General features: G+C 44.6%; 42 protein-coding genes. 21 read left to right on the top strand and 21 right to left on the bottom strand.

The features are described 5' to 3' along the window. Positions 1-83: 83 nt before the first annotated feature. From JMX92_RS03890 to JMX92_RS03880, 3 genes are all read left to right on the top strand, one after another. The gene (locus JMX92_RS03890; RefSeq protein WP_201544009.1) at positions 84-1,802 is read left to right on the top strand and encodes a hypothetical protein; all 1,719 of its coding nucleotides are present in this window, start codon (positions 84-86) and stop codon (positions 1,800-1,802) included. Between the two features lie 417 nt (positions 1,803-2,219). Next, on the top strand, positions 2,220-3,149 hold the full coding sequence (locus JMX92_RS03885; protein WP_201544007.1) for a bile acid:sodium symporter family protein: 930 nt from the start codon (positions 2,220-2,222) through the stop codon (positions 3,147-3,149). A gap of 309 nt (positions 3,150-3,458) precedes the next feature. Continuing rightward, positions 3,459-4,832 (top strand): MFS transporter, encoded by a 1,374-nt coding sequence (locus JMX92_RS03880; RefSeq protein ID WP_201544005.1) that lies wholly within the window; start codon positions 3,459-3,461, stop codon positions 4,830-4,832. A 115-nt stretch (positions 4,833-4,947) separates the two neighbouring features. Here the strand turns inward: JMX92_RS03880 and ffh are convergent, their stop codons facing one another. Further along, on the bottom strand, positions 4,948-6,495 hold the full coding sequence (gene ffh, locus JMX92_RS03875; RefSeq protein WP_011959873.1) for a signal recognition particle protein: 1,548 nt from the start codon (positions 6,493-6,495) through the stop codon (positions 4,948-4,950). A gap of 462 nt (positions 6,496-6,957) precedes the next feature. Between ffh and JMX92_RS03870 the strand changes: the two genes are divergently transcribed. Continuing rightward, the gene (locus tag JMX92_RS03870) at positions 6,958-7,749 is read left to right on the top strand and encodes an inner membrane protein YpjD (RefSeq protein WP_110816198.1); all 792 of its coding nucleotides are present in this window, start codon (positions 6,958-6,960) and stop codon (positions 7,747-7,749) included. 112 nt (positions 7,750-7,861) lie between these two features. On the opposite strand, the gene JMX92_RS13470 is transcribed toward JMX92_RS03870, so the two are convergent. Both JMX92_RS13470 and JMX92_RS03865 read right to left on the bottom strand, forming a co-directional pair. After that, the gene (locus tag JMX92_RS13470; protein WP_227675259.1) at positions 7,862-8,239 is read right to left on the bottom strand and encodes a hypothetical protein; all 378 of its coding nucleotides are present in this window, start codon (positions 8,237-8,239) and stop codon (positions 7,862-7,864) included. A gap of 3 nt (positions 8,240-8,242) precedes the next feature. Further along, complete coding sequence (locus JMX92_RS03865; RefSeq protein ID WP_227675258.1) at positions 8,243-9,403, bottom strand: MFS transporter; 1,161 nt, start codon at positions 9,401-9,403, stop codon at positions 8,243-8,245. A gap of 481 nt (positions 9,404-9,884) precedes the next feature. Between JMX92_RS03865 and rpmB the strand changes: the two genes are divergently transcribed. Both rpmB and rpmG read left to right on the top strand, forming a co-directional pair. Next, positions 9,885-10,121, top strand: coding sequence for a 50S ribosomal protein L28 (gene rpmB, locus JMX92_RS03860; RefSeq protein ID WP_011959870.1), 237 nt, complete (start codon positions 9,885-9,887; stop codon positions 10,119-10,121). 66 nt (positions 10,122-10,187) lie between these two features. Continuing rightward, a complete protein-coding gene (rpmG, locus tag JMX92_RS03855) occupies positions 10,188-10,343 on the top strand; it encodes a 50S ribosomal protein L33 (protein WP_007394061.1) in 156 nt (51 codons plus the stop codon). Positions 10,344-10,466: 123 nt separating this feature from the next. Here the strand turns inward: rpmG and JMX92_RS03850 are convergent, their stop codons facing one another. The 10 genes from JMX92_RS03850 to ispH form a co-directional block, all read right to left on the bottom strand. Continuing rightward, the gene (locus JMX92_RS03850) at positions 10,467-10,793 is read right to left on the bottom strand and encodes a hypothetical protein (RefSeq protein ID WP_011959869.1); all 327 of its coding nucleotides are present in this window, start codon (positions 10,791-10,793) and stop codon (positions 10,467-10,469) included. A 188-nt stretch (positions 10,794-10,981) separates the two neighbouring features. After that, positions 10,982-11,293: a hypothetical protein gene (locus JMX92_RS03845; protein WP_011959868.1), complete on the bottom strand. Its 312-nt coding sequence runs from the start codon at positions 11,291-11,293 to the stop codon at positions 10,982-10,984. Between the two features lie 44 nt (positions 11,294-11,337). Beyond that, a complete protein-coding gene (locus tag JMX92_RS03840; RefSeq protein WP_201544003.1) occupies positions 11,338-11,676 on the bottom strand; it encodes a hypothetical protein in 339 nt (112 codons plus the stop codon). Between the two features lie 69 nt (positions 11,677-11,745). Further along, positions 11,746-12,456: a ribulose-phosphate 3-epimerase gene (gene rpe / locus JMX92_RS03835; protein ID WP_110816195.1), complete on the bottom strand. Its 711-nt coding sequence runs from the start codon at positions 12,454-12,456 to the stop codon at positions 11,746-11,748. A gap of 79 nt (positions 12,457-12,535) precedes the next feature. Further along, on the bottom strand, positions 12,536-13,390 hold the full coding sequence (fghA, locus tag JMX92_RS03830) for an S-formylglutathione hydrolase (RefSeq protein WP_201544000.1): 855 nt from the start codon (positions 13,388-13,390) through the stop codon (positions 12,536-12,538). A 264-nt stretch (positions 13,391-13,654) separates the two neighbouring features. Then, the gene (locus tag JMX92_RS03825; RefSeq protein ID WP_201544015.1) at positions 13,655-15,394 is read right to left on the bottom strand and encodes an AMP-binding protein; all 1,740 of its coding nucleotides are present in this window, start codon (positions 15,392-15,394) and stop codon (positions 13,655-13,657) included. A gap of 251 nt (positions 15,395-15,645) precedes the next feature. Further along, complete coding sequence (gene pncB / locus JMX92_RS03820; protein ID WP_011959863.1) at positions 15,646-16,869, bottom strand: nicotinate phosphoribosyltransferase; 1,224 nt, start codon at positions 16,867-16,869, stop codon at positions 15,646-15,648. A gap of 188 nt (positions 16,870-17,057) precedes the next feature. Continuing rightward, complete coding sequence (gene htpG / locus JMX92_RS03815) at positions 17,058-19,019, bottom strand: molecular chaperone HtpG (RefSeq protein ID WP_011959862.1); 1,962 nt, start codon at positions 19,017-19,019, stop codon at positions 17,058-17,060. Positions 19,020-19,252: 233 nt separating this feature from the next. After that, positions 19,253-20,065: a thioesterase family protein gene (locus JMX92_RS03810; RefSeq protein WP_201543998.1), complete on the bottom strand. Its 813-nt coding sequence runs from the start codon at positions 20,063-20,065 to the stop codon at positions 19,253-19,255. Between the two features lie 9 nt (positions 20,066-20,074). After that, entirely contained in the window at positions 20,075-21,052 is a 978-nt protein-coding gene (gene ispH / locus JMX92_RS03805; RefSeq protein ID WP_201543996.1) for a 4-hydroxy-3-methylbut-2-enyl diphosphate reductase, read from the bottom strand. Positions 21,053-21,270: 218 nt separating this feature from the next. Between ispH and gmk the strand changes: the two genes are divergently transcribed. The 6 genes from gmk to JMX92_RS03775 all read left to right on the top strand — a co-directional run bounded on the left by gmk (position 21,271) and on the right by JMX92_RS03775 (position 29,119). Beyond that, positions 21,271-21,885: a guanylate kinase gene (gene gmk, locus JMX92_RS03800; protein WP_201543994.1), complete on the top strand. Its 615-nt coding sequence runs from the start codon at positions 21,271-21,273 to the stop codon at positions 21,883-21,885. A gap of 138 nt (positions 21,886-22,023) precedes the next feature. Further along, a complete protein-coding gene (gene rpoZ, locus JMX92_RS03795) occupies positions 22,024-22,284 on the top strand; it encodes a DNA-directed RNA polymerase subunit omega (RefSeq protein ID WP_011959858.1) in 261 nt (86 codons plus the stop codon). A gap of 565 nt (positions 22,285-22,849) precedes the next feature. Then, positions 22,850-25,033 (top strand): RelA/SpoT family protein, encoded by a 2,184-nt coding sequence (locus tag JMX92_RS03790; RefSeq protein WP_011959857.1) that lies wholly within the window; start codon positions 22,850-22,852, stop codon positions 25,031-25,033. A 55-nt stretch (positions 25,034-25,088) separates the two neighbouring features. After that, on the top strand, positions 25,089-25,484 hold the full coding sequence (locus JMX92_RS03785; RefSeq protein ID WP_201543992.1) for a Rid family detoxifying hydrolase: 396 nt from the start codon (positions 25,089-25,091) through the stop codon (positions 25,482-25,484). A gap of 100 nt (positions 25,485-25,584) precedes the next feature. Next, positions 25,585-27,909: a primosomal protein N' gene (locus tag JMX92_RS03780; RefSeq protein WP_201543990.1), complete on the top strand. Its 2,325-nt coding sequence runs from the start codon at positions 25,585-25,587 to the stop codon at positions 27,907-27,909. A gap of 130 nt (positions 27,910-28,039) precedes the next feature. Further along, positions 28,040-29,119 (top strand): cation diffusion facilitator family transporter, encoded by a 1,080-nt coding sequence (locus JMX92_RS03775; protein ID WP_320157748.1) that lies wholly within the window; start codon positions 28,040-28,042, stop codon positions 29,117-29,119. Between the two features lie 154 nt (positions 29,120-29,273). Here the strand turns inward: JMX92_RS03775 and JMX92_RS03770 are convergent, their stop codons facing one another. The 3 genes from JMX92_RS03770 to serA form a co-directional block, all read right to left on the bottom strand. Then, positions 29,274-29,618 carry a hypothetical protein gene (locus tag JMX92_RS03770; RefSeq protein WP_201543987.1) on the bottom strand — a complete coding sequence of 115 codons (345 nt, stop codon included), beginning with the start codon at positions 29,616-29,618 and terminating at the stop codon, positions 29,274-29,276. Positions 29,619-29,929: 311 nt separating this feature from the next. Then, a complete protein-coding gene (locus JMX92_RS03765; protein WP_201543985.1) occupies positions 29,930-30,817 on the bottom strand; it encodes an MBL fold metallo-hydrolase in 888 nt (295 codons plus the stop codon). Between the two features lie 326 nt (positions 30,818-31,143). Beyond that, entirely contained in the window at positions 31,144-32,370 is a 1,227-nt protein-coding gene (gene serA, locus JMX92_RS03760) for a phosphoglycerate dehydrogenase (protein ID WP_011959851.1), read from the bottom strand. Positions 32,371-32,737: 367 nt separating this feature from the next. On the opposite strand from serA, the gene JMX92_RS03755 reads away from it, so the two are divergent. After that, the gene (locus JMX92_RS03755) at positions 32,738-34,252 is read left to right on the top strand and encodes an FAD-binding oxidoreductase (RefSeq protein WP_227675257.1); all 1,515 of its coding nucleotides are present in this window, start codon (positions 32,738-32,740) and stop codon (positions 34,250-34,252) included. A gap of 113 nt (positions 34,253-34,365) precedes the next feature. Here the strand turns inward: JMX92_RS03755 and JMX92_RS03750 are convergent, their stop codons facing one another. Beyond that, positions 34,366-34,995, bottom strand: coding sequence for a BLUF domain-containing protein (locus JMX92_RS03750; RefSeq protein ID WP_201543983.1), 630 nt, complete (start codon positions 34,993-34,995; stop codon positions 34,366-34,368). A gap of 629 nt (positions 34,996-35,624) precedes the next feature. Between JMX92_RS03750 and JMX92_RS03745 the strand changes: the two genes are divergently transcribed. The 3 genes from JMX92_RS03745 to JMX92_RS03735 all read left to right on the top strand — a co-directional run bounded on the left by JMX92_RS03745 (position 35,625) and on the right by JMX92_RS03735 (position 39,517). Then, positions 35,625-37,262, top strand: a complete 1,638-nt coding sequence (locus JMX92_RS03745) for a carbon-nitrogen hydrolase family protein (RefSeq protein ID WP_011959848.1) — start codon at positions 35,625-35,627, stop codon at positions 37,260-37,262. 35 nt (positions 37,263-37,297) lie between these two features. Continuing rightward, on the top strand, positions 37,298-37,849 hold the full coding sequence (locus tag JMX92_RS03740; protein ID WP_201543981.1) for a protein disulfide oxidoreductase: 552 nt from the start codon (positions 37,298-37,300) through the stop codon (positions 37,847-37,849). A gap of 288 nt (positions 37,850-38,137) precedes the next feature. After that, on the top strand, positions 38,138-39,517 hold the full coding sequence (locus tag JMX92_RS03735) for a solute carrier family 23 protein (RefSeq protein ID WP_011959846.1): 1,380 nt from the start codon (positions 38,138-38,140) through the stop codon (positions 39,515-39,517). A gap of 117 nt (positions 39,518-39,634) precedes the next feature. Here JMX92_RS03735 and JMX92_RS03730 read toward each other — a convergent pair whose 3' ends face one another. Then, the gene (locus JMX92_RS03730) at positions 39,635-40,597 is read right to left on the bottom strand and encodes a DMT family transporter (protein WP_201543979.1); all 963 of its coding nucleotides are present in this window, start codon (positions 40,595-40,597) and stop codon (positions 39,635-39,637) included. Between the two features lie 215 nt (positions 40,598-40,812). Between JMX92_RS03730 and JMX92_RS03725 the strand changes: the two genes are divergently transcribed. Both JMX92_RS03725 and ppc read left to right on the top strand, forming a co-directional pair. Next, positions 40,813-41,118 carry a monooxygenase gene (locus JMX92_RS03725; protein ID WP_011959844.1) on the top strand — a complete coding sequence of 102 codons (306 nt, stop codon included), beginning with the start codon at positions 40,813-40,815 and terminating at the stop codon, positions 41,116-41,118. 86 nt (positions 41,119-41,204) lie between these two features. Next, on the top strand, positions 41,205-44,003 hold the full coding sequence (gene ppc, locus JMX92_RS03720; protein ID WP_201543978.1) for a phosphoenolpyruvate carboxylase: 2,799 nt from the start codon (positions 41,205-41,207) through the stop codon (positions 44,001-44,003). Between the two features lie 161 nt (positions 44,004-44,164). Here ppc and JMX92_RS03715 read toward each other — a convergent pair whose 3' ends face one another. From JMX92_RS03715 to rpsB, 3 genes are all read right to left on the bottom strand, one after another. Then, positions 44,165-45,043: a hypothetical protein gene (locus JMX92_RS03715; RefSeq protein ID WP_201543977.1), complete on the bottom strand. Its 879-nt coding sequence runs from the start codon at positions 45,041-45,043 to the stop codon at positions 44,165-44,167. Between the two features lie 175 nt (positions 45,044-45,218). Further along, positions 45,219-46,097, bottom strand: a complete 879-nt coding sequence (gene tsf / locus JMX92_RS03710) for a translation elongation factor Ts (RefSeq protein ID WP_011959841.1) — start codon at positions 46,095-46,097, stop codon at positions 45,219-45,221. 192 nt (positions 46,098-46,289) lie between these two features. Then, positions 46,290-47,078 carry a 30S ribosomal protein S2 gene (gene rpsB, locus JMX92_RS03705; RefSeq protein ID WP_041773277.1) on the bottom strand — a complete coding sequence of 263 codons (789 nt, stop codon included), beginning with the start codon at positions 47,076-47,078 and terminating at the stop codon, positions 46,290-46,292. A 662-nt stretch (positions 47,079-47,740) separates the two neighbouring features. Between rpsB and map the strand changes: the two genes are divergently transcribed. The 3 genes from map (at position 47,741) to dapC (ending at position 52,700) form a co-directional block, all read left to right on the top strand. After that, positions 47,741-48,541: a type I methionyl aminopeptidase gene (gene map, locus JMX92_RS03700; RefSeq protein WP_110816171.1), complete on the top strand. Its 801-nt coding sequence runs from the start codon at positions 47,741-47,743 to the stop codon at positions 48,539-48,541. 169 nt (positions 48,542-48,710) lie between these two features. After that, positions 48,711-51,410: a [protein-PII] uridylyltransferase gene (gene glnD, locus JMX92_RS03695; protein ID WP_155586544.1), complete on the top strand. Its 2,700-nt coding sequence runs from the start codon at positions 48,711-48,713 to the stop codon at positions 51,408-51,410. Positions 51,411-51,470: 60 nt separating this feature from the next. Next, positions 51,471-52,700 carry a succinyldiaminopimelate transaminase gene (dapC, locus tag JMX92_RS03690; protein ID WP_201543976.1) on the top strand — a complete coding sequence of 410 codons (1,230 nt, stop codon included), beginning with the start codon at positions 51,471-51,473 and terminating at the stop codon, positions 52,698-52,700. Positions 52,701-52,716 lie beyond the last annotated feature (16 nt).

Genomic DNA, 52,716 nt, shown 5'->3' with positions numbered 1-52,716 from the left:
TGAGCAGGCGTAGTCGGGCTCTGGGATTGCGCTCAGTCTTTGAGTGTTTGCCAAAGTCATGGTCTTCTAGGTTATGTATTGGTATGGTCATCAGTAGATTATACTATATATTTTGGGTTTGGTATAATTTCAAAAAAATATTAAATGAAGTTATTTATAGTTATATGGACTCTTTTTGGGAAAAATTTGACTCTCAAAAGGTTTTTGAGAAAATATCTGATGAGTTGCTCGAAGAGGCTTTATTTGATAACCCAAATTTGATTAATGTTATTTTAAAGTATAAAAACACAGTAAATCGATATGATGAAGTATTAAGAGAGTTTTTATTAAATTATTCAAATTCAGCCGAAATCCTATTATCTCATTACGAAGTTAAAAATAACTTTCAAAAAGATATATTATGTATCCCACCAAGCTTAACTCTTGATGACAAAGAGAACATCCTATTAGATTATTTAAGTTCAAATGATCCAAATATAAATTATATTAAATTAATATTAAATATGAGGAATCAAAAGGGCTTTAAGATTACCGATAAAACTCGATTAAAAGCTAAGCGAGTCCTTTCGAATGAGACAGATAAATTACTTAAGATTAGTGCTTCGATGAAGTATGGAGTAAACGTAACATTTGATAGTAACGAATTACTATCTAAGAATGTTTCTATAGATGAGGACCAGACTATGCACTATGTCTATAGTGCTAGTTATATTAAATCTAATAGCGACCCATATAGCTTATTCTTGAATTTTAAGGATTTATTTGAATATCTTGATATAGAAAATCGTATTAGCCTTGTCAGTAATAAAAGGAACTTGGGTACATTTGAAAGAATAATAGGCTTGAGGTCTAAAGATGAGTATTTAAAAGGTATAGCTTTTAGAATTGCTGAATCTTCATCGCTGGCACAAATAATGGGCTATAGTAAAGTAGTTGAAGACCTAGGTAAACCATTAGAGAGCTTACTAAGCATCATTTTCATGGAAGTGTTTCCCTCTAAGTATTCACTTCCAAGTAATGCGCGTTTTTTAGTTCCAACAGCAACTTCCTATCTAGAGAAAATAAGATTCCTTGCACCAGAATTTGAATCAGCATTAAAACAATTCAAGCTCTATGTAGAAGATAAAGAAATTGATTTTGAACTATTACAGATATCATCTGCTCCATCATCTATTAAAGACATACCAAGTCTTAATCGAAACAAGTATATTTACTTAAATGAAGATAATAATATCTCAGTTAATTGTTCAGATTTATTATTCTCAGATCAAACCCTACTTGCATACGTCGAGCCATTTAAAGAGAAAAAATATGGCACTTTCTTTAATTTACTCATAAATGAAGATGTCAAATTCAGTAGTTATGAATCATTTTTATTACCACGTCTAAACTATCTTCTAGATAATAACGTCATACATGTAGATAAAAGTGATTCAATAATATTTAACAACCCTTTGAGAGTGTTGGTTCTAAAAGACCTGTACGATAATGAAGTCGCTTCTTTCCACCACTATCCAGAAAAGTATCAAAATGAAATTTTAAAAATGGCTAAAGAAGATTTAATATATCTTGAAAACTCATTATTTTCAAAACCTGAACAGTCTTACTTTAACTATTATTTAAATAAGAGTGAGTTTACAAATGGATTAGATTTAAGAAATAGCTATTTACATGGAACTCAAGCAAGTTCGAAAGATGAGAAAGAACATGAAATTGCTTATTTTACTTATCTGAAATTAGTAATTTTAGCATTCTTAAAAATTGACGACGACTTAAAAATATATAGCTCTATTAGTAACTAGAGTTACAACTGACATTTTATAACTTTTTATAAGAAGTAAGTTGAGCAGAGTGAGTTAGCGAAACGTAACCCATTGCATCATACAATATGCCATCTAAGAGGTGGGTTACGTCTTGTCTGCATTCTCTATGAGAATTTGACAAGACTAACTCACCCCACTCACTATCTCTTACTTTCACAAAGTAGCTGCACCTCGACGCCAACCTACTCTTTTTAAAGCCGCAAACCCCGCCTTAGGTGAGTTTTAGCCCTAACAATAGCGGATAGCAGGACGAACCACCGAAAACCTTTTCACACCTATCGACTCAAACCAACCACCAACTTATTTCTCACTTCCACAAAAAATACTTTCATAACTCTTGGCTTTAAAGCATGGTAATTTAAATATCACCCTTGTTTATGAGTCAGGAGTCATATCGTGCAAGCAATCGCCAAAGCCTCGCAGTGGATAGGCAAAACCTTTGCAATTTGGGCGCTACTCAGCGCTGTGCTGGGCTTTATTTTCCCAGAGTTTTTTGCCTCTTTTGCTAAATTTATTGTGCCTATCTTGGGTATTATTATGTTTGGCATGGGCACCACATTAAGAACAGAAGATTTTGCTGAAATTATCAGACGACCTAAAGTAGTTTTGGTAGGGCTCTTAGCTCAATTCACCTTAATGCCTTTGATTGCTTACACCCTGACTTTGATGTTTAAATTAGATCCCATGATTGCTGTTGGCGTGATATTGGTAGGTTGTTGTCCAGGCGGCACATCTAGCAATGTCATTACCTTTTTAGCCAAAGGGGATGTGGCACTGAGTGTATCTATCACTTCAATATCTACTCTTCTCGCTCCAATAATGACGCCTATACTACTTAAAATATTCGCTGGACAACTGATCGAGATTGAACTTGCCAGCATGATGTTATCCATCTTTAAGATGGTCATCTTACCTATCTTATTAGGCTTGGCATTTCACAAAGTATTGGGCACTAAAGTCCAAATCGCTAATGACATCTTACCGATGGTATCTGTAATCGGTATCGCCATCATCATTGCTGCGGTCGTTGCCGTTTCTCGTGACACCATTTTAACCAGTGGCATCTTGGTATTTATCGTCGTCGCTTTGCACAACTGCATTGGTTATTTGCTCGGCTACCTATTGGCAAGACTCAGTGGCTTTACTGAGCCGCAGCGCCGTGCAATTATGATTGAAGTAGGTATGCAAAATTCAGGGCTTGGTGCAGCGCTTGCAGCCACGTATTTTAACCCTGCAGCGAGCCTGCCAAGTGCGATATTTAGTGTGTGGCACAATTTCAGTGGTGCACTGGTAGCGAACTTCTTTGTACGTAAAGATAAAGCATAGTCGATACAGCAGTAATATCTTTAACTCTTCATATTCTCTAAAAAAAAGACACTAAGCCAAGCGCAGTGTCTTTTTTATGCCTGGAAATCGAGAGTTAGTTCAGTTCATTTTTTTATATTATTTAAGCCAACCTAATCTATTTATTACTAGTATTTTTAGCGTTATCCCTAATGGTGGTGTATTTAAAATCAGTATTTTAAGACTAACCCTTATATTATTGTTTAAAGTAACTATACATTACAGTGTAATTATGAGTATAATTTATATAGTTTCATTGTAAGAGGCATTAAAAATTTATTTCAAGATTCATTGGAGAATATTATTCGTACTAGAGATGCGGCATTAAATAAGGGAGATATCGCTGAGCTTCTTTGTGACGACAGTAAGGTAGCTCGTAATCAAATAATCTTTATTTGCTTAAGTTATGCCATTGCCGCATTTGATTTTATTATCTATCTTAAATTAGCACCAACCATCGGCACCGTATTTTTTCCTGCCACAGATAGCGCACTCTTAATTCAATTAAAGCTGATTGGACTTGTCAGTGTTGGCTTTTTATCACGCCCGCTTGGTGCCTTATTGATAGGTCGATATGGTGATAAACGAGGCCGAAAGCCAGCTTTAATGCTCAGTGTGTCTTTTTTATCAATAACAACTTTTCTGGTCGCTTTTTTACCCACTTATGCACAAATCGGGGTTGTAGCACCGATTTTATTTCTGGTTATTCGCATACTACAAGGTATAGCTTTTGGAGCCCATGCCCCACTTAGCTGGGTGTTTATCGCTGAGCATGCTCCAAAAAATCGCCTGGCAACTTACTGTAGCCTAGCCGTAGCAGGGGGTATCTTTGGCTCTGTGTTGGCGGTTACTTGTGCAAAAGTACTGACAGGAACACTAGATTCTGAGGCGATGCTCAGTTATGGTTGGCGTATACCGGCCCTGATAGGAGGCCTACTTGGTGGTTTGTCTTTTCTAATATGGTCTCATGTAAAAGAGACCCCTATTTTTACCAATGCTAACAATAATCAGAGCGCCAATCCATCTACCTTAGAGACCCAGCCTTTCGTTACGCGCTCATCAGCTTTGATGCTATCCATTGTTTTATCCTTTGTTCGCGCCAGTTTAATCATGGTCATCATGCTGTTACTGCCCAAACTTATAGCGCTTAAGTTCTACAACGATCCCTCTTTCTTAATTAATGCAAGCTTAGTGGCCTTGGTGATGCAAATATTGGGCTGTGTCATTTATGGCATCTTAGCCGATAAAATGGGGACGGGTAAAGTTTTCATGTTGGCATCGATGGCCTTAATTGTGCAGATTTGGGTGCTTTATGCCTATTTGTCTAATGGACATGAGCTTTACGTACTGCCGATGTATGGCTTATTAGGATTTTGTACAGGTATGATTGGGCTGTGTACTGCGATTTTCGTTCAGGTATTCCCAACTGAGGTACGCCTGACCGCAGTTTCGGTTGTTTATAATGTGATATCAGCGCTATTAGGCGCTGTACTGCCTTTATTCTTATTTTACGCAACCAAACACATCAGTTTTGCCCCTGCTCTATACCTGACGTTTATTGGTATGATCTCTTTTATCGTTGGCTTCCATCTTTACCACCGTGAGACTTTTGGCGAGCTGTATACTGGTAGCAGCAATACTAAGAAGTATAGCTTGAAGCGGTAGGTTATCACTGAGTGTGCCGTATTGATTGAGCCAGAACTCATCTTCTTAAGAAAAGGCCAGATCGATTGATCTGGCCTTAATGCAAATTAAGCAAGTTAAAAGTATTTTTACTGACTTAAAAGCGTTTTTTGAAGTCTGGAGGCAGCTGTTGTTCTAAGTCTTTCAGTTGACGCTCCATATCTTCTTTGCTTGGCATATTATTCGGATCTAGGCCAAAGGGTGGCATGCCGCCTGCACCTTGAGCAGGCTTACCACCTGTGTTACCACCCCCAAATAAGGGACCGCCTGCACCTTGAGCACCGCCGCCGCCCATACCGGTTAAGCCTTGAACCGCTTTCATCATTTTGGTTAGGCCTTCAGGTTTTGACAGCATCTTCATCATTTTTGCCATTTGTTTGTGCTGCTTAAGCAAACGGTTGATGTCCTGGATTTGTTTGCCAGAGCCCGCTGCAATACGGCGCTTACGGCTTGGGTTAATCTTATCAGGATTTTTGCGCTCATAAGGGGTCATAGAGTTAATCAGCGCTTCCATCTCTTTTACTTTTTCTTCTGGCTTGGCTTCCTCTAGTGCCTCTTTGATACCTGCTCCGCTCATGCCTGGCATCTTATCTAAGAAGCCACTCATACCGCCCATATTCTTCATCTGTTGGAACTGAGTCAATAAATCCTCAAGGTCAAACTCACCGCCCTTTTGGATTTTTTTGGCCATTTTTTCGGCTTTGTCACGGTCGATTTTTTGCTCAACTTCTTCAACCAAGCTTAGAACATCACCCATGCCCAAGATACGCTGAGCGATACGCTCAGGGTGGAAAGCTTCTAGGGCATCGAGTTTTTCACCGCGGCCCAAGAATTTAATGGGCTTGTCAGTAATGGCGCGCACAGATAAGGCCGCACCGCCGCGGGCATCACCATCAGTCTTGGTTAAGATAACACCAGTGAGCGGCAGTGCATCATTAAAGGCTTTGGCAGTATTGGCCGCATCTTGACCGGTCATTGAGTCAACAACGAACAGAGTTTCAGAAGGATTGGCCGCTGCTGTCAATGCTTTAATCTCATCCATCATATCTTCATCGATATGCAAGCGACCTGCGGTATCGATAATTAGGATGTCTTGATACTGCAGCTTGGCCTCTTCGATGGCACGCTTAGCGATATCAATGGGGTTCTCATCACTGCTTGAGTTTACAAACTTAGCGTTTACCTGAGCGGCCACTTGCTCTAGCTGCTTAATGGCTGCCGGACGATAAACGTCGGCTGAGACCAGCATCACTTTTTTCTTATGACGCTCTTGTAAGTACTTAGCAAGCTTACCTGCTGTGGTGGTTTTACCGGCACCTTGCAGACCAGCCAGTAAGTAGACAACAGGCGGCTTACCAGTCATCTCTAGCTGCTGATTGGCACTGCCCATCATTTCCGTTAATTCATCATAGACAATCTTGACGAAAGCTTGACCTGGGGCCAATTCCTTTAACACCTCTTGACCCAGCGCTTGCTCTTTTACGCGTTTAACGAAGTCACGGGTGATAGGTAGAGCGACATCGGCCTCAAGCAGCGCCATACGCACTTCACGCAGCGTGTCTTTAATATTGTCTTCGGTCAGCTGTCCTGAGCCTGAAATCTTACGCAGGCTGCCAGAGAGTCTTTCGGTTAAGGTATCAAACATAGGGTTTTCTCGATAAATTGTTAATAAAGTTTAAGGCTGTAAAATAAGAATTAATCAAATCAGGTCATGCTCAATTGGGGCAGTGCTTAATAAGTAAGACTTTAATTGGGATAACACTTTATTTATAAGGGTGACTGGTTTTGCTCGCGCCTTTTAAACCCATCATTGGCAAACGCATTACTGGCTCTATTGATTTATTGGTTTAAAACCCACTATTTCAAGGCAGCAGCTTACTGAAATGGCTAATTTTAGCAAAAGCAAAAGTTTAACTGTATAGCAATCGCAAATAAGAGTCATTCTATGCTAAATTAGCGTATCATTAAGTCAGAGGGCTGCGTCAGTGCTTGTTAAGCCAAAATGTACAGGCCATTATTTAAGACCCGCCACAGAATAACATATATAGTATATCAAACATTCTACGACCTAATTTGTTAACTCGATTTATTTGGGGACCAAAACACCGTGTTGCTTGCCTACCTCATCGCACTTATCGTCTATCTTATTGTAAGCTTTCATTTGGCCTGGGCCTTGGTTCGCATCAAGCCCATTGCTAAAGGCTTCACCTTAGGCATGCTTATGGTCGGTCTGGTGGCACATGCCATAAGCTTATACCCCAATATTTTTACCATCTATGGCTTAAATTTTAACCTTTTTAACACCGCAAGCTTAACCAGCTTTTATTTCATGTTGTTTTATGTGCTGTTTTGCTTTTATCGACCCATTTTAAGTTTGGGTGTTTTTGCCACGCCCACAGCGATTATTGGCCTAAGCTTGGGATACTTCGGTGTCGCCCCTTATGCGCCACTCACCGACATTACCCCAGGGCTAGAGTCGCATATTATATTGTCAATCGCCGCCTATTGTGTGCTACTAATGGCTGCCATTCAGGCGCTGATTTTGCGCTTTCAAATCCGAGAGCTTAAGCATAAGACCAAGCAGCGTTTTTGGGTTAATAAATTGCCCTCATTACAAAGCATGGAGTCGCTATTATTTGATATGATTTTGGTGGGCTTTGGTTTATTAACCGCAGCGCTTGCCATCGGCTTTATGTATGTCAGTGACCTTATGGCGCAGCACATTGCGCATAAGACGGTGCTGAGTATTTTATCTTGGCTGTTATTCGGCGGCTTATTAATTGGTCATTGGAAATATGGATGGCGTGGACGCCGAGCAGCCAATATGACCATTATTGCCTTTGTTGTGTTAGCCATTGGGTTTATCGGCAGCAAGTTTGTGCTAGAGATGCTACTTTAGTCTTTCACACCTGTTCACACTGTGGCCTCTATGACGGCATTCAAGTACGCTATTTATTCATGCCTAGTTATTGATTAATGCTAAGTTAAATGCCTTGTCTAAGCCATAAACTTTAATCGGTGGCTGATCTAACAAAGACGCTACGCCAATAAATAATGGGCAACAAACACAGCACACCCACCGCCACACTAAGCACAAAGTGGCCACTATAGCCCAATTGTGCAGCGATAAATCCACTGACTAAGTGACTGACACCGCTAAACACGGTGAGCAGACACACCTGAGTGGTGAAGTCACTGCCTGCCTTCTGGTGACGGGCATAATGCATCACCATAGTCAGCATCGCCACCAGTGCCATTGCCGCAGCCATATGCTCTACAGCATTGGCAGCATAGGCCCACCAAAACGGTATGGATGCACCTGCCCCAACACCTAGCCAATTAGGATGCTCAAAGCCTATTGCCACCAGTACATAAAGCCCTGTAGTCACTACCTAAAATGCATTAAAGCTAAGCAGTGCTGTGTGATGGGCCATACGTTTTAGCAGCCAAGCGGCCAGTGCCGCCCCAAGTAAGGAAGCCCCTGAACCAAGCACACTCACCCACAGCCCTATACTACCAGTGGGTATACCCATATCCACCATCATTGGCTTGACCATACCACTTGAGATACCATCGACTATCTTAAAGCTCAGTAGCACGGTAAGCCAAGCGCGCATTTCACGGTTATGCCAAAAATAACCATAGTTGTCTGTTAAATAATGAGCCACAGAGCGCGCTTTAGGCTCGGCTAGAGTTTCATCAGAGGTGCTAGAAGCTTGCCTCTGATGGCCTATCTGTAACAACATACGATCTGTTTTGGCTTGTGTTTGATGCTGACTAATAGCAATGTGCTTATTCTCAGGGTAGCGCCAAATCGGCAAGGTATTAAGCACAATCAGAGCCGCCATAGCAAAAAAGCTATAACGCCAGGACCAATTGCCCAGCACCAATAAAAACACCCCGCCACCCAAGATAAGCCCTAAGCGATAACCTATCACTTGTACGGCATTACCCATGCCTTGGTAAGGGTTATGGGCTGTACTTGTCGCTTCTATCGCTTTATTGTCGCTGCTTTGGCGCACCAATTGACTTAAAGATCGGGTCGCAAGCCCATCGGCTGCCACATCATGGGTGGCACCAATTAAACTCAAAAAAAACAGTAAAGCATATAGAGCCCACAAGGTCTGCGGTGTGCTTAACTGCTGCGGATTAAATAAGCCCACTGCGGCCACTATCATTGCTGACAACAGCTGAAGCGGCAATATCCAGCTGCGTGAGCGTCCCCACTTAGGTGAGAAGTACTGATCAACCACAGGTGCCCACAAAAACTTCAGCGCCCAAGGAGCCAGTAGTAGCCCAGACAAGCCAATCATCTCAAGGGACACGTCATAATCACGCAATATGGCTGGCAAGGCTTGGGTTATAAAGCCCGAGGGTAAGCCTTGGGCGAAATATAAGGTCAATAACACAGTAAGCAGCGTATAAGGCGGACCATCATTTTGCGATGCAGGTGGCCCACTATCTGCTAAATTAAGCGCAGAGCCTGTTGGATCAAGATTAGTGTGCACGCTTGAATCGGTACTGCTGCTAGAGGATGAAGAAGGGGGCATCATGACGATCTGCCTAATTTTTTTATAGCTTTTGCCATAGCGGCTATAGCAACGGGAGGGATATTATCTGCTATAATAGCTTGATTGAACATGGCACTTTTATTTTGCCCACCCATTCATTTTAGCCCAATCTATATTTTAGCTGGCCTTATTTTATAAAAATAGCCAGTTGGCGTATAAATAATATGTGTTTTGGCTTAATGTTTGGGGTGAAGTATGCGATAATGCCGATACAATTAATTTGAAAAAAAACTGATTGTGTGGTATAAATACGCCCTTAAAAATTTTATCCTGGTCACCCACCTTTCGTTGTGGCGATAAAAGGGTACGACCACCATCTTTCTGTTAACATTTTATTCAAGTTGCAGTCCTCTGTGTCCATAGCCGCATTGTGATTCGTTATCTTGAGTAGGTAGAGCCCCTCTCTTATTGGGCATGATTGACATGCCATAGTGATGCTTTACAACTTTATTAGGAGTCCGTCATGTCTCGAGTATGTCAAGTGACAGGAAAGCGCCCTCAAGTGGGTAACAATGTTTCGCATGCGCATAACAAAACCCGCCGTCGCTTTTTGCCAAATCTACACAACCATCGTTTTTGGGTAGAATCTGAAAACCGTTTTGTTCGTCTTCGTGTTTCTACTAAAGGTATGCGTATCATCGATAAGCACGGTATTGATAAAGTACTTGCTGATTTACGTGCCAAGGGTGAAAAAGTTTAGTCTTTTAAATGACTAACGAGATGGCTTTTTTAGCCCTCTTACTTTACAAATTTATAGGAATGCATCATGAGAGACAAGATTAAGTTAGTATCTACTGCTGGTACCGGTTACTTCTACACCACTACCAAAAACAAACGTACTATGCCTGGCAAAATGGAGATCAAAAAGTTTGATCCTAAAGTACGCCAGCACGTTATTTTCAAAGAAGCTAAAATCAAATAATTTTTTGACTATTTGATACAGCAAAAAAGAGGGGGTTATCTTAGATAACCCCCTCTTTTTTTGGTTCATCAGCTATCACTTTAAAAGCTGTATCAAATTAGACAAATATGAAATAGGCAAATCTTAGCTGTAGTGTTTAGGCTCTTCATCATAGACGTTGGCATGCCACTGACTGACCTGCTTTTGCATCACAGCCTGAATGGCAGCATGAATCATCTTATGACCAATAAACTGCGCTTCACCCTCTAGCATTTCTTTTACTTTGTCAGAAAATGCGATAGTGACCAAAGGATCCTCAGCGTTTGCAGAATCACGTAGGACGATTTGACCCTTCTCGTTTTCCACCAACTCTAAGATGGTCTCTTGAGCAAATCCTCTACGGGTGCTACGTTTGCCTGTCTCAGCGTCAATTTCAACTTCTAAGTTGTCTTTTTCAAAATCAAATACCATGCCCTATCTCCCTCTTATAGCATATGTGTATCTATTAACAATGGACGCTAATGGAACAAATTTCAAGGGGTATTTGTTGCAACATATCACTCATAAGCTAGGTTTGAGCACTCATCAGCCATACTCTAGCAGCCTAAGATCGCCATTATTCAGCCGACTATAGGCCGGTATAATATGCAGCAGATCAGCTATCGCCAATAACGCAGCTTGGCCAAATAGAACAAAAAAGATACAAACATACCCAAGTAATAGGCATTTTTTAGCTCAAAACTTGGATCGCGGTATTTAAAAGGCAGGGCAACCACTGCTGTGGCAGTGGGGAAAATAATTAACATTACCAGCCAGTTCTCAAACACCGCAAGCCAGCCCTGCCAGCCTGGTGCATGGCGCAGACCCGATAATCCTAGCAGCATACAGCCTATAATTAGGGCTTTAATAAGCCCCTTAGGAATGGTTTCTGGATAAGGGTAATAAAATGAATTGCGATCAAAAATTGACAAGAGGATTCCTTTATTAACGCCAGTTTTGTTAGAGGGGGATTTGATTAGCTATAAGTGCCCATCAACCATAGTAAAGTGACACAAGAGATCAGCCAACCTAAGGTTAATGCATTGCGTCTTTGAATGTGCATCCCTTTGACTTTATTCATAATCAATGCCCCCACCCAAAAGCCTAGCGGAATTACCAGCACAAAAGTGGGCACCAATAGGGCGGCGTGGCGCAAGATTTCGCCTATGGGGTCACCCACTAAGGCTCGAAATATATAGCCTGATACGCTCAAAATCAACGAAAAAACTGCCAGCCCTATGGTAAATCCCTTAGGCACCAAGCCGGGCGAGGTCTGCTGCGTTGCCACTTTATCTATCAACTCATTATTTGTCATCTTATCTGTCCTCGCTTATGACCCATTTACCAAAGATTAAATCAAATCCTTGAGCTAATTTGATAAAAACTAGGCTTGATGGGCACCCACTAGACTTAGCTCATGGCGCATCTCATCAATGGCCTGTTTATAGTCTGGCTGATTAAAAATGGCTGAGCCTGCCACAAACATATCAGCGCCCGCTTCAGCAATGGCTCTAATGTTATTGGCTTTTACGCCGCCATCTACTTCTAGACGAATGTCACGACCGCTGGCATCGATACGCTGACGCACTTGTTTGATCTTGTCTAACGTACCGTCAATAAAAGACTGACCACCAAAACCTGGGTTGACGCTCATCAATAAGATTTGATCCACTTTATCCATCACATAATCTAGATAATGCAGCGGCGTGGCTGGGTTTAATACCAAACCACATTTTGCACCGCCATCTTTGATCATTTGTAATGAGCGGTCGATGTGATTGCTTGCTTCAGGGTGGAAGGTGATGATACTGGCACCCGCCTCTAAGAACTGCTCAATCATACTGTCAACCGGTGATACCATTAAATGCACATCGATGGGCGCGTCGATGCCGTAATCACGCAGTGCTTTACAAATCATGCTGCCGAAGGTGAGGTTTGGCACATAGTGGTTGTCCATCACATCAAAGTGAATCACATCGGCCCCAGCTTGCAATACCGTCTCTACCTCTTCACCCAAGCGGGCAAAATCTGCAGAAAGAATGGAGGGGGCTATTAGATACTCACGTGGGGTAGCTGCTGATTGGGTGCTGCTCATACTGTTTCTCTAAGAATTGGAGGAGAATAAAAGAAATGTCGCTGGGCTTAATGGCCATTAAACCCAGCTATTATACCAATTATATGGCAGTTAATGCGGCGTTATAATGATGTTCAATATGGTCATTAATGATGCTTTGGATAAAATAGTAGCTGTGGTCAAAGCCGGCATGGTAGCGCAAGGTCAATGGCTGCTCAACCTGCTGACACACTTTTTGCAAAGCCTCTGGGCGCAAGTAGCCATCTACATAGAAGTTATCTGCTGCGCCTTGATCAACTAAAATAAGCGGATACTGCTTGCCTGCTTTTTCAACGATATTTACCGCATCAAACTGTGCCCATGTCTGCTCTGACTCAGCACCAAAGTACTCACTAAAGGCGGCGCGCCCCCAATCAGACTCACTGGCAACACAAACAGGCGCAATGGCAGACACACTGATGAACTTGCTGGGGTATTTAAAGCCAAACATCAGCGCGCCATGCCCGCCCATAGAGTGACCGGTGATACCCACACTGCTAATAGCAAACTGGCTACGAATCAGCTCATAAAACTCGTCAATAATATAACTGTGCATATTAAAATGCTTCGACCACTTATCTTCAGTCGCATTCACATAATAGCTTGCCCCCTGACCGACAAAATAGCGCTCATCATTGGGCACAGATTCGCCTTTAGGTGAAGTGTCTGGCGCTATAAATATCATGCCAAGCTCGCTACATTTTTGTTGAAAGTGTGCTTTATGAGTGACGTTGTCTGGGCTACAAGTCAAGCCGGATAAATACAATAACGCCGGGCAAGTTTGGCCGGCCAATGCCTCATCGGGCAAATAAATACTAAAGCTCATCTCAGTTTGGGTCACTGCTGATTGGTGAGTATAATAATATTGCTCGCCATTAAAGCAGCGATTTTTACTGGTGAGGGTGAGCGTTGACATATTATCTTCCTTATAAGACGGTTATATAGATATCTGACATTACTATGTTGATTCTACCATAGGCCTTATTTTTTGAAAGTAAGCCCTGGTGTCAAAAGGTAAGCGGCCCTCTATCGCCCATCACAGTGTGAAGCCATTTTACCAATCAGGCCATCTGACACAGGCCATCTGATAAAAAAAGGGCCGCTCGATGCGCCCCTGTTTTTTATGATAAATGGCTCACTCATGAGCACCCTATTAAATAGACTCTAAGCTGTTAACTTATTATGCCACTACATCCAACTCTTCTTTCATCATCTCCACAATTTTAAACTTCTGAATTTTACCGGTAACAGTCATCGGGTACTGCTCAACAAACCGAATGTAGGTGGGAATCTTAAAGTGAGCAATTTGGTTATAACAAAAATCTCGTACTTCTTGCTCAGTGAGGGTTTCGCCTGCTTTAGGAATAATCCAAGCCGCCAGTACCTCACCATAATGAGCATCCGGAACACCCACAATTTGCACATCGGCAATCTTAGGATGACGGTATAAGAAGTTCTCCACTTCAATGGGATAAATATTTTCCCCACCTCGAATAATCATATCTTTACTGCGTCCCACCACCGTGATATAGCCGTGCTCATCCATACTGCCTAAATCCCCGGTGTGCATCCAGCCATCAACTATGGCCTCGGCAGTTTTCACTGGGTCATTCCAGTAGCCTTGCATCACCGCATAGCCTTTGGTCAAAATCTCCCCCACCTCTCCTATCGGCAAGGTTTGGCCATTGAGTGGATCCACCACTTTGACCTCAAGATGCGGCTGCACCACCCCCACAGTAGCAATGCGCTTTTCAAACTCCGTGGTTGGCAAGGTCTGGGTAGCTTTAGGACTGGTCTCGGTCATACCATAGGCAATGGTCAACTCACTCATATGCATCTGTTTGATAATACGCTGCATAAGCTCTCGTGGGCAGCTTGCCCCACCAGATACACCAGTACGAAGGCTGCTTAAATCAAAGCGGGCAAAATCAGGATGATTTAAGATGGCTAAAAACATACTGGGCACGGCATGCAGCACGGTACATTTTTCCTCATTAATAGCCTGCAACACACTTAATGGGTCAAAGCTGCTGCTGGGATACACCAAGGTGGCGCTATGCGATAACATCGTTAGATTACCCAGTACCATCGCAAAGCAGTGATACAGCGGCAGTGGCAAGCACAGCTTATCTTCAGCGGTTAAACACAAGGTTTCGCCCAGATGATAGGCATTATTAAGCAGATTCCTGTGGGTCAGTGTGGCCCCTTTGGGCGTACCTGTCGTGCCACTGGTAAACTGAATGTTGATCGCGTCATTAGCGTCTAGCTGATTTTGACGCTCGGTAAGCTTGGGATCATCTGCATCGCCTTCAGCCAACCAATCAGAGAATTTTTGCATAAATCCAAAGCTTTCATCGCTATTTGGGGCATCTATCCAAATTAAGCGCTTTAGATTGGGCAATGTATTGAGCGCTAAGCACTCATAGCTTTGATGACACATCTCCGGTGCCATTTGTTGCACCATCTGCACATAATCGCTGGTCTTGAAATGACGCATAAATACCAAAACTTTACAATCTACCTTATTTAGCGCGTACTCAAGCTCCGATATACGGTAGGCAGGATTGATATTCACCAAAATGATGCCCGCTTTGGCCGTGGCCAATTGCATTAGCAGCCATTCGGCATTGTTGTGCGACCAGATGCCTACGCGGTCCCCTTTTTGCAACCCCATCCTTATCATGCTGCTGGCCAATTGATTCGATTTTTGTTGCAGCTGCTGGTAGGTGAGCCGAATATGTTGATGGCAAGATACCAAGGCTTCTTTGTCTGGCATCTGATTGGCCACAGCGTCAAAGTAATCGCCAATTGTAGATTCAATCAGCGGGGTATCAGTGGCGCCAATATCATGGCTCATCTGAAGTGGTGCATGGCGTGAGCCTGCATTAGGAAAACGCTGCTCTAATAACTGTCTAAACATAGTCTCATCCTTGTGATAGTCCATCGCTATTAACGTCCTTGTTAATAATACTGGCTGCGCTAAGCATCAGTTAAGCTAAACAATAGTTTAGTAAAACGAAACCAGCAATCTCATTATACTCATAACTTTTAAAATAATAAAAGTGCTGTTTGACATAAAAGAAGGGCCCATAAGAGCCCTGTCGCTAAGTTAAGTGTTAAAGCTTGTGCCTATCTTTAACGCGTAAGCTTGCTAAAAGTGGTGCGCATAGCTTATTGGTCTTGTTCTTCTTTTATATCAAATACCTGACGCAAATAGGCCAAATAGGTGTCATTGTGGATCATGGTTTTGCCTGGGCTATCAGACAGCTTGGCCACGGGCTGACCATTACATTCCACCAGCTTTAATACGATATTTAGCTGGGTGAGTCCCATGTCATTGGTCAAATTGGTACCGATACCAAAGCTTGTCTGAATACGCTCTTTAAAATACTCATGCAGCTGCCATGCTTTTTTAATATCCAGGCCGTCACTGAAGGTAAGTACTTTGGTCTTAGGATCAATCTTAAGCTGGCGGTAATGGTTAATTGCCTTATCGCCCCACGCATAAGGGTCGCCACTATCATGACGCAGTCCATCAAACAATTTGGCAAAGTACAGATCAAAATCACGTAAAAAGGCATCCATCCCCACCACATCGGTTAAAGCAATACCTAAGTCGCCTCGATACTCATGCACCCACGCCTCAAGTGCTGCTTTTTGTGAGTCACGCAAACGCACATCAAGCGCTTGGAAGGCCTGCATAAATTCGTGCGCCATGGTGCCAATCGGCGTGATTTTTAATTTTTTGGCCAAATACACATTAGAGGTACCGCGTACGATACTCGGTGCCGCTTTATGCAAGGTTTCAACCACATGGGTATGCCATGCCTTGCTAAAACGGCGACGGGTGCCAAAATCAGCGATGATAAACGGCGGCATGCTGCGGCTTTGCTCGCCGGCGTAACGTTGCAACAAGTCTACTTTTTGCTGCAGACGTCTTTCTCCCTCTTCAATAATCTTAGGCGTGGTCAGCTGCTGATAATACAGCTCATTGACGATGGCCAAGACGAACACTTCAAAGAACATCGCCTGAATCATCGGGCCTTCGATATCGATATTTAAGCGGTTCTTGTCATCAATACTCACGTGAATATGGCGACGCTTTAGCTTAAATAGCTCCAGATAATCTACAAAATCTGCTCTAATAAAACGCAGACCACTCAGATAATCCAGCTCATCTTGGGTAAAGCTTAGCTGACACAAGTGATCAAGCTGAGCCTCTAGGGCCGGCTTAATATCCGCCAGCGGATAAGCGGTGTCTTGATAATTGCGACAGCGAAAGCGGTACACACCATGGGTTTGTGGGAACTGATGTAGCATGGCTTGTAGCATGGTAAATTTGTACAAGTCATTATCAAGCAACGAGGTGATTATTGGAGTAATAGGTTTTGTCATAATTTCGCTCAAAATTTAAAATCAGCCAGTCTTTACAATCTTATTCATCGTAATATTATGACTTGTTCGGCCCATTAATGCTATTTGGCATTGTCATTTAACCCCCGCCACCCCACTCTCCATAAAAAAAGGACCCAGCTATACTGAGTCCTCTTTGTTATAAACACGGTTAACGCTATTTTCTAAGGCTATTTAAGCAGTAGCTCGTTAATGCGTTTTAGATAGGCCGATGGGTCCTCTAACTGTCCCCCTTCCGCCAATAGTGCCTGATCGAAGATAACCTGCGCTAAGTCATCAAACTGCTCACTTGATTCAAGCTTTTGAATCAGCGGATGGGTGGGGTTGACCTCCAAGATAGGCTGAGTCTCTGGCACTTCTTGGCCCATTTGCTTAAGCATCTGAATCATTTGTGGTGACAGCTCTCCCTCTGGAGTGACTAAAATCGCTGGACTATCGACCAAGCGATTTGACACACGCACATCTTTGGCACGTGAGCCCAGCGCAGTTTTTAGCTTATCTACCACAGGCTTTAAGCTCTCTTCGGCTTTTTTGACTTCTTCTTTTTCTGCCTCATCTTGCAAGTCACCTAAGTCCACAGCGCCTTTGGCAATGTTTTGTAGTGGCGTGCCATCAAACTGAGTTAAGAAGTTCATTGCCCATTCATCAACGCGGCTGGTCATCAAGATAACTTCGATGCCTTTTTTCTTAAACAGCTCTAATTGTGGGCTGTTTTTGGCCGCAGCTAAATTCTCAGCGGTTAGATAATAGATGGCTTTTTGGCCCTCTTTCATGCGGGCTTTGTAGTCTTCAAAGCCAGTCTCTAAACCGTCTGTGGTGGTTGTGGCATAACGCAGCAGCTTAGCAATACGCTCTTGGTTACTCATATCTTCACCAAGACCTTCTTTGATCACATCGCCAAACTCGCTGTAGAACTGTTTGAACTTCTGTTGCTTATCGCTATCTTCACTGTTTGCAAGGCTTGCTAATAGTGTCAACACACGGCGCGCGTTACCATCTCGAATAGACTTAACATCACGAGACTCTTGCAAAATCTCACGGCTAACGTTCAGTGGTAGGTCTTGAGAGTCAATTACCCCTTTCACGAAGCGCAGATACATAGGTAGCAGCTGCTCTGCGTCATCCATAATAAATACGCGTTTTACATACAGCTTTAGACCATGCTGCTGCTCACGGGCATATAAATCAAATGGGGCTTTTTTGGGAATATACAGCAGCTGTGTGTATTGCACGCGGCCTTCAACTCGGTTGTGCGTCCAAGCTAAGGGATCTTCAAAGTCGTAGCTGATGTTTTTATAAAACTCGTTATACTCTTCGTCTTCAATCTCAGAGCTTGAGCGGGTCCAAAGTGCACTGGCCTTGTTAATAGTCTCCCACTCGTCGGTCACTACCATTTCGCCGCCAGTGGGTGTATCGCCATCCTCACCTTCCTCGGCGACTTCCTCTTGCCACACCTCTTTACGCATCTGAATTGGCAGGCTGATATGGTCAGAGTATTTATTGACCAAAGCTTTTAGCTTGTTGCGGTCTAGATAGTTGTCTTCGCCTTCACTGAACTCATCTTTTAGATGTAGCGTGATAGAGGTGCCGCGGCTGTCTTTGGTGATGCTCTCAGTGGTAAATTTACCAGTGCCGTCAGATACCCAGCGTACGCCTTGATCTGCAGGCTCACCCGCTTTACGTGATTCAACAGTAATCGTGTCTGCAACGATAAAGCCTGAGTAAAAACCAACCCCAAATTGACCAATTAATTGACCATCTTGCTTTTGTGATTCAGATAATTGCTCTAAGAATGCTTTAGTACCAGATTTGGCAATGGTACCCAAGTTCTCAATTGTGTCCGCTTCATTCATACCAATACCATTGTCGATAAAGGTAATGGTCTTAGCCTCGGTATCAATATCGATGCGAACTTTTAGCTCACCATCATCTTCATAAAGACTGTCATCGCTGGTGGCTTCAAAGCGTAATTTGTCACAAGCATCGGATGCGTTTGATACCAACTCACGCACAAAAATATCAGAGTTTGAGTACAGTGAGTGAGTCACTAAATGCAGCAACTGTGCTACTTCTGCTTCGAAAACGTGCTGAGTGGCGTTTTGATTTTCGCTCATGTGTTTATTTTCGCTCATGGGTTCCTCTTGGATTGTCCATAATTATTTTTATGCCTATTGGCTATCTCGCCCGTTATCATATACCTCTATTGAAGCTATGACCTGGCGTTTGGGTTACCTAACTAATAGGGGCACGGTGCTGTTTTTTCAAGCTAGGTTTGTGATTATGCGTCATAAAAAAACGCCGACTTTTAATAAATCGGCGTTGTGCGTCACTTTTAACTCATTTTGAGCCATGCAGGCTTGGCTGACTATACCATCGGCCGCAAGGTCAAGATCTGCTCACTACGACCAAAAGGCCCCCGCTTATCATGCAACACTGCACTGGTTAAGCCAATGCCATCAGCACCGTATTGCTGCACCGCCTCAATCCCCAACCATTTGCCCTCAGGCAGGCGGTGCATGTGAATTTGTAGGTCGGTATTGGGAAAAGCCAATTTGGTTTCGGCAAGCTGTAAGCCATTACGAGGGACCACACCATTGGCAGTATCCACCAGCCCCATTAAACGCACAAAGTCGGTTGTGGCCTCGCCCTCGACCATATCATAAGCGGTGGTCAACCAGACCACACCTTTGCCCGGACGACGCTCAGGATCTGAGACCGCTGTGGTACTGGCAATAAACCCACCTGGCCAAATACTCATGCCTGGCCAAATGGGTAAAGATTCTGGTGACGCTGTCAGTGCGTGGTCCTCAAGACCGGCAATATTTGAGGTGTCTTGGCTAATCAGCCGCCAAGCTCTGGCGATAATACAATCACGCCCCCCACTACTCATCACCGCCTCAATAAGCTCGATGGTTTTGCCTGGGCGGATGCTGCGAGTGGTAATACTAAACGCTTGTAAGGGAATTAAACCCAAGATATCAAGGCTTATGCGCGCAATACGCAGATGCGGCTGAGGCGCAAAAATCTCAAGCTCATGCGCCAAAATACCGGTGGCTGGAGCCATGTGCTGCTCGTGCTCATTCCATGCCCCTTGCGCATGGATGGTAGGTTCGTAATGCGCTGTGCAGCTGCCGTCTTGTTGCTGTTCACGGCTGATGCACTGATAATATGACGTCATAAATCATCCTTAATTTATTAAACCAATGGGCTTATAAGCCACCTCTTTTACGGGGATGCGCAGCTCTTTTGGTAAGCTAAAGGTCACATTTTCTTCAATCCCTTTGAGCTCATCAGGTAAATCTCCGCCCCATTGTTGAAGCTGATTTAACACCTCTTGAATAAGAATCTCTGGCGCTGATGCACCGGCTGTGACACCCACAGCGCTCACCCCAGCAAACCACTCTTTTTTCATCTCACCGGCATTATCAATTAAGTAAGCTTTGCAGTTCATACGCTCCGCTAATTCGCGTAGACGGTTTGAGTTAGAGGAGTTGGGAGAACCCACCACCAATACCACTTCGCAGCGCTGAGCTAAGTCTTTGACTGCATCTTGACGGTTTTGGGTGGCATAACAGATGTCATCTTTGCGTGGCCCTTGAATGTTAGGGAATTTTTTGCGCAGCGCATCAATGACCACTGCTGTGTCATCCATAGACAAGGTGGTCTGAGTCACAAAAGCCAGACGATCAGGATCACTCACTTCTAATTTTTCGACATCTGCCTCATTTTCTACCAGATGAATCTCGCCACCATATTGCGCGCTAAAGCGGCCCATGGTGCCTTCAACTTCTGGGTGACCTTGGTGACCGATAAGCACCGCATCCATTTTTTCACGGGCGAATTTGGCCACCTCAATATGCACTTTGGTTACCAAAGGACAGGTCGCATCAAATACCGTTAAATCTCGGCGCTCAGCCTCATCTTCTACCGCTTTTGACACCCCATGTGCTGAGAAGATAACGATAGAGCCATCGGGTACTTCATGTAATTCTTCTACGAACACCGCGCCGCGATTGGCCAAATCAGACACCACAAATTTGTTATGCACCACTTCATGGCGTACATAAATGGGCGGCTCAAAGCGTGCCAATGCTTCATTTACAATAGCAATAGCACGGTCAACACCGGCACAAAACCCACGAGGGTTGGCAAGATAAATTTGCATAACAGACCTTCACAATAGATAATCGAAGAAATAAAATGTGAAAAACGCAGCTAAGCCCATCGGCTTATTTCTATGCATTAGACAAACTATTTTGTGACTACTTTAACATATCCGCTAAAATAGAAGGCATCTTGGCGCTGATTTATTCGTAATATACATCTATTTTTCATATTCCTTTTTTGGCGCACCTTCCTTTATCCACTATAGAGAATCACTTTATGAAAGGCTCCCTTTTTATTATCACAGCCGCTTCAGGCACAGGTAAGACATCTTTAGTTAAACAGCTTATCGCCACCACCAATGATTTGGCTGTCAGCGTCTCACACACCACCCGCGAGCCGCGTCCCGGTGAAATCCATGGCCAGCACTATCATTTTACCGATACAGCCAAGTTTATCGAGGGCATTCAGGCCGGTGAGTTTTTGGAGCATGCGCAGGTTTTTGATAATTATTATGGCACGTCACGCCAAAGCGTAAACCAGCAGCTTGATTCTGGGGTCGATGTGATCTTAGAGATTGACTGGCAAGGCGCATTACAGGTTAAAGAGCTGTATGAGGATGTGACCATGATTTTTATTTTGCCACCAAGCCAGGCCACGTTACGTCAGCGCCTCTCCTCACGTGGTCAAGACTCCCAAGAGGTAATCGAAAAGCGCTTGGCTGGTGCGGTGACTGAAATGCAGCAATATGTGCACTTCGATTATGTGGTGATTAATGATCAATTTGAAGCCGCTTTGTCTGAGTTAAAAGCAATTATTGTGGCCAAGCGTCAAACGCTCGCCCGCCAGCAAGCGCGTTATGCTGAAGTTATCAAAGACTTAATCACTGAATAATAAGCTTTGGCAATATCCGCCCTAAGCCGGCCTGCTTCGAACTAAAATAAAGCTACCCACTTAAGGGCGAAATCTTGCTATAATAGCTGATTAATTATCGCATTTTTACATATCACTTAGTGATAACAAGAGGACTTTATGGCACGTGTAACCGTAGAAGACTGCTTACATGCAGTAGACAACCGCTTTGAGCTGGTATTGGTTGCCAGCAAGCGCGCTCATCAACTGGCCAAAGGCGTCTCTGAGCCGTTAGTTGAAGTCAACAATGACAAGCCAACTGTATTGGCGCTGCGTGAAATTGCTGCCGGCCTAGTGACCAAAGATATCCTAAACCAACCGGATCATCATTTTGCGACGAACTCATTAGATTTGGCATTAAGTGGCGGTCAAGGCTTCTAGTTTAAACCTTAAGATAAGCGGCCACTTAGACCATCAACGCTAAAGCGGCTCTTATTTTATGAAGCCAGTTAAATAAAGAACCACGATAAGCATCTTGCAGATCGTGGTTTTTTATATGCTGCAGCTTATTGGGGTGCCAAATTTAGTCAAAGCCCCCAAGTTATTATTTTATTTTTGCTAATTTTTTGCTAATAAGGGGTTAATAGTTGACACACTGCCTTTTTTAAGATTAATTAAGGCATGGTGCGTGATTTTTATTTTTACCAGTTATCCCCATATAACGAGATAAGCACGACCACGACCCGCTTGTTTTTAATTGACTGTTGCCTAGCCGATGGATGATAAAACTATGTTGCCTTTACAAGATCGTTTGACTCCTACCCCAACTGCAGGCTCAACCTCATCTAATTTTGAAACTGATATGATTAAACCCCTAAATACTGACATTGATGGCAATGTCATCAATAATATTGCCAACGCAGATAATATTGTGGATACCTCAATTAGTCCAGATATCACTCTGCCAGATTCATACGGTGATGAGCAATTAAATCAAACCGCTTATATGAAAAACCTCCCCAAGCTAAGCCATCACTTAGTTGATGAGGCGCAGCGTAATCTTATGCGGGCTGTGGCGTATTTAAACGATAAAGAAAAACAAGAAGTACTACAAGCTTGTGCTTATGGGGATAAAGCGCACATTAAAGACAAAAGAAAATCCGGTGAACCCTATATTACTCACCCCATCGCTGTGGCTGAGATTTTAGCGGGCTTTCGCCTAGACCGTGATACCATCATTGCGGCTATCTTGCACGATACGGTAGAGGATACCGAGGTGACCTCTGAGGAAATCACCCGCTTGTTTGGCTCGACGGTGGCAAGCTTAGTCGATGGCGTGACCAAGCTTAAATCCTCCAATCACAATAAGCGCCAAAACAAGGCGGCCACCTTCCATAAAATCTTATCTGCGACCCTAGATGATCCTCGGGTACTGATTATCAAGCTGGCCGATCGCCTGCATAATATGTCAACGCTAGATTCAGTTCGCCCTGAAAAGCAGCGGGCTACTGCCTCTGAGACGCTTGAGTTTTATGTTCCCTTTGCCCGTCTGATGGGGATTAATGATATCGCCGATTATATGGAAATCTTGTGTTACCGAAACCTAGATCCGGTGATGTATACCAAGATGGCCGATAAGCTTTTACAACATGGCTTAGGGCGCAAATATCAAAAAGAGACCATTCAGCAGTATCTTAACTACGTACTGGACAAGCATCACATTTCAGGACATGTGCGTGTCTTAGAAAACCAAGTCATTATGTACCGTCAATTCTTCCGTAACCGCGGTGAGATTGATGACTTATTGCGCCACTATGCCTTTGAAATTGTCACCACGACCATTGAAGACTGTGATTTATTGGCGGATTATTTAATCAAAAAATACCGCATCGCCGACCGCTACGTTGAAGACAATATCCGTCATCCTCTGCCCGGCGGCAATCAGTCGCTCACCTTGACTTATAAGCGTGATAACGACATCATTAAAGTCACCTTGCTGACCCGTAAGATGCAGGCCGTATCACGTCTGGGCGTTATTGGTGCTGAGCAAGCCTCTGAGCTTAGCCGCTCAGTTATTAAAGCGTCGCTTCGTAATATGAAAGAGCTGCTCGACTATAATGAAAATGAGAAAACCGGCGATCCAGATTATGATGAAATGGTTGAGACCATTGATGAGCTTATCTCATATTTAAATACCCGCAAAATCTTGTGCTACAGCCCCAAAGGCCGAGCCTACGAGATACCGCGTGGTGCAACTGCTTTAGACTTCGCTTACGCGGTGGGCCCCAAAGTGGGTAACGTGGCTGTGGGCGCAAAAATTAACGGCAAAAATGCCAAATTGGGCTCTATCTTAAAATCAGGTGAAACTGTAGAAATCGAGATTGATCCAGAAGCCAAGCCAAAAGCTGAGTGGCTAGGCATAGTTGTCACCAGTAAGGCACAGCGCGCGCTGAAGCGCTGGTTTAGTAGTCTGCCCATAGAGGAGCAACAGCAACATGGGAAGCAGGCGCTAGATAGGGCTCTAAAGACCTATGGTAAGTCGCTAGATGACTTGACTGAAGCCGACTGGGATGACTTGTTAAAATGGCAGAATGTCAGCGCCAAAGAAGAGCTGTTTGAGAACATGAGCGCTGGGGCCTTATTACCACAGCTGGTAGTGTCTAGACTGTTTAGTGATGATGTGACTAAGACCCACCAACAAGCCAGCAAAAGAGGCTTTGATCGACCCAATCAGCTGCTGTCTAACGCCAACGGTGTTGAGGTGCATTTCGCCGGCTGTTGTCGCCCGATATTTGGTGATCCCATCATCGGTCATTTGACCATGCACGGCTTAGTGCTGCACCGCCATCGCTGCTACTCTATTGTGAATAAATATGCCGAAAAACCTTATGAGCTGGTGCAATTAAACTGGTACAGCGAAGAGCAGATTGAAAAAAGCATCACCCATCCCAGTGAGCGCCCGCACTTCACCGCTTATCTAAAAATTAACCTAGCACTCAATGATGAGCAGGTATCGCATGTGTTATATACCTTGCGTCAGCTAAATATTGGTATCGAAAAAGTTGATATTCGTACAGATTCAACGATAATACACGTGGTTGTGCGTAGTCGCAGTCATGTATTAGAAGGCATTGAAGCGCTGCGCCCTCATGTGGGCTTTGGTAGCATTCGTCGTCTATATCGCTTATAAAGCACCGTTTAAAATCAACAATAACCATAAGTCATAATACTCAAGGAGAATAACTATGGCACGTCAAACCATTCATACTGATAAAGCCCCTGCAGCCGTTGGCGCCTATTCACAAGCGGTAAAAATCCCATCAACCGGTGGCAGCCTGGTATACATCTCAGGTCAACTGGGCTTTGATCCTGAAACTATGGAGCTGCGTGAAGGCTTTGATGCCCAAGCTAAGCAAGTTATGGACAACATTGAAGCCATCTGTGAAGCTGCTGGCGGCAAATTAAGCGATGTGGTTAAGTTTAACGTATCACTGACTGATTTAAATGACTTTGCAGCGCTAAACGCAGTATTCGCTGAGCGTCTGGCAGAACCGTATCCTGCTCGTGCTGCGGTAAAAGTGGCAGCACTTCCTAAAGGCGGCATCGTTGAAATTGAGTCTATCTTATTTATCGAAGACTAAGCCTAAGCTGTCATAGGTTAAAAAGTAAGTACAAAATAGGTTATAAACTCGAAGGCAACTTTGAGTTTATAACCGCTTTATTTAAGGAGAACACCCCCAGATGCTGATTCGTGTCGCCCTGCCGGTGCCTCTTTATCGTGAATTTGATTATCTTCCACCCATACCTGCTTCAAGCAATCCCGCTCATTGTGCCAAAACCGCTCCCCCTATGCCGCCCATAGGTAGCCGAGTACAGGTGTCCTTTGGTCGACAAACCTTAATTGGTATCGTCGTGGCACATATCGACAGACAAAGCAGCGACATACCGCTAAATAAGCTCAAGCCCATCAAGCAATGCTTGGATGAGACACCTATTTTAGATGCCGCTATGCTGTCTTTGGCACGCTGGCTGGCCAGTTATTATCATTACCCTTTAGGTGATGTCATATCGGTGATGCTGCCGACTTTAATTCGCCAAGGCAAGCCGCTAGACTTACTGGTGACTCACTGGCGCATTCGACCCAATGTCAGTGATGCCAACTTTAATAGCAATGCGCACAAACAAAAACAACAATTTGCAATGCTTAAACTACATGGTACTCATGGCGCCAGTGAGGAGACTTTGTTACTTGAGGGCATGGAGCGTCCTTTTTTAAAGCGCTTAGAAGAAAACGGCCTTATTGAGCATTATTTGCAGCCTCAAGCAGACCCAGCACCGGTCAGCTTGGCCAAAATGCCTCTGGACTTAAATGAGCAACAAAAGCTGGCCGTTAATGCCATCATCCATACCGCTAACACCAATACTTACTGCGGCTATTTGCTAAACGGTGTCACCGGTAGTGGCAAAACAGAGGTGTATCTGCAAGCCATGCAGTCAGTGCTTGAGGCGGGTAAGCAAGTGTTAGTTTTGGTGCCCGAGATTGGCCTAACACCGCAGACCCGTGCCCGTTTTGCCGAGCGTTTTTCAGCCAATATATTACTGCTGCATTCTAATTTAAATAACACCCAGCGCATGCATGGCTGGGAGGATTGTCGTCAAGGGCGGGCTCAAATTGTCATCGGTACCCGCTCATCAGTGCTGCACCCTTTCGCCAACTTAGGGCTTATCGTGGTCGATGAATCACACGATCAGTCTTATAAACAGCAAGATACCTTGCGCTATCATGCCGCTGATGTGGCCTTATACCGTGGTTATCAACTGGGTATCCCTGTGGTACTCGGTACTGCCACGCCATCGCTTGAGCATCTAAAATTGGTGCAAGAAGGCAAACTGACTGAGCTTATGCTCACGGAGCGTGCCGGTCATGCCAAAGCGGCCAGTTTGCATTTGGTCGATGCCCGAGACACCCCAACCAAATACAGCGACATGCCCGTTGAGGACAAACAAAGACAACTGTTGCCAAATTTAGAGCGCTCCCAAAATACGGGGCTTACCGATGATACCATCGCCGCTATTCGCAGCACCTTAGAGGCCGGCGAGCAGGTACTGGTGTTTTTAAATCGCCGCGGTTATGCCCCTATACTGTTGTGTGATGCCTGTGGCTGGCAAGCGGATTGTGTGCGCTGTGAGGCTCATATGACCTTACATCACAGCCAGCTTAACAGCCAGCAGCCAAGCTATCTTAAGTGTCATCATTGTGACTGGCAGGCCTCTATTCCCCTTGCCTGCCCTGAGTGCCATAGCCCCAACTTAAATGCGGTGGGCATGGGCACCACCCGCTTAACTGAGAGCTTACATGCGCTATTTTCAAACCCACAAACCAGCAAAGTCACCTATCCCATCATTCAAATAGATCGAGACACTACCCGGCGCAAGGACAGCTGGGAGGAGATTTATCAGCGCATTAATACCGGCAAACCAGCCATTTTAGTGGGCACACAAATGGTGGCCAAAGGACACCACTTCCCTAATGTCACCTTGGTGTGTCTGCCCAATGCCGATCGCGGATTTTTATCACCTGATTTTCGTTCGCCCGAGCACACAGCGCAGCTAATTGTGCAAGTAGCAGGACGCTCAGGACGGGGCAGTAAGCCTGGCAAAGTGTTAATTCAAACCGTGCAACCAGAAAACCCCTTATTGCGCAAGCTGGTACGTGATGGCTATCAGCCCTTTGCATTAGAGCTGTTAAAAGAGCGCAAAATGATAGGCCTACCGCCTTATACCTATGCTGCGTTGATTCGCTGTGAGGCCAAGACATTACAGCGTGCCACTCAAGTACTCAAAGATGCGGTCGTTATTTTACCCCCTCATAATTTGAGTATCTTAGGGCCAGTAGATGCCCCCATGAAGCTAAAGAACAGCCGCTATCATACTCAGCTCCTATTGCTCTCAAAACAGCGCGCCCCCCTGCATCAGGTATTAAACCTGTGGTGGCCTCAAGTCCTACAATTGCCCTCTGCCAAGTACTTAAAGCTGACATTGGATATCGACCCGATCGGCTGGTAGCTCACGCCGGCATGACAGCATAAAAAGCGCTCTACTTATCTGATACTTTAATAAACACTGAAACTGGGTAAACTGTTATTTAGTTTTGGTCTTAAGTTATGGCCATCAAACCTCATCGTAGGAGCAATTTATGAGCGCCCATCATGACCCACACCACACCCACCCTGATAACCCCATAGCTGCTCATGACCCGCCGCACTTTCATGATGAACCCACAGCTCGTGATATGAGTAAGCAGCGCCGTATCTTATGGTTTAGCTTCTTAATTATCAGCGGGTTTATGTTGGTAGAGGCTATAGGCGGCTTATTAACTCACAGCTTGGCACTGCTGTCTGATGCCGGCCACATGCTGTCTGATGCCGCGGCTTTGGGCGCCACCTTACTGGCTTTTAAAATAGGTGAAAAGCAGGCAAGCAATGAGAAAACCTTTGGCTATAAGCGCTTTGAGATTTTGGTCGCTGGGGCCAATGGTGCCACCTTAATTATCATTGCCTTGATGATTGTATGGGAGGCCATCGGACGCTTTAATTCGCCACCTGATGTGGCCTCTCAAGGTATGCTCATTATTGCCAGTATTGGCTTAGTAGTGAACTTATTGGTGGCTTGGCTACTACATAGAGGCGGCGCAGCTCATGACCACCATCATGGGCACGGTGAGGCTCAATCTGGCGAAAAAAACCTAAATATGCACAGTGCTTATTTGCACGTACTGGGCGACTTACTGGGCTCAGTGGCAGCCATTATCGCCGCGCTGGCTATGATGTGGATGGGCTGGTGGTGGGCGGATCCTGTGGCATCGGTGATTGTGGCGGTTTTGATTTTAATGAGTGGGTTTCGTGTGGTCAAAGCCTCAACCCATATCTTAATGGAGGGCACGCCAGAAGAGATTTCATTGGATGACGTCAAGCATACTATTGAACATAACGAGCACATCATTGCTGTCCATGACTTACATGTTTGGAGTATTACCAGTGGTCTACATGCCTTATCGTGTCACGTCGTGGTCGATGGAGACATGCGTATTTTGGAGGCCAGTGAGCTTATTCATGAGCTTGAGCACAGCTTAGAGCGCTTGGGAATTAGTCACACTACCATTCAAGTGGAGTCTATTGAGCATCCCCATAACCGTCTTGATGCCATTACTTGCGCGCTAGAGGATACCGAGACCAGCCATCACAGTGGCCACAGCCATATTGGACATAGCCACTAATTAATCAGCACAGCCCGCTTAAGCCTGCATGCCGCATTACTGCTAGGCGCTTGCAGGCTGTGCCTGTTATCTGGCTATGACTGGGCCTTATTACCTAGCTGTACTCATCTCATTTATCTTGACTAAGCTTAGGCTAAGGTAGGTTTTGTACAATCTATTTTAGCGATAACTGATAGGTTTCAGGGTCGATTTGTAGTAGCGAAAACAACTCAATTAAAAACTCAGAAGCATCGTAGTAAGCATCGATATAACTGCCATCTAAGCCCAAAACTGGGCTACATAAGACATAACGCAGTCGGTCTGTGGCCGCAAAGGTATGTTTAGGCGGATAGCCCATGGCTCTGACAATATCAATGCCGCGCAAATGCAGTGCTTGCATTTGTTCAAGGGCAAGCTTAGCTAACTCACAACGCGGAATATAACGACGGGCATACAAAAAAGTACCCGCTGCGGTAGGCTCAGGGCAGGAAGCAGTAGAAGATGAAGAGGATGCAGACATAAGTGACTCCTAATACTCCGACATAAATGAATCATAGTGGGCACAAATGGACCTTGTCGGAGTATAGGCTCATGCGCTTTACCAGAGTTATTTTACATCGTGCTGGAAGTTGCAATGCTTGGTGGTCACAGTATTTACTGAGCACAAAGCAATTAAACCCACGATTTTGAGTCACTATACTAGCACAAACTAAGGGGCGAATAAATAAGTGCCCCCGCTATTTATTATTCTGTCCATGCTTGTATGTCGTGTACTGTCTATGAGCGCTACCTTGCATGATTACAGCGCATATTGGTGGCCATGATTGATGGCTACGACTGTCCTAATAAATTTAGCGGCACCTTAAGATACCGCACCCCATTGTCTTCTGGCTCAGGCAGATGTCCTGCCTGGATATTGACTTGTACAGAGGGGATAATCAATCGAGGCATCTGCAAGGTGGCATCCCGTTCAGTGCGCATTTTTGCAAATTGCGCCTGACTAATGCCTTGGTGCACATGGATATTATGCGCTTTTTGCGCCCCAACCGTGGTCACTGGTGAATGCGTTCTGTCTTGTGGTGGATAGTCATGACAAAGATAGATGACCGTATCCTCAGGCAGCGCTAGAATCTTTTGGATAGATTCATATAACGCATCAACATCACCGCCCGGAAAATCAACACGTGCGGTGCCAACATCTGGAGCAAACAAAGTATCCCCTACAAATATGGCCAATGGCTGCATGGTATCTGCCGTATTTTTGGCAATATAGGCCATGTCTGCTGGCGTATGTCCAGGCACATGCATCACCGTCAGCTCAATATCACCGAGCATAAGCTGGGTGCCCTCTTCAGTTAACTTATCGAACTGACTGGCATCAGTTTTAAAGCCCATATCCAAGTTAAAGACGTGTTTAAAAATCTTTTGCACTTCCGTAATGGGTTTGCCTATTACCAGCTGTGCGCCCAGCTGCTGCTTTAAATATTGAGCCGCTGATAAATGGTCTGCATGAGCATGGGTCTCAATAATATAGGCAGCGTTAAGCTGTTGCTGATTAATAAACTGCACCACTTGCTCAGCTGACTTGGTGCTGGTGTGACCCGATTTAAAGTCATAGTCAAGCACAGGATCTATAATGGCGCACACCTTGTTGCCGGTATCGATTAATACGTGCGTGTACGTTTCGGTGTCCTCATGCAAGAATGATTTAATCTCCATTGTCCGGCGCTCCTTTTGTGGTGTTGATTTATAAATGGCTAAGCGCAGCGTTACGCTTACTATACCTATCATTATACTATATAAATAAATATTATATAGTTAAGCATAGTAATTGCTTGATATCCCCTACTTTTACTTTCTCATCCGACGCAGGGCAACCTATCACGCCAAGTCTGAGTTTGTGTCATGCGCACTGTGTCTCCACCACAAACTTCTGGTTTATCACAACAACACTTGCCCCTTTGTGAAGCGGGTAAAACCAGCAGGCATAAAAAAAGCCAGCCGCAGCCAGCTTTTTTCTAACAGAGGTCAAGTCATCGAGACGATTAGAACAAGACGCGAACGCGAATGGTCTCTTCAATATCTCTAAGCTTATCGAGCGCTTCTTGTGAGTTGCGGTTGTCGACATCCATTACCAAATAACCCACATCGCCTTCTGTCATCAAGCTTTGGGCTAAAATGTTAATGCCCGCTGAGGCGAATGATGAGTTAATTTGCGACAATACACCCGGTACGTTTTTGTGAATATGTAGCAAACGGTGCGAGCCTTCTTTGACTGGAATGCTGACTTCAGGGAAGTTCACAGAAGTGGTGGTATCACCGGCATCTGAATATTTAACAAATTTCTCAGCCACTTCAAGACCAATATTGGCCTGAGCTTCTTGAGTTGAGCCACCGATATGAGGCGTCAAGATGACGTTATCAAACTTACGCAGTGGTGATTCAAATTCTTCATCTGCTGATTTTGGCTCTTTAGGGAACACGTCTACAGCCGCGCCTAACACTCGGCCTGACTCAAGTGCAGCAGCAAGATCATCAATCTCAACACAAGTACCACGAGCAGCGTTGATAAAATAGCTGCCCTCTTTCATTTGATCAAACTGCTCTTTTTTCATCATATAACGTGTGCTGGGCAGGTCGGGCACATGCAGGGTAACGATATCTGCTTTGTTTAATAATTCCTCTAAGCTGCCAACCTGAACGGCATTACCTAAGGGTAGCTTGGTAACCACATCATGATAGATGACTTTCATGCCCAAGCTCTCAGCCAATACAGACAACTGTGAGCCGATTGAGCCGTAGCCCACAATACCCATCACTTTACCGCGAACTTCATGTGAGTTCTTAGCAGACTTACCCCAGCCGCCGCGATGAACCACAGCATTTTTTTCGGGGATACCACGATATAACATAATCGCTTCGGCTAAGACCAACTCTGCCACTGATCGGGTGTTGGAATAAGGGGCGTTAAAGACAGGAATACCAAGCTCACGAGCGGCATCTAGATCCACTTGGTTGGTACCAATGCAGAAGCAACCAATGGCAATTAATTTATCCGCTTGTTCTAAGATATCACGGGTCAACTGAGTGCGCGAACGAATGCCAATAAAGTGGGCGTCTTTGATTTTTTCAGCCAACTCTTCGGGGTCTAGCGCGTGTGATAAATATTCAATGTTGGTATAGCCAGCATCGTTTAATACTTTTAGTGAATTCTCGTGCAACCCCTCTAGAAGTAAAAAACGAATCTTATCTTTTTCAAGCGATAATGCCATGTCTTAGCCCTTATTTCGGATGGGTAATGGGGAGCAGTGATCTCACTGTACCCCTTTATCATAAAAAGCGTCGAATTAAAATATAACGTCACAAAACGCACAAATCATATGACCACACAAGCGCTTATTACCATCAAGGTGACTTACAAACGTTCAGCTCGGTGTGTCATAATACAACTATCTTATAACATATTTTGTTATTTTGGCAGGTTAAATTACGAATAAACCCCTGCCATTTATGACTATAATGCTTAACTTTAGGTTATGCTATTTATTTTGTTCATCCTTTGATTAACTTTTTTCACTGTTCATAGTTTTTTTACGTTTACTTCTTTAACTTTTTAGAATATTGCCTACAGAGACCCCTATGACTGCATCGAATTCTGTAACCTCCCCCACCCCTGCTCATCAACAGTCGCATGGCGCGGATCAATCCCAAATAAATGAGCCCTCTTTGGCTGCTCAGAGCGCTACGAATCCGGCTACTGTGGCGGCCCTGATTGCCAATTTGACCGCCAATCACGGCTTTGAAACCAATCAAATAAAAACCGATGCAGAAAGCTTAGCGCATTGGGGCAAAGACTGGACCAAGCATTTTGCGCCCGCGCCCTCTGTGATTGTGTTTCCAAAATCGACCGAGCAAGTCCAAAGCGTGGTGAAGCTGGCCAATGAATATGGCATAGTCATCACCCCAAGTGGTGGCCGTACTGGATTATCTGCCGGTGCTGTGGCCAGTCATGGCGAGATTGTACTTAGCCTTGATAAAATGAATAAAATTGGTGAGTTTTTCCCCGCCGATAGAATGGTTGAGATTGAAGCGGGCGTCATCACCGAGCAGCTACAGCAGTTCGCTGAAGACAAAGGCCTATACTATCCTGTGGATTTTGCCTCAGCAGGCTCCAGTCAAATTGGGGGTAACATCGGCACCAACGCTGGCGGCATCAAAGTAATTCGCTATGGCATGACGCGTAACTGGGTGCTGGGTCTTACAGTCGTCACTGGTAAGGGTGATATCTTACAGCTCAACCGCGGTATGATAAAAAATGCCACCGGTTATGATTTGCGTCATTTGTTTATCGGTGCAGAAGGTACGTTAGGCATTGTCACCAAAGCACAAATCAAGCTTGAACGTGCGCCGCAGGATTTGACGGTGATGGTATTTGGCATGGATAAGTTTGAGCATGTGATGCATGTGCTGTCCGCTTTTCAGTCTCAAATTGACTTGACTGCCTTTGAGTTCTTCGATGATGTGGCTATTGAGAAGCTGATGGCCACAGGTCATGTACAAGAGCCTTTTGAAGCCCGCACCAAATATTACGCCCTACTTGAATTTGAGGCCCCCTATGAGCCTATTATGGATAAGGCGATGGCCATGTTTGAGCAGTGCATGGAGAATGGCTGGATTGTCGATGGTGTCATGAGTCAAAACCTATCTCAAGCCGCTGAGCTGTGGAAACTGCGCGAGTATATCTCAGAGACCATCTCAGTATTTACCCCATATAAAAACGATGTGTCAGTACTGATCAGCTATGTGCCTGAGTTTATTAGGGATATTGAGAGTGTGGTCAACAGCAACTACCCGGACTTTGAGATTTGCTGGTTTGGTCATATTGGTGATGGTAACTTGCATTTAAACATCTTAAAACCTGAGAATTTATCCAAAGATGAGTTCTTTGAAAAATGCCAAAGTGTTAATGATCTAGTGTTTGCCACAGTACAAAAATATGGCGGATCGGTGTCTGCCGAGCATGGTGTGGGCATGACCAAAAAGCCTTATTTGAACTACACCCGTAGCGAGAGCGAAATTGAGTACTTAAAAGCACTAAAACAAGTGTTTGATCCTAATGCGATTATGAACCGTGGTAAGATTTTTGATGTGTAAAATCCTGCTTTGTCCGCATTAAAATCAATAAAAAAGACGCCAATGGCGTCTTTTTTATTGATCAAAGCTGTTGGCTGCTTGTCTATGAATAAAGATAAAGACAGCGCCAAAAACTAACCAAACAGCAGTGCTATGGCCATCACTGCCAGTATTCCTAAAATAAGCTGTACGATAATAAACGCTTGGTGTGGCCCAACTAAGTGCTGAATCATATTACCCATAGCATTTAGGGTAATGCCTGAGTCTCTAATATGCGGCGGGGTTTGAATTTTTTGGATGGCCGATAAAAATTGCTCAGTATTATCGGTGCTCCATTTATGTGGCCGAAAGGGTAAAAACCTTGATAACGTATTGGCCTGCTTTTTGGTCTTAGGTGACCACAGCCAACGCTCTAAAAACACCAAACGCATGCCCCAGTTATCAAAGTCACGTGACGTGATTGGTTGGATCAGCAAAATCTTCACATTATTGTGGCGCTTATCATCGAAGATATGCTGCACAATGGGCAGCAGTACCTGCTTTTTGCCCTCTAAACATTGCAAAAAATGACCATTGCCATAGCACAGCGTTCCAGTGATACCGTGCTGCTGATTGTATTGTCTAGCCTCTTGCTCTACAGTTTCAAAAATAGCCGGCTTAAAGCGACTTTTTAAAGTCAGGCTGCTTATATACACCAAACGAATTAGGCTATCGTCACTAATTTTATCTAGAGTATTTGCTGTATTTTCTTCATGAAGAGGCATAGTTACCGTCCTTAATACGCCATAACTGTCGAACCTTTACAATTACAATCAATAAAATAACGTATACATTAATTAATGTTAATCATACAATAAATTACTCTTTTTATATAGTATTTAATAACTCAAAAAAAACACCTGCTATCAATAGCTTAGTTACTCTCTGCCCTAGCCTCTGACTGTGACAAGGCAAATAACTGAGCGTCTGGCTGCTTAATGCCTTGTTAGCTTTTATCACTGTTTGTCAGAATTGACAGCGGTAATCGCCGTAATTGCCTGCCACTTAAAGCCAACTTACTTTACAATTTTGCAGTTTTTATCCTCTATGAGCCCTTTATAATACTAAGCATATCCAGTAGATAGCGCTCTAGAGGAGGTTAATCGTTATAACTCTACCTACTCACTTTAGAGCCCCTACTTTTTGCCCGCTACTTTTGAGAGTAGCTCAAAGCGCTACCTGCATAAAACTGACCTAAGCGCTAAACATCTACTTATGATGTTGATAGCTGATTAATTTTTAAGCGCCTGCTTATTAATGGATGCCTTATTTTCTTGCGGCATCTTTGACAACATCAATTAACACATCAGATATCACCCGTACCGCTTACTACCTTTACTGAACGAGTATATTCATGACCGCAAAAACCGAAGACTTTCACTTAAAAATAGCTGAAATTAAGAAAAAAGATTACCCACAATTAAAGCTGCTGATGGACCGCGTTTATGCCAACTTGGGCGGCGCTTGGTCTAAGACCACAGTCCATACTCTTATTGACTCTTTTCCTGAAGGGCAAATTGCGCTATTTGACCATGACAAGTTAATCGGGATGGTGCTGACCATGCGGGTCAATTATCAGCGTTTTTCAAACCCGCACACTTACGACGACTTACTGGGTCAACGCGAGATCATTAAAGACGACCCAAAAGGTGATGCCATGTACGGTATCGATGCCTTAATTGACCCTGATTATCGAGGTTATCGTCTTGGTCGCCGGTTGTATGATGCGCGCAAAGAGCTGTGCCGTCAGATGAACTTTCGTGCCATTTTGGCCGGTGGCCGTATCCCAAAATATCATGACCATCAAGACTTAACGCCAGGCGAATATATCGATGCGGTAGAAGCGCGCGAGATTTATGACCCCACGTTGTCATTCCAGCTGTCTAATGGTTTTATCGTTAAGCGTATTTTGACCGGCTACTTGCCCGATGATAAGCAGTCTAAAGGCTTTGCCACTTTGCTTGAGTGGGCCAATATTTATTATGAGCCGCAAGATTATAAGCCCAACACACGCAAGACTGATGTGCGTATTGGCGGTATTCAGTGGCAAATGCGTGAGGTTGAGTCCCCTGAAGAGCTGCTACAACAGGTGGAGTTCTTCGTCGATATCATGGCCGATTACAATGCAGACTTTGCCTGCTTACCTGAATTCTTTAACGCCCCATTAATGGGACTGTGTGAGTCGACTGACCAAAACATCGCCATTCGCTTTTTGGCCGACTATACTGAGTGGTTCAAAAATGAAATTTCAAATCTAGCGGTCAGTTATAACGTTAACGTCATTACCGGCTCTATGCCTTTGTTTGATGAAAATGAAGAGGTGTTATATAACGTCAGCTATCTGTGTCGCCGTGATGGTACCGTAGAGGAGCAGCGTAAGATTCATATTACGCCGCATGAGCGTAGTGCTTGGGTTATCGAGGGCGGTAACAAAGTACAGGTGTTTGATACAGATGCTGGCCGCATTGGCATCTTAATTTGTTATGATGTAGAGTTCCCAGAGCTTGCCCGCTTACTGGCATTAGAGGACATGGATATTTTGTTTGTGCCTTTTTGGACCGATACCAAAAACGGTTATTTACGTGTCCGCCATTGTGCTCAGGCCCGTGCAATTGAGAACGAGTGCTATGTTATGATCTGTGGCTCAGTGGGCAACTTACCACAAGTTGAAAGCTTAGATATTCAGTACGCCCAGTCCTCTGTGTTCTCACCCTCAGACTTTGCTTTTCCCCATGATGCCATCATGGCCGAAACCACTGCCAATACTGAGATGGTCTTCTTCTCAGATTTAGACTTAGATAAGCTTATCCATGTGCGTAATGAAGGTTCAGTGAATAACCTCAAGGACCGCCGTGACGATCTATTTACCTTAAAATGGAAGAAAAAGGCCAAAAAGTCGGTAGAGGAAAGCAGCAAGCAGGCGCTAAAGGATAACTCTCACAGTGTTCGAGATGGCGATCCTCTGCACGATAGAGCCACCAAACCTTCATAACGTTTAATTTTAACAACAATCACTAAGAGAGAGTAATGAATCATACCAAGGTAATCGACTCTGCCGTTGTGCCCACCCAGGCATCAAGATGGGGGCGACGGGTATGGTCCATACTCAAATACCTGGTGCTATTTTTAGTGATTTATACGCTGATTAATTGGTGGCGTCAGCCGGTGATGCCTGCGGCGCCGCAGCTGCAATTGACAGACTATCAAGCTCAAAGCGTAGATATTGAAGCCTTAAGTTATAACGCTCCGGTCTTGGTTTATTTTTGGGGTACGTGGTGCAGCGTGTGCAAGCTCACCTCCCCCACCATTGATGCTTTAGCACAAAGCAGTGCCTATCCTGTGGTGACTATTGCCACACAGTCCGGCAGCAACGAGCAATTGGGGGCTTATTTAAATGAGCATAACTTTAACTTTGTTACCATCAATGACGAGTCAGGTGAGATGTTCGAGCAGTGGCAAGGCCAAGTGACTCCCTCATATGTCATTTTAAAAGACGGTAAGATGACCCAAGGTCTCACCGGCATACAGCCCGAGTGGTCGCTACGCTTGCGGCTTTGGTTATCAAGCTTACTAAGTTGAGCCTCACATAGCGGGCACATCATAACAACACCTAAATTTAACACCAAACAATCTATACAATAAACAGTCGGCTTGATGCCGGCTTTTTTTGTATTAAATCATTTATTTGCTGCCAAACTGCTCAGTTTAGTGCTGGTTGTTGTCAAAAAATGGCACCTTTTTATCTGACAAAAACTCATTCCAAAGGCTTATTTTTTCGTACTTAGGCCATAAACTTGGTCTATAATACGCGCAGTTTGCCTGCCCTAAGGGGGTAGGTTCCCTCATGACCAATGTTAAGGAACCCCTATGGACCCACGCCCTATAGAAGCAAAACCCACAGACAGCTCTGAACCCACCCCTTTATACGAATACAATGCAGACTTTAGTAATGGTAAATGGTTTCCTAATTGGAAGCCGTTTCAGGGGGATTTAGACCAACACTCTGTGGCCATTAATGAATACTTACCACCTGCCAAAAGCGTTATGCTCGGTGTCCAGCACACCTTTGCCATGTTCGGCGCTACCGTATTGGCTCCGCTACTTATGGGCTTTGATGTCAATTTGGCCATCTTGATGTCCGGTATTTGTACCATCTTGTTCTTTTTTATCACCGGTGGTCGTATGCCAAGCTACCTTGGCTCAAGCTTTGCGTTTATCGGACCTGTTATTGCCGCTTCTGCGTATGCTGGCAGTGGCCCTAACCCCAACCTAAATGTGGCGCTGGGCGGCATTATGGTGTGTGGTATGATTTATGCTGCCGTGGGTCTGTTGGTTATGAAAGTGGGCACCAACTGGATTGAAAAGCTGATGCCGCCTGTCGTGACTGGCGCCATTGTGATGATTATCGGCTTAAACCTAGCCCCTGTGACGGTACAAGGGGTATCTGCCAATCAGTTTGACGCTTGGATGGCCACCTTAACTGTGCTACTGATCAGTAGCGTAGCCATCTTTACCCGAGGCATGATGCGCCGCTTACTGCTTTTGGTCGGCCTATTATTGTCCTACTTCATTTATTTTATCGTCACCAATGTGATGGGCTTTGGTACGCCGATTGACTTTAGCCATGTACAACAAGCAGCTTGGTTTGGTCTACCTACCCCGCATACACCTGAGTTTAGCTTAAATGCCATTATCTTAATTGCGCCAATTGCCTTTATCTTAATTGCCGAAAACTTAGGCCACTTTAAAGCGGTAGAGGGCATGACCAAATCTCATGTGACCCCGTATATTGGTCGCGGATTTTTTGCAGACGGTCTGGCCACTACCTTCTCAGCAGGCTTTGGTGGTACAGGTGTGACCACTTATGCTGAGAACATTGGGGTAATGGCGGTAACCAAAGTATATAGCACCACTATCTTTGTGATGGCCGGTGTGGTGGCGATTTTCTTAGGATTATCACCGAAATTTGGTGCCATTATTCAAAGCATCCCACCTGCGTTATTGGGCGGCGCCTCTATCGTGGTATTTGGCCTCATTGCAGTAGCTGGTGTCAAAATCTGGATCGACAACAAAATCGACTTTAGCAAAAACAGCAACCTTATCATTGCTGCAGTGACCGTCATTATGGGCGCTGGTAATTTTAGTCTGCATCTAGGCGGCTTCGACTTGGGCGGTATCGGTACGGCGACTTTGACTGCCATCGTGTTAAATGCGCTATTTAACCGTGAGATTGCCAATACCAAGTAGTGTCTGTCTAAGCTCAGTCATCTACCGTTAAAAAAGCCGAGCTGTCAGAGCTCGGCTTTTTTTTGGCAGTTCTAACTGGATAGCTATTTACTTAACTTCTAACGGTTGATGTGACTACTAACGGCGCCGATAAAACTTTGCAAAGAATCGATAGCGGCGCAGCTTGAGTGTCTCATTAAAGGGCTTGGGCTTTAATGATCCTAAATAAATGGCAAACATAGTCAGGGCAGCTCCCGTCCATTGGATGGTATTGATTGGCTTATCTAACCAAAAGTAATCAATAAATAACGCAGCCACAGGCTCTGTCAGCAGCAGCAGTCCGGTTAATGCCAAAGACAGCTTAGGGATTGAGTAGGCAATAAGTCCCCATGCCAAGCACTGCATCACCGTTCCATATATCAATATCCAGCCTATCTCCGCCAAAGAGTTGGGCAGTATTTTGCCAGCATCAAATAAAAACATGGGGATAAGCATTGCCAGACTGCCACCAATACTAATACGCTGCATCAAGATAAAAATCGGTGTGGGCGCGTTTTGATGAGTTAAGCGGATAAAAGTCATTGATGCCGCTAACATAACCGCTGAGACGATGCCGGTGATAAACCCGTAAGCGGCATGATTATTATTGGCAAACTCAGGGCTAGCAATAAACACGACGCCTGCCAGCGCAATGACGAGGCTGATGAGCTGAATTATGGTTTGACGCTCTTTAAATAACAAAAACCCAAGCGCTGCTAAAAAGAAAATCTGTAAGCTATTTAATAAGGTTGATATGCCTGGGCCCACTGCATAAATGCTTTCGTGCCACAGCGCCAAATCAAACCCTAAAAATACCCCCGACAGCAGCGCAAATATAAATGCTTTTTTATTGGCTTGACTGCCTTTATCGACTGGCATTTTTTGACCGAACACAGCGGCCAATAAGGTAAACACTATTCCGGATATGGCCAATCGCCAAAAGGCCATGGCATAGCCACCCACATCCACATGAGCCACAATCAGACTGCCTAGTCCAAAAATGACGCACCCAATGACCAATCCTATGGCCGGTAATTGGCCCGCATCCTTTATTTTTATCATATACCAACCTAGCGCGTTCAAATCTATCGGCCACTTAGGGCCAATATTTTTCTAAAATTCCCAGACTTAAATGTGTTGCAAAATAAGCTTAAAGTGGGTTGAATATAACGCAGTATACCCTTAATCTAAATAGGCGATACAGCCTTTAGCTAAAATTGAGGACATGGGCGTGTTTTAGGGTTTATTTACGACGTTATTTATCAAAAGGATTAAACATGAAATACTTATTACAAATAGACTTTCCCTATCAAGGTCCCTTTGGTGAAGCGTTCTATGAAGCCATGAAGCCGCTCGCTGAAGACATTGCCACTGAAGCTGGCCTGATTTCAAAAATCTGGACCGAAAATGAACACACTCAAGAAGCTGGTGGTATTTACGTCTTTGATAACTTAGCAGATGCCAACCGCTATTTAGACAAACACACCGAGCGCTTGAGCAGCTTTGGCTTTAGTGACATCAAAGCCAAAGTATTTGTCATCAATGAGGCACTCAGCACGATTTGCCACGCAACATTCGACTAAGCCTTAACGCTTAGCCATTAAACCTTACCAAAAAATAAACAACCCGCCCCACCAAAAAGTAAAATACATTATTTAAGGAAGAACACATGCCATCGAACAATGAGGTACTACGCTCACGTGTCAGGTTACTCGGCTCATTCTTGGGTGACGCCATCGCCCGTCAATCTGGCGAAGACACGCTACAAACCATCGAAACCTTGCGTAAGGGCTTTATTCAAGAACGCCGTGATCCCAATCCCGCTAACAAACAAAAGCTCATTGACCTTATTGCTTCACTGGATAATAAAACTTTAAAAAACGTCATCCGCGGCTTCTCTATTTATTTCTTCTTAGCCAATCTTACAGAAGAGAACTTCTTGCGTGAAGAGCGTCGCACCTTAAAGCAGCAGTCGCAAAACTTTTGGGAAGGCTCGTTTCGTCATACCTTACTTGAGTGCCAACAGCGTCATATTGCAGCCGATCAAATCAAAGAGCTCATTGATCAGCTCAAATTTATCCCCGTATTCACAGCCCACCCAACCGAGGCTCGCCGCCGTACCACCATGAATATCTTGCAGACTTTATATGCGCACAGTACCGCGCTCAACGATCTGCCTGAAGGCTCGTTGGCGTATCAAGAGGCCAAGCAAAAAACAGCCGAAACCATTGATTTGTTATGGTCATCAGATGAAGTGCGTACCCGAAAGCCTTTGGTCTATGATGAGATTAATAACGGTCTACACTATTTTAATGCCAGTTTATTTACCGCCATTCCTCAGGTCTATCGCAATATAAAAAATGCCATTGTCGATGTCTATCCTGAACTAAGTGACTATGCCCTACCTGCCTTCTTAAGCTTCGGCTCTTGGATTGGTGGTGATAGAGATGGCAACCCCTTTGTGACTCATGAGACCACAGAGATGGCGGTGCTGCTACACGCCAATACTGTGCTGCGTCACTATCAGGTTATGGTAAGAAAGCTACGTCGTGAGCTGATTCACAGCGATACCATTGCCAGTATCTCCCCTAAGATCTATCAGCGCATTAAGCACTACAGCGAGCTGGATGAGAGAATTTTTTATTACAATCCCGATGACTATAACAACGAGCCGTATCGCAGATTACTGTCCATCATCTTGGCCAAAATTGCCGCAACCAATGAGCACATTCAAAGCCAAGGCAATAAACCTGAAGCAGCAGCGGATGCCTATAGCAATCCACAAGCCTTGCTCGATGATTTGCGCCTAATCCGTGAAAGCTTAATTACTCATGATAAGGCGCATGCTGAGGGACTGCTGCTCGATATGATTCGCCTTGTCAAAACTTGCGGCTTTCATCTGGCAGCATTAGATATCCGCCAAGACTCCGGCTATCATGGCGAAGTGATTGCCGATATCTTTGATAACGCCTCAAACCTGCCTGATTATCGTCAATTAAGTGAAACTGAACGTCAACAATGGCTGACCCGCTTGCTTGAGCAGCCAGGTACGCCACTGATTTATGTAGATAATTTATCCAAGCAAACCCAAGAACAGCTTGCGCTAATAAACTCCATTGCCAAACTGCGTAAACTGGTGGGTGAAGACACCTTTGGCAGCTATATCATCTCCATGACCAACAATGCCAGTCAGTTGCTTGAGGTGTTATTGCTGATGCGCTTTTCTGGTCTATCTGGTATTAATGACTCAGGCGAGCTGTACGCAGCACTTCCTGTGGCGCCTTTGTTTGAGACCATTGAAGACTTAAAGAATATCGATCATATTCTACCCGCGGTACTTGACAATCCTTTGTACCGCAAATTGCTTGAACAGTCAGGCAATACCCAAGAGATTATGCTGGGCTATTCAGACTCCTCCAAAGATGGCGGTATTATTACCTCAGCTTGGCAGCTTTATAGCGCTCAGCAGACCATCACTGAGATTGCCAAAAAATATGGCATTAATACCCGTCTGTTCCATGGCCGTGGCGGCTCGGTCAGCCGTGGTGGTGGCTCAACTCACCAAGCCATTGCTGCACAGCCTGCCGGCACTTTAAATGGCCAAATTAAGTTCACCGAACAAGGCGAAGTGCTGTATGCCAAATACGCCAATCCGGACACCGCTGTGTTTGAGCTGACCATGGGCATCACCGGCGCACTAAAAGCCACCTCGTCGCGCTTTGTAGAGCAGCCCAAGCAATTAAACAGCTATGAGGCCTTATTTGCCCGCCTAGCAGAAGCCGGTGAGCAGCAGTACCGTGCATTAACTGATAACACCGAAGGCTTTTATGAATTTTATTCCCAGGCCACGCCGGTACAAGAGATTTCTTTGTTAAATATCGGCTCACGCCCTGCCCACCGCAAAAAAGGCTTGCCAAGTAAATCTACCATTCGTGCCATTCCTTGGGTATTTGGTTGGTCACTTGCTCGCTTTACCCTACCGGCTTGGTATGGCGTAGGCAGTGCATTAAATAGCGTTAAGCAAGATGAAGCCTTGATGCAGGAGATGAATGACAATTGGCCATTCTTTAACGCCTTTATCAGTAATATTGAGATGGCCTTTACCAAGTCTGAGATGAGCATCGCTCAAGCTTACAGTCAGCTTTGCGAAGATGAGACGCTACGCGCGCGTATCATGCAAGCGGTCATTGATGAGCATGATCTAACACAGCAAGGTCTTAACTCTTTACTGAATCAAGACACGCTGCTGTCGAATCAACAAGAATTGGCGAGCTCACTTGAATGGCGCAATGCTTATTTAGACCCAATTAACTACATTCAAATTGAGCTGCTAAAACGATTGCGTCAAAGCAACGAGCAGACGCCAGATACCTCATCAGGCCATACTCAAAACGATGATATCAGTGTCGAAGACCCATTAATTCGCAGCATCAACGCCTTGGCTGCCGGTCTTCGTAATACCGGTTAGCGTTGCAGCATTGAAACATTGAAAGATAAACAATGAAAAAGCCCTTCACTGAGTGAGTGAAGGGCTTTCTTATGTCAATCAAAAGACCAAAACATGTTATCAAACAACACGCTCAAGTGCTTTAGCATCAACCTGTGTTATCTGACTATTGACTATTATGGTCAGCTTGTAGGCATAGGCAGCCGCAGTAGCCGCATTGAGATGGGTAGTGGCAAAGAGACATATGGGGTTTGATAATCGAGCAATAAGCGATTCATGACTTTGCGCTTATGGGCAATCTTTTGCGCCTGTTCTAGGGCTACCCAGTGCGGCCTGACATCAATTAAATAGGTGTCGGTCAGGTCTTTTTTATTCACAAAAACAATGGCGTAAATACTCTCGTGAAACAGGCGTTTGCGCCGAATTTGATAATTGATTTTATCAAACAGCGTCTCGTCCTGTTTTAGCAGTGATTTAATACTGCGTTCAAAGTCATTAATATAATAATCAACCTCTAGTGTTAGCAAGGTCTTTCTTTTGGCTTGCCCCGACTCGCAGATATAAGACGCTTTGACATATACCTTATAAACCCGTTTAAAAGCCGTGACTTGCTTGCATCTTTTGTTGGCTTGCTTCCTACAGGCTGCTGCTTCTGGCTGGCATGATAATGGTTCATTGTCATCTGCTTTAGCAGTTTGCTGCTCACATAAATAGTCATGATAAATCTTACGGGCTTTTGCGCACTGCTCTTGGGTCACTGACCATGCCAATTGGCGATGGTAGTTTAGATGCCACACAGTGATGACTTTGCCTGTGTTCACATTCTGTAGAGCCACATAATAGTATTTATCTTTCGGGCTATAAAACAATAAATGACGCTTGCTTAGCCTATATTTCTGACTGATATCAACACACACATTCTCATCGAGCAAAAGCATCAGCTCTTTTGGCGTCAGTGAGGTGCGTTGTCTAATGCGCTTTTCGGCATGCCTTGAAGGATAGGCAAAGCATTGCCGCCCTCTTTTAATTAAATCGCTAAAAGTGACATCCGCATCAGCCATGATTTTTGTTTCATCCAGTTAAATAAACTCTATCAAATACCTTTAATATAATAGCATTAAATATGCGCAGGTATAATGCGCTTATTTTTAGACAAAAACAAAAAAAGCCCATCACAACGTGATGGACTTTCTTGAAGCAAAACAATCAAACATCTGATTGTTTATATTCATGCGCTTATTGAGCAGCAGCAGCCTGGGCAGCAGCAACTTCAGCAGCGAAGTCTTCTTGTTTTTTCTCGATACCTTCACCAACTTCAAAGCGTACGAAGTCTTTAACCGTTACGCCGTCAGCTTTAAGTACATCACCTACTTTCTTCTCGTTGTCCATGACGTAAGCTTGACGAACCAATACCACTTCGTCTAGGTACTTACGTAGGCCACCTTCGATCATTTTTTCGATGATGTTGTCAGGTTTACCAGATTCACGAGCTTTGGCTTCAGCGATGTCTTTTTCACGAGCTAGGATATCAGCTGGAACGTCAGTGTCGTTAACGGCTACTGGGTTGAACGCTGCGATGTGCATCGCTAAGTTTTTGCCGCTGTCTTCTTGACCGCCTTCGCTTGATACAACCACACCGATACGTAGACCATGACGGTAAGACGCTAGGTTGTCACCTTCGATGATTTTTGCACGGCGTACTTGGATGTTTTCACCAATTTTTTGAACCAAAGCAACGCGAGCTTCTTCAACGCTTTGGCCATTGCCGTAGTCAAGCTCAGAGATAGCGGCAACATCAGTGGTGTTGTTAGCTAGGGCTAATTCAGCTACTTTATTAGCAAATTCAGTGAAGTTGTCATCTTTAGCGACGAAGTCAGTTTGGCAGTTAACTTCTAGTAAGATAGCTTTGTTGCCTTCTTGAGCGATTACGATAGCGCCGTCAGCGGCAATGTTACCTGCTTTTTTAGCCGCTTTTGCTTGACCTGATTTACGTAGGTTGTCGATCGCTTGCTCAACATCACCATTTGTTTCTTCTAGCGCTTTTTTACATTCCATCATGCCAAGGCCAGTACGGTCACGAAGCTCTTTTACTAATTTAGCAGAAATCTTAGACATATTTTTTCCTCTATTTGAGTAGTTATGGTGTATAAAATTATAATATAAATAAGCAGTGTAAGTTTATAAAATGACAAGGGCATGACGAGGGTTTCCACATCATGCCGCAATAAGTCATAGAATACTTATGAGATTAGGTCACCGTTTATGTCAAACGTTACCCACTCTCAATTCCTCTGCTACTTAATTCAATTACTCAGCTGAATCAGCTTCAGGTGCTGCAGCTTCTTCAGTTTGAACGTCTTCAGCAGCAGGAGCTTCAGCAGCGCCACCAGCTTGGGTTTTGGCGTATTCTTTACCAGCGATAATCGCATCAGCCATACGAGTAACGTATAACGTTACGGCACGGATAGCATCGTCGTTAGCTGGAATGATGTAGTCAACGTTATCTGGGTTTGAGTTAGTATCAACGATACCGATAACTGGGATACCTAAGTTTTTAGCTTCTTTAATAGCAATGGCTTCATGATCAACGTCTACAACGAAGATTGCGTCAGGTAGACCGCCCATGTTTTTAATACCACCTAAAGAGCGCTCTAGTTTTTCCATAGCACGGGTACGCTCTAACGCTTCACGCTTAGTTAACTTAGCGAAAGTACCATCTTCAGCTTGTTTTTCTAGCTCTTTTAGACGGTTGATTGACTGACGTAGTGTTTTCCAGTTAGTCAACATACCACCTAACCAGCGGTGATCAACGTATGGCTGGCCAGCACGTAAAGCTTGCTCACGGATTACGCCGCTTGCTGCACGCTTAGTACCAACAAATAATACTTTGTTGTTTTTAGCCGCTAAACCGTTAACATAAGTCAACGCTTCGTTGAATGCTTTAACAGTGTGCTCAAGGTTGATGATATGAATTTTGTTGCGCGCACCAAAGATGTACTGGTTCATTTTTGGGTTCCAAAAACGAGTTTGGTGACCGAAGTGAGCACCCGCTTGTAGAAGGTCGCGCATTGGCATATTAGTTGGACTGTTTGACATGTAAAATTCCTTAGTTATTGGGTTATGCCTCCACACTGCAAAAATCACCGATTTGTCGACACGCATCTGCTCAATCCCGCCCTACCGTGATAAATAAATCATCTGCAATAGGAAACAACAAAGCAAATTAGTCAAGCCGACAAACACCCAGCCATTTTTTAGCGCAATGTGTGTGTCATTGGTTAATAAGTTCATCTATATTTTACGTTGAGCCTGATGCCACAAGCTTTTGGGCAAGGCAGCAGACAACAAAGAAAATAAGGTCAGTATTTTACCATATATTAAGCCAATATAGAAGTGTTATTGCCACTGCGCTGCACTTTGCTGTGCCCATGTTTTTGTAGGTTTTCGCTTTGGCGAGATTTTAAGAGGTGCTGTATTGATTTGGCATAACATAGGTATAAAAAAACCACCATCAAGGCTGTCTTATATATAGCTATGGTATAATGGGAGACTTGCTAAAATAGCATTTGTCCAAGCCGCTTTTTTATCGCTTTAGTTTTTATCACTATCGTCAGTATAAAGAGTTAAGCGCGGCAAGTACAAAGTAAGCCGCTTTCGTTATCAGACCCCTGATCCTCCCTGCGCGTGGCCAATGCTATGCCTCGCTGATACATCAGCCGTCTTTTATTTTTCTAACCAACTTGAAAAACAAAAATACTATGAGTAATACAGACAATTTAATACTTGGCCCAGAAGCCATCGAAAAAATGCGCATCGCCGGTAAACTTGCCAGTGATGTCTTGGTTATGCTTGATGAGCATGTCAAAGAAGGCGTGACCACTGAGACCCTAAATCAGTTGGCTCATGACTATATCGTTAATGTCCAAGGCGCAATTCCTGCACCCTTAAACTACGGCCACCCGCCTTTTCCTAAGTCGATTTGTACTTCGGTAAACCACGTGGTTTGTCATGGCATCCCAGCCGATAATAAAATCTTAAAAGACGGTGACATCATTAACATTGATGTGACTGTGATTAAAGATGGCTATTATGGCGATACCTCAAAAATGTGGATTATCGGTGAAGGCTCTATCATGGCGCAGCGTATCTGTGACGTGGCACAAAAAGCGTTATATGCAGGTATGAGTGTGGTCAAAAATGGCGCACATCTTGGTGATATCGGTGCGGCCATCCAAGAAGTGGTTGAGCCTGAACGCTTTAGCATTGTGCGTGAATTCTGTGGTCATGGCATCAGTAATACCTTCCACCATGAGCCGCAAGTGATGCATTACGGCCGTAAGGGAACGGGTATGGAATTAAAAACCGGTATGACCTTTACCATTGAGCCCATGATTAACCAAGGCACCTGGAAGACCAAAATCTTACCAGACCAGTGGACCGCCATTACTAAAGACCGTAAGCTGTCAGCACAGTGGGAGCACACCTTAATGGTCACTGATAACGGCTGTGAGGTATTCACGACCCGTCCTGAAGAAGATTTAAGCTTCTTAACCGCCTAATGTGATAAAAAAGACTGCCTTCGGTGGTCTTTTTTTTGGCAAAATAAAAGAGGTGATACTTTTGAGGCGTTAATTAAACTTATGTCACAAAAAAACTTATGTTATAAATGACTTGCGCCACTTTAATTGGCTATTATCTTAAGACCCTATACCCTGTTTGGAACTGACCATGTTTATTAGCGATCCCACCGACTCCTTAATCACGCCCTTGCCTGATTTGACCGCGCACAGTGAAGCTCAATCTCGCAATTTGGGGATACCCGATTGGCTCAAGCAAATTGAGGCGGACATTGCCACGGCTTTGGAAAAAGGGGTCGATATTCGTCACTTGGTAGAGGCGAGAGCTGCGTCCATTGATAGCCTACTGATTGAGCTGTTTAAGTTACATGAGCTGACGCAAACGGATTTGGCGCTATTTGCTGTGGGCGGCTATGGCCGAGGTGAGCTGTCGCCTTATTCCGATGTGGATATCCTGATACTCTCCCCCGATACATTAAGTGCTGCAACCTCACAAAAGGTAGATGGCTTTGTGGCGCGCTTATGGGATGTGGGTATTGAGCCGGGTATTGCAGTGCGCACCATAGAGGATTGTCTGCAAGTGGCCACAGACATCACAGTCGCCACCAACTTACTTGAAGCACGCCTATTAATCGGCAACGACAGTTTAAGCGCCATCCCTAACAACGTGGTGCAACAAACTTGGTCTCAAAAAGAGTTTTATGACGCCAAAATGGCCGAAGCCCGCGCCCGTCATTTGCTTCATAATGGCACTGAATATAATCTTGAGCCAGATATCAAAAAATCCCCAGGGGGTCTGCGTGACATCCATACCATTGGCTGGATTACCAAACGCTATTTTCGCATTACTAAATTATACGACTTAGTACCGCAGGACTTTTTGACCGAAAAAGAATTCGATGAGCTGATGTTTGCGGAAGGGTTTTTATGGCGCATCCGTCATCATTTGCATCATTTAACCGGCCGCAATGAAAACAAACTGCTGTTCGATTATCAGCGTGACATCGCGGAGCGTATGGGGTATGAGCAAAGCGAGGAAGATGAGCCTAATGCAGCCGTAGAAAACTTCATGCGCGACTATTACCGCTGCGCCATGCAAATCTCCACCCTGTCTGAAATGCTGACCTCGCACTATTACGAGACCTTAATTGAGGCGCGTCTACCTGAATCAGAGCGTCCCGAAAAATCAGTATTAAATGCCCGCTTTAACCGAGTCGGTGATCATATTGCCATTGCCCACCATCACGTATTTGCTCAGCATCCTGAAGCCATTTTAGAGATGTTTTTATTAATGGGTCAGCATGGCATTAAGCATATCCGCACCCGCACGTTGCGCGCGCTAAAAATTGCGGCGCGAGGCATTGATCAGCACTATCGTGATAACCCATTGCACAAAAAGCTGTTCTTAGATAATTTAAAAGAGCAAAACTATCTGTTTCATCGCCTACGTATTATGAAGCGCTACGGGGTGCTGGCCAACTATATGCCGCAATTTGTCAATTTAATTGGGCTGATGCAGTATGACTTGTTCCACCGCTATACCGTGGATGCACATATCTTGCTACTTATTCGTATGCTGCACCGCTTTACCAGCCCCAAATACCAAGACGACTTTGCACTGGTAGGCTCTATTTACAAACGCATCGAGCGTAAAGAGATTATTGTACTGGCAGCTATCTTCCATGATATTGCCAAAGGCCGCGGCGGTGATCACAGCGAGCTTGGAGAGCGTGATGCCATTGAGTTTTGTCTCAGCCATGGCATGAGTGAGGCCGATGCCAAATTGATTGGTTGGCTGACTCGATATCATCTGCTCATGTCGATGACTGCACAAAAACAAGACATCTCTGACCCTGAAGTGGTGACTAAGTTTGCCAATCTGGTCGGTAATGTCACTCATCTAAATCACCTGTATGTACTCACCGTTGCAGACATGAACGCCACCAATCCTCAGCTATGGAATAGCTGGCGTGCCAGCTTAATGAAGCAGTTATATACCCAAACTCGGCGTATTTTACGTGCCGATTTAGATGCGCCCACCAACCGTCAAGAAATGATTGCCACCACTCGTCAACAGGCACTGACCATGCTGGATAAAGTCGACAATCAGCACATGAACCGTGAGGAGGTATTGGCACTATGGGATGAGCTCGGCGATGAGTATTTTTTACGTGAAATCCCAGAAGCCATTATGTGGCATACTGAGGCCATCTTAAATCACCCCCCTATTGGCCGTGCTTCCGATGCCAACAGTGAGCCCTTAATTGTGCTGCGTGAGCATAGAGAATTGGCACTCGATGCGGTACAAATTTTTATCTACACCCAAGATCAGGCCAACTTATTTGCAGTGACTATGGCGGTGTTTGATCAAATGAATCTAGATGTGCTCGATGCACGTATTATTACTGCCACGCGCGACTTCGCCTTAGATTCTTATGTGTTACTTGATCGCCATGGCACCTTATTAACTGACCCTGAATCGCGTGAGGAGTTGACCCGCCGCTTAATTGACGCTTTTAAAAACCCTGAAACGCCCAAGCTGGTTCAAAAGCGCTTACCACGGCGCTTAAAGAACTTTCAAGTACCCACCACCATTGATTTTAACTATAATGAAGCCAGTCGCCAGCATGTGATGAGCCTAACTACCCTAGATCAGCCTGGGTTACTGGCGCGCATTGGTCAGGTATTCTTGAACGAGGGCATTGAAGTCCATGCCGCGCGCATTACTACCTTAGGCGAGCGTGCTGAGGATATGTTTTATATTAGTGACATTGGGGATAATATGCTCAGTGACGCTAAGCTTGAGCGCCTAAGAACCACCTTAATTGACGTGCTTACACCGAGCTGTTGAGCGGTTTACAAACCTGTTATTGTCTGTGCACCTTAACCACTATATTTAAATAGGTCCATCATGAACCCAAAATTAGAGCTGCTGCACCCTTATCCGTTTGCCAAGATGGCTACCTTATTGGCACACTCTACCCCAGCCCCTGAGTTTGAAACCATCAAGCTTGGTATTGGCGAGCCGAAGCATGAGCCGCCCTCTTTTGTGTTACAGACGCTAGCGGACAACCTAATCAAGGTACAAAACTATCCCTCAACCAGTGGCTTACCTGAGCTACGCCAAGCCATTGCTGATTGGCTACAACACCGCTTTAGCTTAAATCGCATCAGTGCAGACTCACAGATTATCCCGGTGATGGGTACTCGTGAGGCCTTATTTAGCTTCGTGCAAGCCGCTATTAACTTAGACGCAGGCAATGATGTATCTGATAAACCCCTCATTGTCATGCCAAACCCTTTTTATCAGATTTATGAAGGTGCCGCTTTGCTTGCCGGCGCAGAGCCCTATTTTGTGCCTTGTACTGCGGATAATGATTTCAAGGGCGATTACCGCTCGGTGCCAAGTGACGTTTGGGAGCGTACCCAGCTGGTCTTTGTGTGTAGCCCCAACAACCCCACTGGAGCAGTATTTGATGCCGATGATTGGCAGGCATTGATTGAGCTGTCGGACCAACACAACTTTATCATCGCCAGTGATGAGTGCTATAGCGAGCTTTATTTTGAGTCGCCTCCTGTTGGGCTACTTGAAGTGTGTGCGCAGCTGGGCCGCGATGATTACAAGAACTGCGTGGTGTTCCACTCGTTGTCCAAGCGCTCAAATCTGCCAGGGCTACGCTCAGGCTTTATCGCAGGTGATGCCAGCTTATTACAGCCGTACCTGCAATATCGTACCTATCAAGGCGCCGCATTACCCATTCATCACCAACTGGCCTCTATCGCTGCTTGGCAAGATGAAGCACACGTTGAGCACAACCGCACGCTTTATGCCCAAAAGTTCGATTTATGGATCAGTGAGCTGGGTGAGGCATTAACTCTTACCAAACCAGATGCTGGATTTTATTTATGGGTACAAGCGCCCCCACCCTTTGTCGATGAACAAGGCGAGCCAGATGACGAGGCCTTTGTCAAAGCCTTATATGAGCAGGTTAATATCAATGCGCTGGCAGGACGTTACTTGTCACGTGAAGTTGATGGCGTAAATCCAGGCAAAGGCTTTGTCCGCCTAGCACTGGTGGCCAGTGTCGATGAAAGCCGGCAAGCCATTGAACGTATCAAAGGATTATTGGAACAGCCTTAGTCTTTTGCTCCACAGC

This window comes from Psychrobacter sp. H7-1, assembly GCF_904846585.1.
GTDB classification, from domain to species: Bacteria; Pseudomonadota; Gammaproteobacteria; order Pseudomonadales; family Moraxellaceae; genus Psychrobacter; species Psychrobacter raelei.
This window is presented reverse-complemented; position numbering and strand designations above follow the sequence as displayed.

What these genes read in the sequence shown, in the direction of transcription:
- JMX92_RS03735 (WP_011959846.1), top strand. Translation starts at nt 38,138, where the DNA reads ATGGACCCACGCCCTATAGAAGCAAAACCCACAGACAGCTCTGAACCC.
- JMX92_RS03715 (WP_201543977.1), bottom strand. Translation starts at nt 45,043, where the DNA reads ATGGCTGATGCGGATGTCACTTTTAGCGATTTAATTAAAAGAGGGCGG.
- map (WP_110816171.1), top strand. Translation starts at nt 47,741, where the DNA reads ATGAGTAATACAGACAATTTAATACTTGGCCCAGAAGCCATCGAAAAA.
- JMX92_RS03775 (WP_320157748.1), top strand. Translation starts at nt 28,040, where the DNA reads ATGAGCGCCCATCATGACCCACACCACACCCACCCTGATAACCCCATA.
- JMX92_RS03840 (WP_201544003.1), bottom strand. Translation starts at nt 11,676, where the DNA reads ATGACAAATAATGAGTTGATAGATAAAGTGGCAACGCAGCAGACCTCG.
- JMX92_RS03865 (WP_227675258.1), bottom strand. Translation starts at nt 9,403, where the DNA reads ATGATGCCCCCTTCTTCATCCTCTAGCAGCAGTACCGATTCAAGCGTG.
- ispH (WP_201543996.1), bottom strand. Translation starts at nt 21,052, where the DNA reads ATGCAAATTTATCTTGCCAACCCTCGTGGGTTTTGTGCCGGTGTTGAC.
- serA (WP_011959851.1), bottom strand. Translation starts at nt 32,370, where the DNA reads ATGGCATTATCGCTTGAAAAAGATAAGATTCGTTTTTTACTTCTAGAG.
- rpmG (WP_007394061.1), top strand. Translation starts at nt 10,188, where the DNA reads ATGAGAGACAAGATTAAGTTAGTATCTACTGCTGGTACCGGTTACTTC.
- rpoZ (WP_011959858.1), top strand. Translation starts at nt 22,024, where the DNA reads ATGGCACGTGTAACCGTAGAAGACTGCTTACATGCAGTAGACAACCGC.
- JMX92_RS03790 (WP_011959857.1), top strand. Translation starts at nt 22,850, where the DNA reads ATGAAAAACCTCCCCAAGCTAAGCCATCACTTAGTTGATGAGGCGCAG.
- JMX92_RS03745 (WP_011959848.1), top strand. Translation starts at nt 35,625, where the DNA reads ATGACCGCAAAAACCGAAGACTTTCACTTAAAAATAGCTGAAATTAAG.
- JMX92_RS03780 (WP_201543990.1), top strand. Translation starts at nt 25,585, where the DNA reads ATGCTGATTCGTGTCGCCCTGCCGGTGCCTCTTTATCGTGAATTTGAT.
- JMX92_RS03765 (WP_201543985.1), bottom strand. Translation starts at nt 30,817, where the DNA reads ATGGAGATTAAATCATTCTTGCATGAGGACACCGAAACGTACACGCAC.
- rpe (WP_110816195.1), bottom strand. Translation starts at nt 12,456, where the DNA reads ATGAGCAGCACCCAATCAGCAGCTACCCCACGTGAGTATCTAATAGCC.
- JMX92_RS03730 (WP_201543979.1), bottom strand. Translation starts at nt 40,597, where the DNA reads ATGATAAAAATAAAGGATGCGGGCCAATTACCGGCCATAGGATTGGTC.
- ffh (WP_011959873.1), bottom strand. Translation starts at nt 6,495, where the DNA reads ATGTTTGATACCTTAACCGAAAGACTCTCTGGCAGCCTGCGTAAGATT.
- JMX92_RS03810 (WP_201543998.1), bottom strand. Translation starts at nt 20,065, where the DNA reads ATGACGTCATATTATCAGTGCATCAGCCGTGAACAGCAACAAGACGGC.
- JMX92_RS03770 (WP_201543987.1), bottom strand. Translation starts at nt 29,618, where the DNA reads ATGTCTGCATCCTCTTCATCTTCTACTGCTTCCTGCCCTGAGCCTACC.
- JMX92_RS03825 (WP_201544015.1), bottom strand. Translation starts at nt 15,394, where the DNA reads ATGTTTAGACAGTTATTAGAGCAGCGTTTTCCTAATGCAGGCTCACGC.
- JMX92_RS03750 (WP_201543983.1), bottom strand. Translation starts at nt 34,995, where the DNA reads ATGCCTCTTCATGAAGAAAATACAGCAAATACTCTAGATAAAATTAGT.
- fghA (WP_201544000.1), bottom strand. Translation starts at nt 13,390, where the DNA reads ATGTCAACGCTCACCCTCACCAGTAAAAATCGCTGCTTTAATGGCGAG.
- JMX92_RS03725 (WP_011959844.1), top strand. Translation starts at nt 40,813, where the DNA reads ATGAAATACTTATTACAAATAGACTTTCCCTATCAAGGTCCCTTTGGT.
- rpmB (WP_011959870.1), top strand. Translation starts at nt 9,885, where the DNA reads ATGTCTCGAGTATGTCAAGTGACAGGAAAGCGCCCTCAAGTGGGTAAC.
- glnD (WP_155586544.1), top strand. Translation starts at nt 48,711, where the DNA reads ATGTTTATTAGCGATCCCACCGACTCCTTAATCACGCCCTTGCCTGAT.
- htpG (WP_011959862.1), bottom strand. Translation starts at nt 19,019, where the DNA reads ATGAGCGAAAATAAACACATGAGCGAAAATCAAAACGCCACTCAGCAC.
- JMX92_RS03740 (WP_201543981.1), top strand. Translation starts at nt 37,298, where the DNA reads ATGAATCATACCAAGGTAATCGACTCTGCCGTTGTGCCCACCCAGGCA.
- tsf (WP_011959841.1), bottom strand. Translation starts at nt 46,097, where the DNA reads ATGTCTAAGATTTCTGCTAAATTAGTAAAAGAGCTTCGTGACCGTACT.
- JMX92_RS03785 (WP_201543992.1), top strand. Translation starts at nt 25,089, where the DNA reads ATGGCACGTCAAACCATTCATACTGATAAAGCCCCTGCAGCCGTTGGC.
- ppc (WP_201543978.1), top strand. Translation starts at nt 41,205, where the DNA reads ATGCCATCGAACAATGAGGTACTACGCTCACGTGTCAGGTTACTCGGC.
- pncB (WP_011959863.1), bottom strand. Translation starts at nt 16,869, where the DNA reads ATGACAAAACCTATTACTCCAATAATCACCTCGTTGCTTGATAATGAC.
- gmk (WP_201543994.1), top strand. Translation starts at nt 21,271, where the DNA reads ATGAAAGGCTCCCTTTTTATTATCACAGCCGCTTCAGGCACAGGTAAG.
- JMX92_RS03850 (WP_011959869.1), bottom strand. Translation starts at nt 10,793, where the DNA reads ATGGTATTTGATTTTGAAAAAGACAACTTAGAAGTTGAAATTGACGCT.
- dapC (WP_201543976.1), top strand. Translation starts at nt 51,471, where the DNA reads ATGAACCCAAAATTAGAGCTGCTGCACCCTTATCCGTTTGCCAAGATG.
- rpsB (WP_041773277.1), bottom strand. Translation starts at nt 47,078, where the DNA reads ATGTCAAACAGTCCAACTAATATGCCAATGCGCGACCTTCTACAAGCG.
- JMX92_RS03890 (WP_201544009.1), top strand. Translation starts at nt 84, where the DNA reads ATGGTCATCAGTAGATTATACTATATATTTTGGGTTTGGTATAATTTC.
- JMX92_RS03755 (WP_227675257.1), top strand. Translation starts at nt 32,738, where the DNA reads ATGACTGCATCGAATTCTGTAACCTCCCCCACCCCTGCTCATCAACAG.